We start from the raw sequence: 56,132 nt of genomic DNA on the forward strand, positions 1-56,132 counted from the left end.
CCGTGATGGGGCGGTCCGGATCGTCGAGGAGACGGGTAAACCGATCGCCCAGGTCGCGCGCGATCTGGGGGTCAACGAGGGCACCCTGGGCAACTGGGTCAACCGTGCGCGCGCCGAGCGCGGCGGCGAGGATGAGGCGAGCGGCGATAGTGCTGCCGAGCTCAAGCGGTTGCGTGCCGAGGTGGCCGAGTTGCGGATGGAGCGCGATGTTTTAAAACGATCGGTGGTCCTGTGGGTGAAGGAGGCGACGAAGTGATGCTGGCCCGCTTCATCGCAGAGCAGAGGACCACCTATCGAGTGCCACATACGGTCACGTGCGCGCTGCTTGGCGTGAGTATGGCGTGGTTCTACAAGTGGTTCAAGCGTTCTCAAAAGCCGGGTGCAGCAACAGGATTGCATACCGCGCGTGACTATCGGCGCGACACGGTAGACCGCGCAGTCAAGGTCAAGTTCATGACATTGCGGGGCTTGCATGGTTCCCCGCGGCTGCACGTGGACCTGCGTGAGGACGGGTGGACAGTGAGCGAGAAGACGGTCGCGGATTCGATGCGCCGGCAGGGTTTGGTGGCACGCCGGATCCGTCGCCGAAACGGGCTGACCCGGCAGGACAAGACGGCACCGAAGTTCCCGGATCTGGTGCGCCGGAACTTCACCGCGACGCGTCCGAACGAGAAGTGGGTCGGCGATATCACCGAGATCCCGACTGCGGCCGGGAAGTTGTATCTGGCGACCGTGATCGACCTCTACAGCCGCCGATTGCTGGGTGCGGCCACCAGCGTGCATCCAGACGCACCGCTCGCGTGTGCAGCAATCGAGATGGCGGTGGCCACCCGAGGCGGTAAGCAGGCCATAAGGCGTGACGAGGAGTCCGAACGGGTCATCTTCCACAGTGACCGCGGGTCGACGTACACCTCCAACAAGTTCACCAAGCTGTGCCGTCGGATGGGACTCCGTCAGTCGATGGGCCGCGTCGGGTCATGCTTCGACAATGCCGCTGCCGAAGCGTTCTTCTCTTCCCTGGAGTGGGAGGTACTGTCACGCAACGATTTCGAGACTCTTGCCGGAGCCAAGGCCGGTGTGCTTGACTGGTGTTACGGCTTCTACAACCACGTCCGCCGGCACTCCACGATTGGGATGGTCAGCCCCATCGACTACGAGAACGCTGCAGTCGCGGAGCCCGAAGCCGCATAGAGGAGTCCTCCACGATTTGGGGGGAACCACAGAGGATCTGGAATTGGGTGTCGTGTACGTGGAAGTTGTGTGGCCAGTTGTCGTCGTTGCGGATCGTCCAGACCTCGGTGGTGTCGACGGCTGAGGTGAAGTCGATACGATTCATGTCCATCCGCGCACCGTTGATCATGAACCATTGCAGGTCGAATCGGCGCTCTACGACAGCGGTGGACGGCTCCAGCCGGGCGATGGCGGCGAGCACCGTCGGTAACGCCCGAGATCTTGCGGGCTCCGGGACAGGTCGGAGCTCGAGTACGTCGAAGGAATCGGTCAGGCCGTATTCGGTTGCGGTGTCACGATCGATGTCTGGCTGATCGTCGAACGGATACGCGCGCAGCATAATCGGAGCACCGCTACCGGCCGCCACTACGATCTCGACCCGCTCTCCGGGACTGAGCGCGATCCGAGTCAACGGCACCGCCTCGGTGAGCAGCCCGCCGTCGCTGGCGATCATCGTGAAGTCGTGGTCGCCGGAGAACCCGAGGTTGTACATTCGCCCTCCGGAGCCGTTGAGGATTCGCAGGCGCACCAGTTCGGTGCTCACCTCGAGGTGTGCTCCGGCGACCCCGTTCGTGACGATGGTGTCGCCGAGCAGGCCGGCGTCGGTCGGGTCGGACTCGTCTAGCGCGCCGGCCGCATCAAATCGGCGGTCCTGGATGATCAACGGGATATCGTCGACGCCGTAGGTGCTCGGCAGGTTCAAGGAATCGGCATTGTCGTCGTCGACCAGGAACATCCCTGCCAGTCCACGGTATGCATGCTTTTCGGTGGCCCCATGTGGATGGGGGTGATACCACAGCGTCGCCGCGGGCTGATTCACCGTCCACGTCGGCTCCCACCGTCCCCCTGGCATGACCATCTGGTGTGGCCCCCCGTCGAATCGAGCCGGGATGTGCACACCGTGCCAGTGCACGGTGGTCTCCTCCGGTAACGCGTTGTCGAGGGTGAACTTCACCGTTTCGCCGCGCCGGGTACGGACAGTGGGCCCAAGCACCGAACCGTTGAAGCCCCAGGTCGCGGTCTTCACGCCCGACAGCATTTCGGTGTTTCCGGCTTGCGCCCTGAGCGCGAAGTGCCGGACGCCGGCGGCATCGACGGTCGACTCGGCCAGCGGCGGAATCGGTAGCGGCCGAAGGGAACCGTCCGAGGATGCGGCCGCGACTCCGGCAGGACCGGAGCTCAAATCGAACCGACCGGAGGAGCACCCCGCCGACAGCGCGATCGGGGCAGCAGCCAAGCCCATCAGGAAAGTTCGCCGGGTCAGCGCGTTCCGGACCGATGTGTTCACTGCACTCCTCAATTTCCGTGTGTCGACTACCTCACTGTGAGACCAATTCTTCGCGGTGCAGCCCGCGCGGGTATCCACCCAGAAGTCGCCGACCGGGCCGCAGAATTCCACCCGCCAGCCCTTGTGCCGCAACCGATCGTGTGATAGCCATCCAGTGATGTATGTGTCTGTCGGGTAGAGAGCCACACACCGGCGTCGTCGCTCGGATCCACCGAAATCCCGTTGGCGGACAACAGTCCGTTCTGGCACTGCACACGCGTCCGGCTGGCCGCGGCGATGGTTTCGATCAGGTACTCGGCTTCATTCCCTGCAGTCGAATACCTACTCGTGGTCGAGTATGTCTTCGAGAACTTGTCTGGTGGTGCGCAAATGAGTTGTCACTGCGCGGTTTATGTCCGCAGCGACACTGTTTGGTTGCGGCGTTTGCATGCAGGCTCAGCAGCACATGGGCCTCGGTGCTGGCTAGCGGTGGTGTGGCGATATCGGGCTACCCTCGCGTTCTATAGCAGAAGAAGCCGGTTTCCAGTATTTGGACGACCTCGATGGTGCACTGCTCGATGTTCACGATCTCCGCACGCCGGACGATCCGTTGGACCACAGAGGCTTTCGTCTGTTGCTTGAATGAACCGGACAGAAAACGAATGCAGCGTCCGCTACTGATCGAACGATACGGATGCGATGCCCGTTGGCAACGACGCATGCGGGGCATGACTGAGGCCACGGAAGGTGCTAGGACTCAGGCGGATAGCGACCTAGTTGAGCGAGCACTTCCAGGAGTAACCGAGCGCCCCTGACACCCATTGCGTAGTGGTCGACAGCGACGGTGGTCAGCGGGGGTAGACCAGGTCGTTGAAGCCGACGATTGCGGTGCAGTCGGCCGCTGAGGACTAGATCGTCCTACCTGCCGAGCTCTTGCGTTGGGCGGACCGGGCCAGGGTTTAGAACTTGACGGCAAGATCTTGCCGCGCGAGTCGGCGCACGCCCCAGAAATAGGTCACGAGCGGCATCGTGCACCAAAGGAGGTTTAGTAAGACGAACTTGATCCACATCTCGGCGGGGCTTGCAACGTTGGCCATATCGTTGGCTATCTCAACGCCGAAGTACACCGCGGGCAGGGTTACCTCGACGATCATCCCTCCCATGATGAGCGACAACTGGGTGCTGGTGAACCGCTTGCCGTTCCTGAAAAACCGTACAAGCGCATACAATTCGAATGCACCCACGAAAACCGCGACCCATTCCAGGGTGATGACGAGAGGGTCGCCATTGAGGTACCGCGCGTCGCCGCCGAGGAGGATGGGCGACCACATGTAGGTCCACAGAGACTCGTTGAGCACCCCTTCCTTGATCTGGTCGTAGAAGAACAGCCAGGGCAGTTCCCAGATGAAACGCGGGGTGAGCGCGATGAAGACCCAGACGATGATCATGGAACCCAGGCGCTCGGACCTGGTTCGGTCACGTTGACCTGGCAGGGGCATCCAAGGCAGCGCGAGCGCAGTTATGAACGCGCCGATGACGAGGATGACCAGAGTCGTGGATGTGATCGTCTGCGACACCCCGACGCGTGTCTCGAAAAACCAGAAGATCGGCTGGATGGCGAAGAAGAAGGCGACCACGCCGAACAGCGCCTTCTGCAGGGATGAAAATCCTGACTTCACCGGAGAATGGTCATCCCTGGTGGGGGTCGATCTGGTCATCGAACGCTCCATTGGTGTCGGCCCACAGGCCATAGTTAACTTCATTAATCATTTTGTGGCTTCACCATAACCGGCTCGGGAGTCGTCGGTCTACACTTTGCTCAGACCAATGACTAACGACGATGACGTAGATGCGCTCGAACACGCGGTCACGGCTGCGATGCTGCGTGTATTCGACAAAGTTCAGCGAACCCGCAAGCTGACAAGGGATTACGGCACGGGAGACCGTCTGACGATGGTCGAAGCCGAAGTGTGTCACCTCGTAGCGTCCGTTGAGGAGATCTCTCCCAGCGACCTCGCTGACCGGATCGGCGTCAGCCGGCCGGCAGTGTCGCAAGCCTTGAAGAGGATGCGCGCTCATGGCTTGGTTACCGTGGAACAACTACCCGACAACGCCAAAGCTCGCACCGTGCAGGTGACTGACACGGGTCAGATCGTTGCCAGCGGTGTAGGCGAAATGCACCGGCAGATGGCTGAGGCGGTCTATGCCGGCGCCGGGAACAACCTAGACGCCTTCCTCGCACTCTTCACCAGACTCGACACATTCTTCGCTCGCGTCATTGAGGACTCATCCCAAGACGAGATCGACTAGGTTCGTCTCTGGCGTCAGCCCCTCCGAAGCGGAATCGACCGTCGAACCTCGAGCAGCGCAAGAGCTGGTTAGCGCTTCGTTGCGTCACTGGTGACGAAAATGGTTGAAGCGCAACCTTTTATGCCGATAACTAGGTTTCGTCGGGTAGAGTCGGGCCGTGGGAAGGCTGCGCGGGAATTTAGGCTACTACGGCGGCCCAGGGGGTGATTAGAGCGACGTTCTGCTGGCGGACGGGTCGGCGAGTATCTGTTCGACCAGGATGTCGGCGTGGCCCGCGTGCCGTGCGAGCTCTTCGATCATGTGAAGACCTATCCAGCGGAAGGTCACTTCGCCGCGTCGGTAGTGAACGAATCGGTCGGTCGGGTCAGGCCCTTGCGCGATGCGTCGGGATCGTTCAGCCACAGCTGCGAACTCCGCGATCACGTCTGCGAGCGTCTGATCGGGATCCACCAGCCAGCTGCGGTCGTCGCCAGTTGCGTATCCGTCGCACTCGGCTTCGGCAAGGCCCGCGACGGTGCGTTGGAACCAGACCCGCTCGGCCGCGGCGCAGTGCTTGACAAGTGCAATCGGGGTGGTCAGCGAGGGTACCAAGCGGGATCGGCTCTGAGCATCCGTCAAGCGAGCCACGGAGTCGATCAGGGCCGTGCGGTTCGCATCGAGGACAGCGGCGAGCTCTTCGTCAATCATTGTCAGATTCTATGGCCATAGGTCGGCAAGCAACGAGCGCTGGAGCTTGCCTGGAGCTATATCCCTTGGACGTGTGCGACCCGAGATTCGAGTTACGTTCCGACACTGGTGGCGAAACAGGTTGCAGCACAATGGGTTACGCCGACAGTCGGTAATTATGTCGCTTCAACGCGTCTGGGGTGCTTGGGCATGCCAAGAAATACCGCTGGAACAACCTGTTACAACTATCTCTGTGTGACTGACAACTCTAGTTGCCTACGGCAAGGCGCTTGGGCCGTTTCAATTCGCACTCACCACGCAGACGTCGTTCAGGATCTGAGGTGGGCGAGCACGGCAAGGACCCGCCGATGGCCGGTGTCAGACGTGGCCAGTCCGAGCTTGGCGAAGATGTTGCCGATGTGCTTGCTCACGGCTGTGTCGCTGACCACCAGTTTGCGCGCGATGTCGGCGTTGCCGAGTCCTTCGGCCATCAGCCGAAGCACCTCCGATTCGCGAGGAGTCAACGACCGGATGGGGTCGTCGGCGCGGCGTCGGCTCATCAACTGCGACACCACTTCCGGGTCCATCACGGTGCCGCCGGCCACCACTCGTTCGAGTGCGTCGACGAACTCTTCGACCTTGCCCACCCTCTCCTTGAGGAGGTACCCGACACCGGCCGCACTGCCTGCCAGGAGTTCTCCGGCGTATCGGTCCTCCACATAGGCAGACAGGACCAGTACCGGGAAGTTCGGGATGCGCCGGCGCGCCTCGATGGCCGCTTTGAGTCCTTCGTTGGTGAAGGTCGGCGGCATGCGCACGTCGAGTACCGCACCGTCGGGCGGGTCGGCATCGAACGACGTCAGGAATTGCTCGGCGTCGGCGACCGCGCCAGTCACTTCGATGCCGACACTGCGCAGCAGCAGCGCCAGGCCCTCACGCAGCAGGGCGTCGTCCTCGGCGATCAGAATCCGCACGGTAGCTCCACTTCGAGTGTCGTCGGCCCGCCAAGTGGGCTGTCCAGGGTCATCGTTCCCTCGAATGCTGCCACCCGCCGGCGGATACCCCTCACACCGCTGCCCGCCGATTCGTCGGCTCCTCCGCGGCCATCGTCGACGACTTCGATGATCATCGTGCTGCCCGTCGGCCCGCTGCGCGTGCTGATGGTCAGGTGCACGGTGTCCGCACCACTGTGTTTGACCACATTCGTCAAGGCCTCGGCCACCACGAAATACGCGGCGGCCTCGACTGCGGCGGGCGCACGATGCAGGTTGCGCACGTCGAGGATGCAGGTCACGGTGGAGCGTCCGGCCAGGGCGGCGACCGCACCTTCGAGACCGAGTTCATCGAGGATCGGCGGATAGATGTCGTGCACCAGGGTGCGCAGCTCCGACAAGGCATCGGATGCGGCATCCTGGGCCCGAAGAAGCTGGGGCAGTGCCTGATCCGGATCCACGCGCAATGATCTCTCGGCCAGTCCCAACATCATCACCACGGCCACCAATCGGTTCTGGGCACCGTCATGCAGATCGCGCTCGATTCGCCGTAACTCCGCCGAGTGGGCATCGAGCGCGGCTGCCCGGCTCGCGGTCAGCGCCGAAACCCGCTGCGACAACTCCGTTTCGCGTGTCGGAGCCAACAAGGTGGTCGCCAGGGCCGCGATGGCGCGGGCCATCGCGGGGATCAACCACCACGCGATGCCCGCGTACGCCGCAGCGATCAGCGGCATCGTCGCGGCCAGCGGCCACGACGTGACGAGGTAGATGTTGCCGACCGGCTCGTCCTCTGGCATGGCCCACCAATATGCCGGGATCACCAACGAATTGACCGCAGCCAGCGGAAGGACCACTGCCACGAACCCCGCAACGAGGGCCGTGAAGCCGTGAACAGTTACCCAGGCGAAGTCGCGGCGGACAGACCGAGACGCGAGCAACGTCCGCACGTCGGCGAAACCCGGCTGGTCGGCCAACGGCGGATAGCGGTCAACGATCACCGCACCCGTATAGGTCCCGGTGCGTCGGCGTGCCTCGCCGGCCCAGAACCGCAGCATTCGCACATAGGGCGGGACCAGCAACCACCCGACGACCAGGATGAGCAGTGCAGCAATGAGCAGCCCGGCGACGACGAAAGCCAACGACACGACGGCGGCTGCACCTTCGACCATCAAGAAACGGCACGCCCGCCACCATGTCGCGACCCGCGCGCTGCGTTTCATCACACCAGGATGCCGCAACGTTGCCGCATTGACGGTATAGCTGGCTACACCTTTGGTCCGGTGGTCAGCGGGATGGTCCGTACGTCCGGCAGTTCATAGCGTTGCTGTCATGACTTCCTTCGCTCCAGTGCATCCTCCGCAAGCCCCGGTGTCGCAACCGGCGCTCCGTCTCGACAACGTCACGAAGTCCTATGGGGCGGGGAGTGCTCGGGTCACCGCGCTCGACGCCGTCAGTCTCGCCCTTCCGGCGCAGGGCTTCACCGCGATCATGGGTCCCTCCGGCTCAGGAAAAAGCACCTTCCTGCACTGTGCTGCCGGGCTCGACCAACCCACGAGCGGTGCGGTGTGGATGGGCGACACGGAGATCAGCGCACTCAAGCCGAAGGCGCGGACGATGTTTCGGCGCGACCACGTGGGGTTTGTCTTCCAGGCCTACAACCTGATGTCGTCACTGACGGTCGAACAGAACGTGACGCTGCCCCTGCTGCTGGCCGGGCGCACAGCCGATCGCGGTCACGTCGGGCAGATCCTCGAGTCGGTGGGCCTGTCACGCATGAACCGGCGCCGGCCCGCCGAACTCTCTGGCGGACAGCAACAACGCGTTGCCATCGCTCGGGCTCTGGTCACCCGCCCCGGGGTCATCTTCGCCGACGAACCGACCGGTGCGCTCGACAGCCGTACCGGCCAGCAGATCCTCCTTCTCCTGCGCGACGCCTCGAGGGAGCTCGGACAGACCGTGGTGATGGTGACGCACGATCCGATTGCTGCCGCCCGGGCCGACCGCGTTTTGTTCCTCGCCGGCGGACACTTTGCCGGTCATCTGGACGCTCCTACTGCCGGGGCCATCGAGAAGTCGCTGACCGACCTCGGGCAGTGGTGACCACAATGAAATCTGCAATGGGCGGCATCGCTGTCGCAAACCTCCGCAGCCATCGCAACGGCTTCACCGCAGTGTTCATCACCGTGTTCTCCGCCGCTCTGCTCGTCTGTGCGCTCGGAGTGCTCTTCGAATCAGGAATCCGCGGCGGTGCCACACCCCATCGCCTCGCCGGCGCCGACGTCGTGGTCGGTGGGCCGCAATCGCTCGCAGTACCCGAAGATCTGGACCAGCCGTACGGCGAACGAGTGCGTCTGCCCGCGTCCACGGTCGGCGAGTTGGCTGCACTCCCGGATGTGGAGTCGGCCGTCGGCGACATAAACGTCCCGCTCAGCGACGACAGCGGACGCGTGTTCGATGCTCACGGCTGGTCGTCGGCCTCACTTGCGCCCTACCGCATCATCGGGGGCAACGCACCCACACGGGGGGATGAGGTGGTGACGACCGACCCTCAGATGCTCGGTGAGCAGGTGATGCTTCGGCACGGAGGCGTGGGGAACTCGTACACCGTGGTCGGTCTGGCGTCCACCTCGACGGCAGAGCCCAGCGGGCGTCCCACCACCATCTTCACGACCGACGAACGCGCGCAGGAACTCTGGCCGCATTCGGACACCGTGGCAGCCATCGGCCTCATCGCCCGCGAGGGCGTGGACTCTGCGGCGCTGGCCTCGCAGGTCGGGACTCAGCTGCGCGGCCTCGACGTCGACACCTACACGGGCGCCGCTCGCGCCGACGCCGAGTACGTGGACATCGGAGCCGCACGCGGCGAACTGGCTGCGCTGTCTGCCGCGGTCGCAGGCGTCGCCCTGATGATCGCTGTATTCGTGGTGTCGAGCACGCTGTCGTCGTCCATTCAGCAGCGACGCCGCGATTTTGCGCTTCTGCGATCCATGGGCGCCACACCGAGGCAGGTTCATCGGCTGATCGGCGCCGAAGTGTGGGTGGTCTCGGGCGTGGCCGCTCTGCTGGGGGTCGCGCCCGGCTATGCCCTGGTGGCTGTCCTGCGCCACCAATTCGCCGAAGCCGGGATATTGCCGCCGGACTTCTCCCTCGCAGTGGGACCTGCTCCCGCCCTCGTCGCTGTCGTCGCGGCAGTCGTGACGGCCAGGATGGCCGCTGCCATATCCGCCCGCCGACCGGCGCGCCTCGATCCGGTCGACGCGTTGCGTGAAGCCGCAGTCGAGGCGGCGGCACTCGGCCGAACACGCATTGTGGTGGGTGTGCTCACCGGGGTCGGTGGGTTGATCGCCTCCCTGGTGCCGGCTTTCGTCCCCGGACCGGCCGCCATCGCGGGGGCAGGCAGTTCGGCCATCCTGTTGATCATCGCGGCAGCGCTTCTCGGACCCGTCCTGGTGTCCGGTGCGATGCGCGCGTTCTCCGGACGTATGGCCCGCAGTGGTTCCGCGAGTGCGGTGCTCGCGGCAGCCAACCTCAGCGCCCACCGACGCCGCCTGGCATCGGCGATCATGCCGTTGGCATTGGCGATCGCCTTCGGATCGGTGCAGTTGTTCAGTCAGAGCACCTTGCTCGCCGCGGCCGAAGAACAAACGGAGCGCGGAACTCTCGCCGATATCGTGGTGACCGGACCTGCCGGTGTCGACCCGCAACTGGCCGCAACCATCGCGGCGATGGATTCGGTGAGCGCAGCCAACCCGGTCAGCCGCAGCCAGGCCTTGTTCACCAAGGACATGGCTGACGCGCCCGTCACCGAGGTCTATTCGGTACAGGGCATCGACACCGGGGCAGCGGCATCCACCCTGGACCTCGATGTCCGCGAGGGCGATCTGGGCCAGCTCGCCGCGGGGACGGTGGCGCTGAGCCGCGATGCCGCGGCAGCGATGAGCGCCGACCTGGGCGACACCATCACCGTGCGGCTGGGCGACGGTGCCGTGGTGTCGGCGACCGTGATCGCCACCTACAACCGCGGATTCGGGTTCGGGGACATCACGCTGCCCGGCACCCAGGTACGCGAACACACCACCAGCGGACTCGTGGACCACATACTGGTGTCGGCGGCGCCGGGACGTATCGACGATGTCCGGCGCGCCATCGAAGCGACAGGTGGCGTAACAGCCCTGAGCAGCAACGAGTTTGCCTCTGCCATCGATCAAGAACAGCGAGAGCAGGATTCGGTCACCCTCGTCGTACTGGCGGTGTTACTCGGGTTCCTCGGTATCGCGGTGGTCAACACCATGGTGCTGATGACCACTGACCGTCGTCGCGAGTTCGCCTTGCTGCAGCTGGTCGGAGCGAGCACCCGCCAGGTGCGCGCGATGATGCGCAAAGAGTCGTTGGCAGCGGTGGCCTTGGCGGCGACGATCGGCACCCTGGTCGCCTATCCGCCCTTGGCCGGAATCGCGATCGCCGTGTCGGGTGCGCCTTTCCCGACCGTCTCGGTCTGGACGTACGCCGTGCTCGTCGGCGCCGCCACGCTGGTGGGATTCGTGGCGATCACCGGCACGGCGCGGCGGGTCGCCCACCGCGATCGCGATGCCCTCGGCATGGGTGCCTGACACACGGGAGACGAGTCAGCGCCTGACGCACAAACGAGGAGACCCCGACCCGGTTCCCCGGATCGGGGTCTCACTGCTTGTGTCTCAACCAACACAGTCGGGGTGGCGGGATTCGAACCCACGACCTCTTCGTCCCGAACGAAGCACGCTACCAAGCTGCGCCACACCCCGTGATCTATCAGCCTGGAGAAGCTTACCGCAGTCCGCGAAAGGGATTAAATCGCCTGGTCAGAGACCTCAACTGGCCTCGGCATTGACCGGTGGCAGCGAGTCTTCGTGGTCGTACTCGGCATCGCCGTTCTTCACCGGTGTCAAGGTCAGCAGAGTCGCTTCGGGCCGGCAGCAGAAGCGGGCAGGCGCGTACGGCGAGGTACCGAGTCCGGCGCTCACATGAAGCTTCATGGACGCACCCCATGCGGACGGCCCCTTGACCCGCGAGCGGTCGAGCTGGCAGTTCGTCACCAGGGCCCCGAAGAACGGCAGGCACAGCTGGCCCCCGTGGGTATGGCCGGCCATCACGAGGTCATATCCATCGTCGGCGAACTTGTCGAGAACACGGGGCTCAGGGGAGTGCGTCAGACCCAGGCGCAGATGCGCTAGCGGATTGGGGCGGCCCTCGATGGTCTCGTAGCGGTCCCTGCCGATGTGCGGATCGTCGACGCCGGCAGCGGCCACCCGGACCCCGGCGACCTCGAGCTCACGCACCGAATGCGTCGCGTCGAGCCAGCCGCGTTCGGTGAAAGCGGCCCGCAGGTCCTGCCAGGGAAGTGGCTCGCCGTGGGTGCGCTGGTGATTCTTCTTGAAGTACTTGAACGGGTTCTTCGGTTTCGGTCCGAAGTAGTCGTTGGAGCCGAACACGAACAATCCGGGCACGGCCAACAGACCGCCGAGCGCCTGGACCACCGCGGGTACGGCCTGCGGATGAGCGAGGTTGTCACCGGTGTTGATCACCAGGTCGGGTTGCAGGCCGGCCAGCTCCTGCACCCAGGCCTGCTTGAGTCGCTGGCCGGGCATCATGTGCAGGTCGCTGATGTGCAGGACGCGTAGCGGGGTGGCGCCGGGTTCGAGAATCGACAGTGTCTGATGCCGCAGCGCAAAGGCGTTGCGTTCCACCAGCGTTGCGTACGCGATGCCGGCCACACCAGCTGCCGCGACACCGGCGATTGCCTGCGTTGGGGTCGGCGCCGCGATCTGCGTCGCGGCCCGAGGAGCGCTTTTCCGTGCCTGAGCCATTGCAACAGAATACGCTCGCGGCAAATAAACCGGTGCGGAGTAGGCGGCGCACCGGCGTAACTTGAGCTATATGCCAACTATCAAGGAGCAGATCCGCGCCGATCTGACGACGTCCATGAAAGCCCGGGACACCGCCGTCACCGGGACCCTGCGGATGATCCTGGCCGCCATCCAGGCCGAAGAGGTCTCCGGCAAGGAAGCGAAAGAGCTGACCGACGACGACGTGCTGAAAGTACTTGCCCGCGAGAGCAAGAAACGCGCGGAGGCGGCAACGGTCTTCGCCGAGAACGATCGCGAGGAGCTGGCGGTCAAAGAGCGCGCCGAAGGCGAGATCATCGCGCGTTATCTGCCCAGCCAGCTGAGCGATGACGAGCTCGATGCGCTCGTCGACAAGGCCTACAAGGCGGTCGCGGAGCACAACGGCGAGGCGCCGACCATGAAACAGATGGGCCAGATCATGAATCAGGCCACTGCGCTGGCAGCCGGCGGTGCCGACGGCAAGCGACTCTCGTCAGCAGTCCGCGCCAAGCTCCAGGCGTAGCCCGGTATTGGTGGGTTGTGGCGAACCCCACCTGGGGAAATGCTCGCCAGAACCCACCAACATCGGGTCAGGGGACGGGGATGACGATCGGCCCGACCCCGGGCACGGTGATCGTCGTCGGGGGTGACGGCGCTCTGGTGCGGGTCGGCAGCTGGGTCTGACCGGTACTGACGTAGATGGTGACCGTGCTGCCGGGTATCGCGGTGTCCTCGGGCGCGGTGAAGACCACCGTTCCCGCGGACTGGCCACTGTCGGTGTCGAGCCTGCTGACCTTGAATCCTTCGCCTTCGAGCCGCTTCGTCGCCTCGTCGGCACTCATTCCTGCGACGCTCGGAACGGCCTTGCCACCGACGCCGCTGACGTAGGTCGGATCATTCGGTGGGAGTGCTGTCGGCCCGAAGTTGTTGGCGATGGGCAGGATTGCGTTGAACCACGTCCGCGCCGGTTCGTTACCGCCGTAGAGGTTTCCGTAGCCGCACTGGGTCAGCGGGCTCGAGCAGAGCTCCGACGGTGTCGGGGAGTCGTTGTAGACGTAGGTCGACGCGGCGAGGTTGTTCGTGAAGCCGAGGAAGGCCGATGAACGGTGCGCCTCGGTGGTGCCCGTCTTGCTCGCGAGCGGCAGGCTCCATCCGGACGAACTCGCGGCATTGGCAGCGGTGCCCGATCCGCGATCGTCCTGGCTCAGGGCGTTTGCGAGCGTGTCGGCGAGCCCTGGCTCCACGGCCTTCTCGCACTGGGGCCGCTCGAAGGCGACTTCCTGCACGGCGGGCTTGCCGTCCGGCGCGAGCACCTGGTTGCCGTAGCTGTCGCGCTTGGGCTGGGTGATCGACGCGATCGGGTTGGGCGGGCACCACACACCGTGCGAGGCGAGAGTGGCCGAGACGTTGGAGAGCTCGAGCGCGTTGACCGCGGTGGGTCCGAGCGTGAACGACCCCAGATTGTTCTGCTTGAAGTAGTCCGCCAGGCTCAGATCGCCCTCACCCGAGGTGCCGGGGTTGGTGTACGAGCGCAGCCCGAGACGGACCGCGATGTCCACGGCAGCCGAGACGCCCACGTCCTGCAGCAACTTCACGAACGCGGTGTTGGGGGACTGCGCCAATGCTGCGGTGACCGACATCTGCGCCGGGTACTTACCGTCGTTCTTCACGCAGTAGGTGTTGGCGGGGCATCCGTTGGCGCCACCGCTGCTACCCATGCCCTGTGCCTGGAAGGTCGCCGGGACCTGCAGCGACGATCCGGCACCCAGGCCCTTCTCCATGGCCGCGGCCACGGTGAAGATCTTGAAGATCGACCCCGCGCCGTCACCGACCATCGAGAACGGTTGGGGCTGAACGGTCTGATTCGCGTTCTGATCGAGCCCGTAGACGCGGCTGGACGCCATCGACAGGATGTCGTGTGATTCAGTGCCCGGTTTGATGACGCTCATCACCGTCGAGACACCCTCGAGATTGGGATCGGTGATGTTCTGGACGCCGGTGAGCGTCGAGCGCTGCACGGCGGGGTCGAGGGTGGTGCGGATGGTGTAGCCGCCGCGGGCGATGGTGTCGCGGCTCAGCCCGTTCTCGGCCAGGAACTGCAGCGCGTAGTCGCAGAAGAACCCGGCGTCATTGGCGGAGATGCAGCCGTTGGACAGCGATCCCGGAGATGGCAGCACGCCGAGCGGGGTGTCCACCGCGGCCCGATACTCTGCGGCGCGGTTGGGGAAGTTCGCGATCATGGTCTCGAGCACCAGGTTGCGGCGCTCGGTCACACCTTCGGGATTGGTGTACGGGTCGAGTGCAGAACTCGACTGCACCATGCCGGCGAGCATCGCCGATTCCGGGATGGTCAGCTCTTTGGCTGACTTGTTGAAGTAGGTCCGCGCCGCCGCCTCGATGCCGTACGCGCCGTTTCCGAACGGCACCACGTTGAGGTAGCGGGTGACGATCTCCTTCTTCGCTTCCTGCTTGGCCTGTTCGTCGGTGAGGTTCTTCTCTCGCTTGGCCTGTTCGGTCAGGGTCTCTTCGAGCGTGAGCGCCATCCGGACTTCTTTGAGCTTGCGCGCGGGAGTGGTCTCGGTGGCGGCGCGACGATCGGCGTCGGTGCGGGCCAGGACGAGCAGTTGGTAGTTCTTCACATACTGCTGGTCGATGGTCGAGGCGCCCTGCTGGACTTCACCGGACGACGAGTTCTTCAGGAAGGCACGAATCGTGCCCTTCCAGTCGACGCCGTCGTGGTCGAGGAACCGTTTGTCCTCGATCGAGATGATCGCCCGGATCATCTCAGGGGAGATGTCGTTGTAGCCGACCTGCGTGCGCCGCTGGTCGTAGAGGAACGCGATGGGCTTCCCGTTGACGTCCGTCATGGTCGTCACCTCGGGAACGGTGCCCTCGAGCAGCTCAGAGGAGACGTTCTGCACGGTGTCGGCGGCGCGGTTGGAGACCAGCCCCAATCCACCGGCGACGGGGAACAGCAATCCTGCGACCAGCACACCGGCGAGAATGCAGCAGCCGGCGAGCATGGACAGCGATTTCGACTTTGGCACGCCCGCAAGGATACGTGCATGACGCAACTCCGCTGCGTATCGAGTTGCTCGCGTGATCAGTTTGATGTGGGGGTTTGCACGTAAGTGCCACTTTTTTTGTTTCAGGTCTTGACGATGGCTAACCGGGGTCCATAGATTGGGTTCTACTCGAATGTGACTCACGTAACATTCGGCCTCAAATGTGGCGGCAGACGTCAGTATTGTGCTTCAGACAGGGGATCGTAATGGCAAAAGCGGCAGCTGCGACCGTAGAAAACGAAGCAAGACTGGCATGGGTGGCCAGGGCCCGATGCCGGGAGGTAGATCCGGACCAGCTGTTCGTGCGGGGTGCAGCGCAGCGCAAGGCGGCGACAATCTGCCGCCATTGCCCTGTTCAGCTCGAATGCGGAGCGGATGCCCTCGACAATCGTGTCGAGTTCGGAGTCTGGGGAGGGATGACCGAACGTCAGCGCCGGGCGCTGCTGCGCCAGCACCCGGAGGTCACCTCGTGGAGTGACTTCTTCGAGACGCAGCGTCGTCGGCAGACCATCAGCGTCGGCTGAGACAGCAGACAAAGAACCGCCCCCCGATTTCTCGGGGGGCGGTTCTCTGCGTTCTGGGTGTGGGGTCTCAGCCCTTGCTGGTGATCTGCTCGGCCACGGCGCGCAGGGCCGTCATGTCGGCCACCTCGAACGGTAGGGACGGGACCCCGACCATCGGGACCGTCGGATGCGACGAGGTGAAGCTCTGCAGCAGGTGCAGCTCACGCTTGCCGGTGGTTGCGCGCTCGGAATGGATCGTGAGCACCGCCTTCGTCAGCGGATCGTCGACCGCATTGGCGGCGGCCTCGGCGGCACTCCCGCTGATGGACGTCAGATTCGGATGCGTGCGGTTCAGGATCAGCCCCGCGAGCGGCATCTTCTCCTCAGAGAGCCGGTCGACGAAAAACGCCGCCTCACGCAGCGCGTCAGGTTCGGCTGCCGATACGACGGCGAACTGGGTGCCCGGCTGCTTCAGCAGCAGATAGGTCTTGTTCGCTCGTTCGCGGAAGCTGCCGAACATCGAATCCAGGGACTGCACGAAGACGGACACGTCGCGCAGCGTCTCGCCGCCGATGATCGTCGAGATGCCCTTCATGGCCAGCCCGACGACGCCCGTGACGACCCGGCCCACGCCGCGGCCACCGCCGACGAGCATCTTCATGAGCCGGCCCTCGAGGAACGACCCGAGTCGCTGTGGTGCATCGAGGAAATCCAGCGCATTGCGCGACGGTGGGGTGTCCACCACCACGAGATCCCAATCGTCTTGCGCCAGAAGCTGTCCCAGCTTCTCCATCGCCATGTACTCCTGCGTCCCGGAGAACGAGCTGGCGACCGTCTGATAGAAGGAGTTGTTCATGATGGCCTCGGCCCGATCAGGCGGAGAGTACTGCGTGACCATCTCGTCGAAGGTGCGTCGCATGTCGAGCATCATGGCGTCGAGGGTGCCGTCGCCGTCGATCTTCACCGGCTGCGGACTGTTCGTCAGTTCGCTCATCCCCAGTGACTGTGCGAGCCGTTTGGCCGGGTCGATGGTCAGCACCACCACTTTGCGGCCCCGCTCCGCTGCATAGACGGCCATCGCGGCAGCCGTGGTGGTCTTACCGACCCCGCCTGCGCCGCAACAGATCACAACTTTGGTGCCCTTGTCGGCAAGGATCTTGCCCATTTTCAGATCGATGGGCATCAGGCACCTGCCTTCTGGAGGGTCTCCGAGAGTTCGTAGAGGCCGCCGAGGTCCACGCCGTCGTCGAAGTTCGGCAACACCAGCTTGTCCTTGTGCATCGAGTCCAGGTCGGCTCCCGCCTCGACCTGCGCTTGCACCCGGCTCGCGTGCTCGATGGTCTCGGTGAGCAATCCCTCGAAATCGGCCTCGGTGATGGTCAGTCCTGAGGTGTCGAGGTGGCGTCGAAGCTCTGCGGCGTCGATGACCCCGTCGGCGATGTCGGCGATCGAATCGGCAGGCAGGTGCTGCGGCGAGACGCGGTTGATGATGAGCGAACCGATGGTCAGGTCCTTGCTCTCCAACTCCGTCACCGCCTCGATGGTCTCCTGGATCGGCATCGCCTCGAGCAGGGTGACCAGATGGACGACGGTGTCGGGCGAGTGCAGCAGCTTGACGACGCCATCACTCTGATTGCGCAGCGGACCGGTCTTGGTCAGATCCGCCATGGCCTTGGTGACATCGAGGAAGTTGCCGATCCTCCCGGTCGGTGGTGCGTCGACGACGACCGCGTCGTAGACACGCTTGCCCTTCTTGTCGACGCGGACCACGGTCTCCTTGATCTTTCCCGTCACCAGAACATCGCGAAGCCCCGGCGCGACGGTCGTGACGAAGTCGATCGCACCGATCCGGCGCATGGCCCGGCCGGCGAATCCCAGGTTGTAGAACATGTCGAGGTACTCCAGCAGGGCATGCTCGATGTCGATGGCTAGCGCCGACACCTGCCCGCCACCCTCGGCCGTGGCCACCTTGGTTTCTGTCGGGGCCAGCGGGGGGACGTCGAAGATCTGGGCGATGCCCTGGCGACCCTCGCACTCGATGAGGAGGACTTTCTTCCCGTCGGCCGCGAGCGCAAGCGCCAGCGCGGCAGCGACCGTGGTTTTCCCGGTCCCACCCTTGCCGGACACGAAATGCAAACGTGCTTTTTTGGCCGCGTCGGGCCAGGTATAGCCCGGAGGCTCGTCTTGGGTCACACCGCTCACCATATCCACCGGATTCGACCTGTAGACCTCAGACGGCATTGTTGCTTCGGTCACCTCTGGCGTGCGGATACGTAGCGGTTAGGCTACTGACATGAGTGAGACAACCGCTTGGGAGTACGTCACCGTTCCGCTGCTTACGCACGCCACCAAACAGATCCTCGATCAGTGGGGTGCCGACGGCTGGGAGCTGGTGAGCGTGCTGCCGGGCCCCACCGGCGAACAGCATGTCGCCTACCTCAAACGCGCAAAGGGCTGATCGAACCATGACGTGGTCGGAGCGACTGACCGAACTGAACATCGTGCTCCCCAAGGTGGTGGCACCGCTGGCGTCGTATGTGCCTGCTGTGCAGACCGGCAATCTGGTCTACACCTCGGGACAGCTGCCGATCCTCGGTGGCGAGCTGACCGTGCACGGCAAGGTGTCCGAGGGCGCCGAAGGTGTGGTGCGTCCTGACGAGGCCACCGAGGCGGCCCGGATCGCCGCGCTCAACGCGCTGGCCGCGATCGACGGACTGGTCGGGATCGACTCGGTCAAGCGCATCGTCAAGGTCGTCGGCTACGTGGCGTCGGCTCCGGGTTTCACCGGCCAGCCGCAGGTCATCAACGGAGCGTCGAACCTGCTGGGTGAGATCTTCGGCGAAGCAGGTAACCATGCCCGAGCTGCCGTCGGCGTCGCCGAACTGCCGCTGGGTGCGCCGGTCGAGGTCGAACTGATCGTCGAGGTCTAGAGCCGGTCTCAGCGGGTGAGGAGCCCGCTGAGCCAGCGGTACCACTGGTCGAGTCCCTCACCGGTCTTGGCGCTGACCGGGATCACCCGCGCCGCCGGGTTGGTCTGGGCGATGTTGTCGAGGAAATCCTGCATCTCGACGTCCAGGTGGGGGAGCAGGTCGATCTTGTTGAGCAGCACCACATGTACCCGGCCGAACATCAGCGGGTACTTCAGCGGTTTGTCCTCGCCCTCGGTCACCGAGTAGACCATCACCCGGGCGTGCTCTCCCACATCGAACTCCGCGGGGCACACCAGGTTTCCGACGTTCTCGATGATCACCAGGTCGAGCTCGGCCAGCTCGAGATCCTGCAGGGCCCGGTTCACCATCGGCGCATCGAGGTGGCACTCGCCGCCGAAACCCTGATCGGTGTTGATCAGTGAGACCTGAGCGCCCTTGTCGGCCAACCGAACCGCATCGAGATCGGTGGCGATGTCGCCTTCGATGACCCCGACGCGCACCGAATCCCGCAAAGCGTCGAGGGTCTTCGAGAGGATTGCGGTCTTCCCGGATCCGGGCGAACTCATTAGATTCACCGCCTGCACCCCGGCACCCGCGAATGCGGTGCGGTTGAGGTCGGCGCGGACATCGTTCTCGGTGAAGATGGCTTCGAGTACATCGACCCGCTCGGCGCCGGTGTCGTAGCCACTGTGGTCCCCGTGATCGTGGGTGTGACCATGTGTCGACCCATCGGCGTGGGTGTGCGGCTCGTCGTGACGGTGGAATCGGCCCATACCGAATGGTAGTTCGCGCCCGTTGCCCGAGCGTCCCGATCGAGTCAAGCCCTGGGTGGAGGTTCCGGTAGATCCATCGCCGCGAGGCGGGTCGGATCGAGCAAGGCGACGACGTCGGCCAGCCGGCCATCGACAACGTTGCACGCCATGACGCTGACGGGTTTGCCCTTCGGTCCCCACACCAGGATCCCGGGCTCTCCGTTGACCAGGACGCGTTGTGCGACCACATCTGCACGGAGCCCATCCGAGATCGCGCCGATGACTGCGGCGGCCCCTTGCTTGGTGACCACACCACGCGGCGTACGGGTACGCCAGGTGACGTCGGGATCGAGGAGCTTCACGAGCGCATCGAAGTCCCCGCCCCTCGCGGCCACCAGGAACGCATCGACCACCTCGCGCTGTTGACGCCTTCTGCCAGTCGGATGATCGGCGCCCTTCACCTTTTGGCGCGCGCGACTGGCGAGCATCTTGGTGGCGTTCGTCGACCGTCCGATGATCTCGCCGATCTCCGCGAACGGCACCGCGAACATGTCGTGCAACACAAACGCCAAGCGCTCCTCGGGCTTCAGGGATCCCAGTACCACCAGCAGGGCCAAGCCGACCGATTCCGCCAGCATCGCGTTGTCCTCAGGCGCGTCGTCGTCGGTCACCAGGGCGTCGAGAAGGTAGTCGTCGTAAAGGGGTGAGGGCCTGCTCTGACGCGATCGCAGCATGTCGATGCACACGCGGCCCACCACTGTGGTCAGCCAACCCGGGACGTTCGTCAGCGACTCGTGGTCCTGCCGAGCCAATCGGAACCACGTCTCTTGCACCGCGTCCTCGGCGTCAGCGCGTGACCCGAGTATCCGCTGCGCGACCGTCGTCAGGCGCCCGCGCTCGTCCTCGAATGCGCCGGCCAGGTTCATGTCAGGAGTCATGTTGGTTACCTTCTGTCGCCGTGATCCGTCACTGATACGACGAGCCCGACACCGAAGAGGTAACACGATGAAGGAGCATTTGTGAACGCGACACTGTGGGTCATGGCGATTGTGCTGTCGCTGGCGTTTCTGGTCGGCGGGGCAAGCCAGCTGGTGATGAGCAAGGAAAAGTATCGATCGCTCGGCGAGAGCCAGCACTGGGTGGACGATTTCGGTGCCGGTCACATCAAGGTCATCGGCGTCATCAAGGTGATCGGCGCGCTGGGACTGGTGCTGCCGGCCGCTGTCGGTCTTGCGCCCTGGGTGGTCCCCTTGGCCGCATCGGGCCTGATGCTGGTGATGGCCGGGGCCGCGACCACCCGATTTCGTCGCGACGAGTGGCAGCTGATGGTCGGAGACGTGATCTTCCTGTCCCTGTTCGCCTTCCTGGCGTGGGGTCGCTTCGGCCTTGAACCCCTCACGTGAACGTGATGGAGAGCCGCATGTGAATAGGGTGGGACGTACCGACGTGCAACTCGATCCGGGACCCGACGTCGACTGTGGTGAGGAGGAGCCGTGTGTCGATCGGCCCTGCGGGCGGAGCGATGACTGAGTCGGCGAAGCGATGGGCGGAGAGCGGATTGGCCCACCTGACGGGGGAACCCGACGGCCCACCCGACTTCTCGCGTTCGCGGATCCTGGAGCATGCCGACCAGGCTGCAGCGCCGTTCGGGGTCGACGCGGCACTGCTCCTCGCAGGTCGAGCGGGATTGACCGGCACCTCGCGCGGGGGCCGGACATCGGTCGGCGGCAGCACCCGGTTGATCCGCTGCCGCGACAACTGGTGCGTGTTCACGCTCGCGCGGCCGAGCGATCTCGACGTCATCGGTGCGTTGCTCGAGACGGGTGAACCGATCGACGACCCGTGGCGGATGCTCGCCGACGCGGCCGCGGAGCACGAAGCCGCCGAACTCGTCGAACGCGGACGCCTGCTGGGGATGCCGTGCGCGGTCCTGGACTCGCATGCCGGAAAACCTATTGTCGCGCAGCGGCTCTGGTCCACCCGTGCGGCCCGTCCGATTGATTCCGGGCTCCTGGTGGTCGACCTGTCCGCGATGTGGGCGGGACCGCTGTGCGGGCAGTTGCTGCGCGGGCTCGGTGCCACCGTCATCAAGGTGGAGAGCCCCGACCGCCCTGACGGCGCTCGCTACGGGAACGCAGACTTCTTCGAATGGATGAACGGCGGCAAGCTGCAGTTCTCGGCGCCGGTGTCGAGCGAGTCCCCGGTGCTCGCGGCGTTGCTCGACGTCGCGGATGTGGTGATCGAGGCATCGCGACCCCGCGCGCTCGAGCAGGCGGGTCTGGCCGCTGTCACCCGCGCGCCACGGTCCGGGCGGGTCTGGGTGCGGATCACGGGCTACGGCGCCGGGCACAACGTGCGCGACCGCGTCGCTTTCGGTGACGACGCCGCAGTGGCGGGTGGTTTGGTGGGGGCCGGTACGCATGGCCCGATCTTCTGCGGCGACGCCGTCGCCGATCCGTTGACCGGACTCGAGGCAGCGCACGCCGTCCTCGAGTCGCTGGGTCGAGGCGGCGGTGAGGTCCTCGACGTCGCGATGGCAGGCGTGGCCGCGCGCTACGCAGCGATCCCACTCGCAACGGCGGGGTCGGACACCGCGGTCAGTGCGCCACCGGTTCCGGCAATTGTTCGGCATCCGGTGGAAAAGGTTGATGCGCACCGGGTTCGGCAGCTGATCGATGAGCGGACCGGCTTGTGCTGATCAGCAACGCGAGAGCGATCACCGGCGAGACCGTCTCGATTCGTACCGAGCGTGATGCAATCCGGGAGGTCGGCGCCTGTCTGGAAGCGCAGAGCGGAGAAGATGTCGTCGACCTTGCGGGCGGCACCGTGATCCCCGGATTACATGATCACCATGTGCACCTGCGGGCAGTGGCTGCTGCGGCCGACTCGGTGTCGGTCGGGCCGCCCGCCGTCGCCGATGCGGATGCGTTGCGGCGCGTGCTGCGTGCCGCCCAGCCCCGGCAGGACGGCTGGATCAGGGCGGTCGGCTACCACGACAGTGTTGCCGGTGACCTCGACCGGCATTACCTGGATGACGTGATTGCGACTGTGCCGCTGCGTGTTCAGCACCGCAGTGGGGCGATGTGGATAGTGAACTCGGCCGGACTCGTCGAGCTCGGCCGACCGGACCATCCGACCGGGCGACTCTTCCGCGAAGATGCGGAGATTGCTGCTTCGACGGTGCCCGAACCGGTCGATTTCGCGTCCGTCAGTGCCCGTCTGAGTGCTTACGGGGTGGTCGGGGTGACCGAAGCAACGCCTGATCTCACTGCAACCGAGCTTGATTCGTTCGAGGTGGCGGTGCGCAGCGGCCGGTTACGACAACGGGTGCTGGTGCTGTCGCAGGACGCGGGTCACGGGGCTTTGGAGTTCGGCCCCATCAAACGCATTCTGGACGACGACACCCTCGACCTCGACGCCATCACCGCATGGATCAGACGCTGCCACGGCAGCGGGGTCGCGGTGGCGATGCACTGCGTGACGGTGGTTCAACTGGTGGTGGCGGTGGCAGCCCTGCGCACTGCGGGATCGGCCGTGGGGGACCGGATCGAGCCCTTTGCCATGGTTCCCGAGGAGATGATCGACGATCTGGTTGACCTCGGGGTCACGGTGGTCACCCAACCCAACTTCGTCGCCGAGCGCGGCGAGCAGTACCTGCAGGACATTCCGGCCGCCGACCTTCCGCAACTGTGGCGGCTGGCCAGTCTTCAGCGTGCCGGGGTCGCGGTGGCCGGAGGCACCGACGCCCCCTTCGGCGACCTCGACCCCTGGGCCTGCATGCGGGCGGCCCGCGACCGTCTCTGCACCTCCGGGGCCGGATTGTCGCTGCCGGAACGAGTCTCGGCTCGCGCTGCGCTCGGCCTGTTCCTCGGTGAACCCCTCACGCCCGCCCGCCCCGGGTACTTGCGCCCGGTGCGCGTGCCGACCTCACCCTGCTGTCCGAGCCGCCGGCCGTCGTTCTCGGTGAACTGTCCGCAGAAGCGGTTGCCGGCACCGTGATCGGCGGCGTGCCGCACCTGAACGACTGATCGCCGGGACGCCACTCAGTCCTCGATCGAATCGATCAGACCCCAGTCGAGCGCAGTGTTCGCGTCGACCCGTCGGCCGCTCAGCACCAGGAAAGCTGTGCGCCATCGCCCGATTCGGCGAGGGATGCTGACGGTGCCGCCTGCGCCGGGGAGCAAACCCAACCGGAGTTCGGGTAGTCCGAAGATGGTGTCGGGATGCGCGCTCACGCGAGGGCAGAAGGACGCCATCTCCAGCCCGCTCCCGAGCACTGCTCCGTGCACTCGGGCCCGGAAGTTCGGTCCGAGTCGCTCTGCCACGGCGTCGAGGAGCAACCCCGGACTGTGCCGGGTCCGTGCGATATGCGAGTTCGCGGGATCGGTGAACGTGCCGAACTCCGTGAGATCCCCACCGCTGCAGAACGATTTACCCTGCCCGCTGAGCGTCACCGTGTCGAGGGTGGGGTCGGCGAGAGCCACGGTCAGCGCGTCGATCAACCCTGCGCGCAACGCATTGCTGAACGCGTTGTGCCTCGCAGGCCGGTTGAAGCTGATCGCGAGCGACGATCCGCCTCGATCGAGCAGTACCGGATCATCTTGGATGTGCATTTCACGGGGGCCCTGGCCGGCGAGCCATTCTATGAACTCCGGTCCGGCCTGCAGGGTCGAATAAGCCAGCGATTCGGTGATCAGGCCGCTCAGGGTCCCGGCCCGGGCGGAGTCGGCACGCAACACGTCATCGCAGACCGCCGCTGCCAGAGGGCGGCTGGCCACGTTCTCGGTGATGGCGGCGACGGCCGAATCGATCGAATCGACCTGGACCACCCGCCGGTCCGCGGTGGGCTCTTCAGTCAGCGTGAAGGTCGCGTGGTCGAGCCACGGCGCCGCCGATTCCGGCGGTGCGCCGGGACAGAGAGCGACGACCACCCCGGGGAGCACATCCTGGGAAGGCGCTTCGAGCGCGGGGTCTGTGAGATCGACGAACATCGGTGTCGCCGGGGAGCCTGACATGCTGCTCACGCTAGCCTGAGGGGCATGAATGCACCGCAGCATCCTGCCCATGGCGTGGTTCGACCTGTCACCGATTTTGCATCTGTGTTGCTGTGTCACAACCCGGGGATGATGACGCTCGACGGCACCAACACCTGGATTCTGCGGGCTCCGGGACAGGACGATTGCGTCGTCGTCGACCCCGGGCCCAAAGGTAAGAAGAAGCACGTCAAAGCGGTTGCAGCGCAAGGAAACGTGGTCCTCGGACTGATCACCCACCGCCATTACGACCACACGGGTGCGATCAAGTACTTCCGAGAGCAGACCGGAGCCCCGATCCGGGCGCGGGCCGAGAAGTACACCAAAGGTGCCGCGACGCTGAAAGACCGCGAGGTCATCGAAGCAGCCGGACTGCGGATCACCGTGCTCCACACTCCCGGCCACACGGGCGATTCGGTGAGCTTTCTCGTCGAACACGAGGGCCGGAAGGTGATGCTGACGGGGGATACGATCCTCGGCGGCGGGACCACAGTGCTCGACCCGAAGGACGGCACACTCCGTGACTACATGAACTCGTTGAACCGCCTCATCGTCGAAGGCGAAGGTGCCGCGCTGCTACCGGGACACGGCCCTGACCATCCCGACCTGGTCCCGGTCGCCCGGTTCTACAAGAAGCACCGCGAAGATCGCATCGACCAGGTGCGCGCGGCACTCGAGGAACTCGGGGCGTCACCGGAGACGGTCAAACCGCGAAGAGTGGTCAAGAAGGTCTACGCAGACGTCGACAAGAAGCTGTGGCCCGCGGCCAAGATGTCGGTGAAGACCCAGTTGGCCTACCTGTCGGACGAATAGCCGCAAACACAAAACCACCCGTTCCGGTCAAACCCAGGGGTTCGCACCTGGAGGGTTTGACCGGAACGGGTGGTTTTGTGAAAAACCTAGCGAGCTCGGCGTGCCAGACGCTCGGAGTCCGCGATCAGCACGCTCTTGCCTTCGAGCCGCAACCAGCCACGCTGGGCGAAATCTGCCAGGGCTTTGTTGACGGTTTCACGTGAAGCACCGACGAGCTGGGCGATCTCTTCCTGCGTGAGGTCGTGGGTGACGCGGAGCGCGCCGGCCTCCTGCGTTCCGAATCGCTGTGCCAGCTGCAGGAGCTGCTTGGCCACACGTCCGGGAACATCGGTGAAGATCAGGTCGGCGAGGTTGTTGTTGGTGCGACGCAGGCGACGGGCCAGCACGCGCAGCAGCTGCTCGGCGATCTCGGGGCGGTCGGCGATCCAGGACCGGAGAGCTTCACGATCCATCGATACCGCGCGAACTTCGGTGACCGTTGTCGCCGACGAGGTGCGGGGACCGGGATCGAAGATGGACAGCTCACCGAACATGTCGGACGGGCCCATGATGGTCAGCAGATTCTCACGACCGTCAACCGACTTGCGGCCGACTTTCACCTTGCCCGACAGAATGATGTAGAGCCGATCTCCGGGCTCGCCCTCGTTGAAGATGACGTGTCCGCGTGGAAAATCAACCGGCTGAAGCTGATTGGTCAGTGCCGCGACGGCGGTGGGCTCAACTCCCTGAAATATGCCCGCCCGCGCCAGTACTTCTTCCACTTACGCCCCTTTCTAAGGGTCCAGCCAGACCGCGTTCACTCGCGGGTGTACGAACGATCAAAGTGTTGTGTTTGTCACCCGCAGTCGAGTCTACGGGTACTCATTCCGAAAGATTGTGTTTACCCCCATCGGCGCGGGAGACGTAGCGGAGCGGAGCTCGACCGGGGTGGGGGGAGACGTAGCGGAGCGGAGCTCGACCAGGGCGGCGGTGCGGGGCGCGGGCCTAGCTTGCGCGGATGGATTCGCCGGGTTCGATGTTCGTGGGCATCCGGCGGTCGCGGAACTCGTCGAGCGCGGCGGGGAAGCCCTGCCTGGCCAGAGTGTCCATCTGCTCCGGCTCGGCGGACTCGAGGAACTCTTCGACGTGGTCGACCCGCACGTTGAGGCGTTCGAGCTGGTTCTCCACACGCTCCATCGCCAGAGCGAAGAGCATGAGAACCGCGGGGAACAGAAGTACGGCGAGTCCGTGCATGGGGAGTAGTAAACACAACCCAGGTCTCAGAAGAGACACGATCGTCTGGCCGACTGCGTCACGCCCTGCCGATATCGAGGCGGCTGCTCGCCGATATTGCTGTGGATGACAGCCGATACGTCTGTCGGTAGCAGCTCGCCGTACTCTGAATTGGTGAGTTCGAAGGCAGGTGCCAAGCGCGCCAGGACTGCGGCGCAGCGCGGTGTCGAGACCCGCACCGGCCTTGTCCGCCGGGCGCGGCGGATGGACCGCACATTGCAGACGGCATTTCCGCACGTCTACTGCGAACTCGACTTCACCAATCCGCTGGAGTTGTCGGTGGCCACGATCCTGTCGGCCCAGTGCACAGACGTTCGCGTGAACCTGACGACCCCGGCCCTGTTCCGGCGCTATCGCAGCGCCGAGGACTACGCGGGCGCTGATCGCACCGAGCTCGAGGAGATGATCCGGTCGACCGGCTTCTACCGGAACAAGGCCAATTCGATCATGGGCTTGGGGCAGGCGTTGGTCGAGCGATTCGACGGCGAGGTGCCGAACAACCTGCGCGACCTCGTCTCGCTTCCGGGCTTCGGGCGGAAGACCGCCAACGTCGTACTCGGTAACGCATTCGGTGTGCCCGGAATCACTGTTGACACCCATTTCGGTCGGCTGGTGCAGCGATGGAAGTGGACGGATGAAACCGATCCGGTGAAGATCGAGCACGCCGTCGGCGAATTGATCGAACGCAAGAATTGGACGGATCTCTCGCACCGCGTGATCTTCCACGGTCGTCGGGTGTGTCATTCGCGGAAGCCGGCCTGCGGCGTCTGCGTGCTGGCGGCCGACTGCCCGTCGTACGGGTTGGGGCCGGTTGAGAAATCGGAGGCCGCGAAGCTGGTGAAGGGTCCCGAGACCGACCATCTGCTGGCATTGGCGGGTATGTAGGCCGTGCCCGAGCTGGAAGAGATGAACAGACCCCGGACGAACCCTCCCGGACGCTCACGGTTTCACCTGTCGGTGTCTGCGCGGTGGACCATCGCTGTGCTCGTCGTCTTGATCGCTCTGATCGTCGCCATCTGGCCGCGGCAGGCGGACACCCCGGCTCCGGCGCCGAACGGCATCTCGCAGAGCGGCAGCACTGCTGTGCCGGGCCTGCAGGCCAACGTCTCGGACGAGGACATGGCCAATGCCCGACTGCAGGCAGCCCTGGAACCGTGTCCGGTGCCGGTCGGGCCGGCGCCCGCAGGGTCGAAACTGGCAGGGGTGACCGTGCCCTGTCTGGCCGACGGATCGCCCGTGGATCTCGGAGCGGCGACCGCAGGGACGCCGATGCTGGTGAACATCTGGGCGCATTGGTGTGGGCCGTGCCGTGCGGAACTGCCGGTGATCGACGAGTACGCCAAGCAGGTCGGCGATCGGGTACGGGTGCTGACGGTGCAGGGCAAGGAGGGGTCGGAGAATCCGTTCCTGTCGCTGAACCTACTCTCCGAGATCGGGGTCCGGTTGCCCACCGTCGTCGATACCGACTCGAAGATCGCGGCCGCGCTGGGCGTGCCGCGCGTCTACCCGGCCACGGTGCTGGTTCGCGCCGACGGCACGGTCGCGGCCGTGCTGCCCACCGTGTTCGACTCCACCGACGAGGTGGCCGAGGTTGTGGACAAGTACCTGGGCGTCGCCGCATGACCCAGGTCCTGGTGCCGACCACGTCGGTGCCGCCATGGATGCGAGGGCTGATCGCCAATCTGGACGGGGTGACCCGCTCGGTCGAAGACCGCGGAGGCGTGACCGAGCGACTGATGCGGGCGATGATGCGCAGTCCCCGGCCCGCCGCGGTGCTCGTGCTGTTCAGCGGCGACTGGAACGGGGACGCCACCCACCACGGCGGGATCCCGGCGGATGCCGAGGTGTTGCTGACCCAGCGTGCCGCGACCCTGCGCAACCACAGCGGACAGGTCGCGTTCCCCGGAGGTGCCCGGGACCCGGAAGACGACTTTCCGGTGGGCACCGCGATACGGGAGGCGGTCGAGGAGACCGGACTCGATCCGGCAGGCGTCAGCGAACTGGCCGTTCTCGACATGTTTCCCGTCCCGCCGTCAGGCTTCGAGGTGTCGCCCGTGCTCGCGTACTGGCCGCAGCCGTCCGAGGTCGGCGTCGTCGATGTCGGGGAGACCGCGCGGGTGACGCGCGTGTCGGTGCGGGATCTGGTGAACCCCCACAACAGGTTTCAGGTCCAACGCACCATCGGCGGCGGCCGGGTCTATCAGGGGCCCGCGTTCGCGGTGGAGAACATGCTGGTCTGGGGTTTCACGGGGGGGATGCTCGCGGCGATCATCGAGGCCGCCGGCTGGGAGATCCCCTGGGACAAGTCCGACGGCCGCGACCTCGCCGGTGAACTCGAGAAGGTGGGCCAGGAGTGAGCGGAGCCGCCTGGGTCGACATCCTGGTGATCGGGATCGCGCTGCTCGCGGCCGCGTCCGGATATCGGCAGGGCGCGGTCTCGTCCGCGATGGCCTTCATCGGGGTCCTGCTCGGCGCCGCTGCCGGAGTGTTGCTGGCACCGCACCTGATCCGCAACATCGAGGACCAGCGCTGGCGTCTGGTCGCCGGGGTGTTGCTGCTGGTCGCGCTCGTGATCGTCGGTGAGATCTCCGGCATGGTCCTCGGCCGGGCAGCTCGCAGCGGTATCCGGACGTTGTCGGTGCGCCGCGCCGACTCGGTGGTCGGTTCGCTGCTGCAGGCTGTGGCGGTGCTGCTCGCGGCCTGGGTGCTCGCCACCCCGATCAGTACGTCGGCGCAGCCCGAGATCGCCAGCGCAGTCCGGGAGTCGCGGGTCATCGAGGAGATCAACTCGATTGCCCCGCAGTGGATGCAGAGGCTTCCGCGCGAGTTCTGGGACATGTTCGACAGCTCCGGGCTCAAAGAGGCCATCGGACCGTTCGGGCGAACGCCGATCACCAGCGTCGAGCCTCCCAATCAGGAACTGCTCGACCAGCCGATCGTCGACCAGGTGCGCCCCAGCGTCGTCAAGATCGAGGGCATCGCGCCCAGTTGCAACCAGGCCCTCGAAGGCAGCGGTTTCGTCGTCTCGCCCGAACGGGTCATGACGAACGCCCACGTGGTGGCCGGGACGACCACCCTGCACGTCGTCGCCTCCGACGACCAACGGGACGCCACCGTGGTCTATTTCGACCCGGCGACCGACATCGCCGTGCTCGACGTCCCCGGGTTGCAGGCACCCGCGATGCGGTTCGCCGGCAAGTTGGCCAAGACCGGCGAGGACGCGATCGCTCTCGGCTACCCCGAGGCGGGACCGTTCAACGCCAGCGCCGAGCGGATTCGTGAGGTGATTCAGCTCAGGGGTCCGGGCATCTATCCCAACACGTCCGTCACCCGCGAGGTCTACACCGTGCGCGGATCGATCCGGCAGGGCAACTCGGGCGGACCACTGATCAATTCACGTGGCGAAGTGCTCGGTGTCGTGTTCGGCGCTGCGGAGGACCCGGCCAGTGAGACCGGGTTCGTACTGACCGCGGATCAGGTCAAGCCTGGGTTGGCAGAGTCCGAACGGCTCAGCACCGCCGTCGACACGCAGTCCTGCGTCCACTCCTGACCGGTCAGCGGCCTGCGAACTCGATCAATTGGCGGTTGACCTCATCAGGTGACTCCTGATGGGCGTAGTGGCCACTCTCTGCGATCTCGGTGAGGTCGAGGTGGGCTGCCCATTTCGCGCTGGCCGCGAGGGTCGGGCGCCGGATGTAGGTGTCGAGTTCGCCCCGGACCGCCAGCACCGGGATCTGCAGGCGCTTGTCCATCAGTTCCAGGAAGCGGCTGCCGTCCGGACGGAACTGCGATCGGAAGGCCCAGCGCCGGTACTCCAGGCTGCTGTGCGCGACGCCGGCGATCTGAATCGCCGACCGGTTACGGGCCGCCGTGTCGGCGAAGTCATCGGTCATCGGCCAGCGCAGTCCGGAATTGTTGCGCATCATCTCTTCGATCATGGCGCCGTCATCGCGGATCAGGTCGCGTTCGGCCGACCGCGGGATCTGGGCCCGTAGAAATCCGGCCAGGAACGCCTTGCGCTGACCGGGATCGCGCAGGCTGGCGTCCTTGAGTGCCTGCGGATGGGGCGAGGCGATGACGACCATGGAGCGCACCGAATGCGGATGCAGGGTCGCAGTCGCCCAGCAGACGAGCCCACCGTCGGCGTGACCGACGATCGTGGCGTCCGCGTGGCCCAGCGCGCGGATCAGCCCGTCGGTGTCACCGGCCAGGGTCCAGCCGTCATAGCCGCGCGGCGGTTTGTCACTGTCGCCGTAGCCCCGCAGATCCACCGCGACCGCCCGGTAACCGGCCGCGGTCAGGGCCGGGAGCTGATGACGCCAACTCCACCAGAACTCCCCGAAACCATGCATGAGCAGGACCAGGGGACGATCGGTGTAGGGCTGATCGGCCCATTCGACCGCGTGCAGCCGCACCCCGTTCGCCCGCACGTCATGGTGCCGCCACGGGCCCGCGAAACGAACGGTCGACGGGTCCGGGGATACCAATCCCTCAGCCCTTGAACGCCTTGGCGGCGCTCGACTTGCTCAGGTCGGCCGCAGGACGAACGGAATCGTGGTGTCCGGCCGGCAGTACGTCGGAGAGGTGTTGCACGGACGCGATGGTCTTCTTCGGTCCGGTCATCTTCTTGAAGACTATGTACCCGACGAGACCGGTGATGATGGCCGCGACGAGAAGTATCAGGAAGACGATGCCGAAGGCGGCCCAGCGAGGCAGCCACTCGGACAGCAACTCGCCCAGGAACCAGAAGAAGAACAGGCTGGCATAGAGCGCCACCGTGAGCGCGACGATGATCAGCCCGGAGCCGATCGCAGCCTTCTTCGCCTCGCCTGTCAGCTCCGCCTTGGCAAGCGCCAACTCGGCACGGAACAGGGTCGAAAGATGCGTGGTTGCTTCTTTGACCAGGGCTCCGACACTCGGATCGCCGCCGGGGCGCACGTTCGGGTCGGACAACGGGATCGACGAGACGGTCGGCGGAACATCTCCCGATGGGCGGTCGTCCAGCGTCACTACTACTCCTCCATCCTCGGATACGACATCCGAGACCACCCGGACGTTCGTCTTTCGCAGCGCCGGGGTTTGTAGGCCTTATGTTGCCATGCCAGGATTGATTGCAGGCTCATCGGACCTTTTACGCGGGTAGGCGGCCTTTCAGACCAGGCGGCTGCCGGCGTGAGAGCACATGTCACACGAAAGGCGACAATGCCCACGTATCCACTCGAACCCTTCGATCTGGACTTTTTCGACACGGCGCCCATCACCCACAAGTTCTCTGTGAACCTTCCCGTGTCACCCGAGCGTGCTTGGGGCGAACTGACCAGGCAGAACACGTTGGACTGGTGTCGACTCATCAAGGCGATCACCTTCACCTCGCCTGCGCCTTACGGGGTCGGGACCACGCGCTCGGCCGAACTGGCGCCCGGATATGCGCGGCTGTCGGAGCGGTTCTTCGTGTGGGACGAAGAACCTGACACCGGGCGTTACCGCCACGCTTTCTACGTCGAACAGGCGAACGTTCCGAGCCTGCGTAAGTTCGGTGAACTCAGTAAGATCGAGCCGTCGGGTGGCGGGTGCAGGTTCACTTGGTCATTCGCCATCGAACTCGCCGGTCCCATGGGGAAGGCCTCCAAGTTTGCACTTCCTGTGATCAAGAAGGCATTTTCGACCTTGGAAACCGACACGGTCAAGTATTTCGCGACCCTGCGCTGACATCCAACTGTGTGATTCCTCATTAACTTTCTGACCCGAATCTGTGCAAACCATTGAGAAGTAGCAGTTGTCAGATGTTAGTCAGGTCACACTTTGGTTGTGGGGCGCAGTGCGCCGGCCTGATCTCGTACGACAATGCTCGCGGACCAGACCTTTCGCCCTGAGGTCGTCCCCATACGCGGTGTCCGAGGCAATAATGCCATCGGACACCGCGTATGGGGACGATTTCAGGGCGTTCCGCGGCCCCGACGTGGTTCACCGCATTCGGGGGCTGACCACACCGTGGTCGAAGGCATAGACAACCGCAGCGGCACGGTCGCGAACACCGAGCTTGTGGAAGATGTTGCCGATATGGCTCTTGACCGTCACCACCGAGATCACCAGTTCCACTGCGATCTCGTCGTTGGACAGACCGCGGCCGACCAGCCCAAGCACGGCCCGCTCGCGCGAGGTCAGTCGATCGAGTGAGGTGCCGTCCTTCGTCGGCCCCGGAGCCGTCCGATAGGTGTCCAGCACGCGCGCAGTGATCGCCGGGTCGAGTACCGCCTCACCCGCGGCGACGATGCGGACCGCGCGAATTAGTTCTTCGGCGGGCGAATCTTTCAGGACGAATCCGGCGGCCCCGGCGCGCAGCGCCTCCGACAGCAGCTGCTCGTCCCGGAAAGTGGTCAGCACCAATACTGGTGGGGGATCGTTGGTTGCCGCGAGATGCCGGGTGGCGGCCATGCCGCTGACCCGTTTCATACGCAGGTCCATCACCACCACGTCAGGCCTGGCCGCAGCCACGGCCCCGACGACCTCGTCGCCGTCGGAGCACTCGGCGATGACCTCGAAACCGTCTTTGCGCCGCAGGATCCGGCGCAATCCTGACCGGACCAGCTCTTGGTCGTCGACCAGCAACACGCGGGTCTTCGGTTCGTCATCCGACATCGGGCACCACCGTCGTCGTCAACTCCGCGGGTAACCGGTTCTCGCGGGAGGCAGGCAAGACCGCGGTGACCTCCCATGCGTTCGCCACCGGCTCGGACCGGAAGGTGCCACCGAGTAGTTCCGCCCGAGAACGCATTCCGTCGATGCCGGATCCACCAGGCCATCGGTGGGCCTCGGGATCGATCTCGTTGCGGACGTGGATGTTCAGCGTCCCGTCGGCATCGGCCTGAACAGTCAGGTCGACCGGCGCACCCGGTGCATGTTTGGATGCGTTGGTCAGTGACTCCTGGACGATGCGGAACGCCGCGAGATCAGTTGCGCTCGTTCGGGTCACACCGGCGGTGGTGTTGCGGTGGTGGATGATCTGTCCGGCCCGCCGAATGACGAGACCAGCTCGTCGAGATCGTCCAGACCCGGCGGTGGCCCGGTCGGTTCGGCGTCGGTGCGTAGTAGTTCGATGGTCTGCCGGATGTCCGCCATGGCCGCACGACCCTGCGTTTCCGCGTCGCGGAGGGCCTCGACGGCGTCATCGATGTCGCCGTCCTCTTCGAGCGCCCGGCGCGCTCCGGTGACGTTGAGCAGCACGATACTCAACGAGTGGGCAACCACATCGTGGACTTCACTCGCGATCGCGGCGCGATCCAGACGTAACCGGGCAGCGCGCGCCTGCCGCTCCCGGAGCAGCAACGCCAATTGTGCCTGTAGCAAATGTCCCAGTGCCGCACCGAAACACAGCATCGCGGCGATCATCCAACCCTGCTGGACAACTCCGGTTGCGCCACCGACGATCAGGATGCCGTAACTCAGTGTCAAGTTGAAGACGGTCTGCTTCCAGGTACTGATCGCGGCTCCGGTGGTGACGGCCAGGACGAGTAGCAACGTGGCGGAGTCTGTGTCTGTGGGTATGAGCCAGAACAGCGCCACCGAGATGACAGTCGCCACCACGAGCAGCGGGGTCAGCACGATGCGCTTCTTCAGAAACAGGCACGCCGGATGGGGCGCGATCGCGAAGACGACCGCGAGCGTCAGGTACAGCCACTGCACTCCGTGCAAATCGCCGAAGATCCGCTGCATGGTCGCGACCAGCACGGTGGCGAGAATCACCGCGTCGGCGATTGCCATGTAGTACCACGGGTACTGGTACCCCAACAGTGCAAAGGCGCGCGCGTAGCGAGCAGTCAACCACCGCATTGGTCGATCGTATCGGTAGGCGGCCGGAAAAACCTCCGCCCTGGGGAGGAACCTCAGCCCGCCTCAGGTAGGGCAACAAGACCGTCCCCGGGGTGGCTGACCAGCGTTTTCATTGGCAATAGCGTTGTTCTTACCCGATCGGCGCCCCAGACGGAGCTGCCGGAGAGCAAGGAGAGCGGCGATGTTCTGGATGCTGATAGGTGCGAGTGCGGTGGTGGCGACGGTGTGGTTGTCGAGCGGCGGGAACGGACTCGATTACCGGGCGCGCGAGATCAGGGCGTCGATGGCGCGGCGGGACGCTCAGGACAATGCCCAGCTGCGCCGAATCCGTTGGGCCCGTAGGCGGCAGAACTTGCTCCACCTACAGTGATCCGCTCCGCTTCCAGAGTGCTGGAAGCGGAGCGGATTCACGGAACCGAAGCAGATCCGATGGTGGTGGGTCGTCAGCCCTTGCGCTGCTGGCGGATCGCGTCGAAGACCGAGGGGTCGACCAGGGTCGAGGTGTCACCGAGTTCGCGTCCTTCGGCGACGTCCTTGAGGAGTCGACGCATGATCTTGCCGGACCGCGTCTTCGGCAGCTCTGGGACGATGTAGATCTCCCGCGGCTTCGCGATCGGGGAGATGTCTTTCGACACATGATCTTTCAGCTCCTTGATGAGCTGATCGCCGGTGTCCTCGCGGCCCTGGCGCAGGATCACGAAGGCCACGATGCCCTGGCCCGTGGTGGCGTCGGCAGCGCCGATCACCGCGGACTCGGCAACGCTGGGGTGTCCGACGAGCGCGGACTCGACCTCGGACGTGGAGATCCGGTGGCCCGAGACGTTCATGACGTCGTCGATGCGGCCGAGGACCCACAGTGCGTGGTCGTCGTCGTAGCGGGCGCCGTCACCTGCGAAGTACCAGCCCTGCTCGGCGAACCGCGACCAATACGTGTCCTTGAACCGCTCCTCGTCGCCCCAGATCCCGCGCAGCATCGACGGCCACGGCTTGTCCAGCACGAGGAACCCTTGCTCGCCGGCGCCGACGGACTCGCCCTTCTCGTTGACGATGTTGGCGCTGATGCCGGGCAGGGGCGCCATCGCGGAACCGGGCTTGGTGGCGGTGATGCCGGGCAGCGGCGAGATCATGATCGCGCCGGTCTCAGTCTGCCACCAGGTGTCGACGATCGGGCAGTTCTCACCGCCGATGACCTCGTGGTACCAACGCCAGGCTTCGGGGTTGATCGGCTCGCCGACGCTGCCGAGCAGCCGCAGCGAGCTCAGGTCATGGGCGTCCGGGATCTCGCGGCCCCACTTCATGAAGGTCCGGATCAGGGTCGGCGCGATGTAGTAGATGCTGACCTTGTACTTCTCGATGACCTCGAAGTGGCGATGTTCGTTGGGGGAGTTGGGCGTTCCCTCATAGACCACCTCGGTCGCGCCGTTCGACAGCGGTCCGTACACGAGGTAGCTGTGCCCGGTGACCCAGCCGATGTCGGCGCCGCACCAGAAGACGTCCTTGCCCGGCTTGTGGTCGAAGACGTTGTGGAAGGTGTAACTGACCTGGGTCAGGTAGCCGCCGGAGCTGTGGACGATGCCCTTGGGCTTGCCCGTGGTCCCCGAGGTGTAGAGCAGGAACAGCGGGTGCTCGGCGTCGAAGGGCTCCGGCTCGTGCTTGGTGTCGGCCTTGGCGACGGTCTCGTGCCACCAGAGGTCACGACCTTCGACCCAGTCGATGTCGGAGTCGGTGCGGTTGACGACCAGGACGTGTTCGATCGATTTGGCGGCGTCGTCGCCGGTGCCCAGGGCCTCGTCGACACCCGCCTTGAGTGGGGCGGGCTTGCCGCGCCGGTACTGGCCGTCGGTGGTGACCACGAGTTTCGCTTCGGCGTCGTCGACCCGCGACCGCAGCGCGGCGGCCGAGAAGCCGGCGAACACCACCGAGTGGGTCAGACCCAGACGCGCGCAGGCGAGCATCGTGACGATGGCCTCGGGGACCATCGGCATATAAATGGCGACGCGATCACCGGAGACCAGGCCGATCTCGGTGAAGTAGTTCGCCGCCTGCGAGACCTCGGCGAGCAGGTCGCTGTAGGTGACGTCGCGGCTGTCCCCGGGTTCACCGACCCAGTGGATCGCGACACGGTCGCCGTTGCCCTCCTCGACGTGCCGGTCGACGCAGTTATAGGCCACGTTGAGCTTGCCGCCCACGAACCACTTCGCGAACGGGGCGTTCGACCAGTCGAGGACGTCGCCGAAGTCGGTGTCCCAGTGCAAACGGCGAGCCTGCTCGGCCCAGAACGCCAACCGATCCGCCTCGGCGGCCTGTTCGAGTTCGGGTCCTGCGTTCGCCTGCTCCGCGAATGCGGTCGGCGGGGCGTACGTCACGGGTGCGGTGCCATCACTCATCGGTTCCCTTTCAGCTTCTCGGCCGCCCGGAATCTGTGTCGATCGGCCGGCCTGTGGCCCATGTCAGGGGTCACTGTGTTGTGCACCACATGATGTCTGCGGCATCATCTACTGCAATAGCCCCGAAAGTGGATAGTGCTGATGAGTGTCGACAACATCGTGCTCCGCCCCAGCGATCGCGAACTGGTGCGGGCCACGAGTGCGCGCCTGAGAAGGGTCACGGGCATCCCCGTCGTCTTCGGAGGCCTGCGCGACCAGGGCGCCATCGCGGTGACCGAATCGGTGGGGCACCAGACCGCGGCACTGCGCACGATCACGGTGACCCCGCAGCGCGGCCTCGGTGGCCTGATCTGGCTGAACAAGCGCACCACGCTCATCCGCGATTACGGTTCGGCCAGCGAGATCACCCACGACTTCGACGACCAGATCCTAGGAGAAGGGATCACAGACCTCGCGGCGGCCCCGATCGTCGTCGACGGCTCGGTGCGAGGCCTGATCTATGCGGGTTGGCGCGGTGGCGGTCACCTCGGGGACGACGCTGTCGCCGCGCTGTCCGTGGAAGCCGGCCGGGTCGCCGCCGAACTGCGCACCCGAGATGAAGTCGATCGGCGTCTCGGAGCGATGGCTGCAGTGCAGCAATCGCAGGTCCAGGCCGCTGAGTGGCTGGACGAGATTCGCGACATCGCGGCGGTCTCCGGAGACGACGAGACCCGGCGCCGGTTGCTCGACCTCGTCGATCAGATCGGTGGCGCGCGGCCGTCCGGTGAACCCTCGGTGCCCCTGACACCCCGGCAGCTCGAAGTGTTGTCGCTGGTGGCGATGGGTTTCGGTAATCGGGTGGTGGCGGATCGGCTCGGTTTGACCGTCGACACCGTGAAGACCTATCTCCGTGCCGCAATGGTCCGGCTCGGAGCGCACAACCGGCATGAGGCCGTGGTCAAGGCCCGTGCCGCGGGGCACGTTCTCGATCTGCTCTGACTACGGAGGCTCGACGTGTGCGAAGTAGTCTGACTTCTCGTGACTGATCCTTTGGCTCCGCTGCTCGAGATGCCCGGCGTGCTCGAGGCGGCGGACCGGGCGCGCGACGCACTCGCGGCCGCCCACCGGCACCCCGCGAATCTCCGGGGCTGGGACAAGACGGCGACAGAGGCATCATGGCGAGCGGGTCGGTCGTCGGCGGCCATCGACGGTGGCAGCATCGAGCTCGTTCGGGACGGCGACTTCGACGAGCCCGTCTTGTCCGGTGCGATGCGGGTGGCACAGGCGCTCGACGGCGAATCGTTGCCGCAGATGCTGGCCGTGTGGACCAGGGCGCCGCTGCAGGCGCTGGCCAGGTTGCATGTGCTCGCCGCCAATGAACTGACAGACGATCCCGAGTTGCTGGGACGACCCCGCGCCGATCGTGAGCTCGACCAGCGGCTGGCTTTGCTCGCGCAGCTGGTCACCGGTGCGACCAAGGCACCGGCGCCGGTGCTCGCCGCGGTGGTTCATGCGGAACTGCTCGCGCTCGAACCCTTCGTCTACGCGAACGGGGTGGTGGCCCGGGCCGCCTCGCGGCTGGTGTGTGCGAGTACCGGACTCGATCCGCACAACCTCGGGGTGCCGGAAGTGACCTGGTTCAAACGCGTGCAGGAGTACCGCACACTGTCGGCGGCTTTCGGAGCGGGCGATCCAGAAGGTATCCGCGGTTGGCTGGTGCTGAGCGGTGAGGCCTTGGAGGCCGGAGCAGCCGAGGCGAGATCCATCGCCGATGCAGCGCGCGCTCAGTAGCAGCGTTTGGTCGATATTCGTTGTGACAGAGAAGAAATAAAGGGCGGACAACGCACTGCGGGCGGCCTACGGGTCGCTCATGCGATTCCCGTCGGCCGCCCGCTAGCACGGATCCGAGTTACCAAGCGTGCTGTGGTGGTTGTGTGGGGTGACCTAGGCAGAGTTGTCCGTCGCCGCCTCAAAAGCGTTGCCACCCAAAGGAACTCATCTGAATACGACGTCGAATCTCGCAGGCCCACAACCTGGTGCCTCCCGCGGCGTGCTGCGCGTGGGTGCTCGATATCCGTGCTGGGAGTGCGTGGTCAGGAGTCCGTACCTTCTCCTCCGGTCCGAACTTGGCTTCCCGCGCTTTCCGTAACTACTTTCTACACCGTGACCACGGTCACATCAAGGGGTGAGCCGTCTCAAATTTGCATCACACCTTTTCCCTTGGGCTAAAACGCTTTTCACTCCCGACGCCCGCGCGGAGAACCTCAGGTGGTCAGCGCCGCCGGCGGTGCAGCGCAGTGTAGGTGAGGGCGCCCGCGATCATTGCGCCCAAACCCACTGCGGCCGAGGCTGTCACGGTGACCGGGGTGGCCGCGGGCAGCCGGCTGCGCAGTGATATCGGTTTTGTGAACGAGAGCATCGGCCACCCCTGTGTGGAGGCCTCCTTGCGCAGGGCGCGATCAGGGTTGATGACGGTCGGATGGCCGACAGCGCGCAGCATGGGCAGGTCGGTGATCGAGTCGGAGTAGGCAAAGCACTTCGTGAGGTCGTAACCGACCGACGTCGCGATCTCGTTCATCGCGACGACCTTCTCGTCGCCGTAGCAGTAGAACTCCACCTCGCCCGCGTATTTGCCGTCGACGACCTTCATCCGGCTGGCCATCGAGTAGTCGGCACCGAGCATCTCGCCGATCGGTTCGACGATTTCCGTGCCCGACGCCGAGACGATGACCACGTCGTGCCCGCGCGCCTTGTGGCCGGCGATCAGGTCTGCCGCTTCCGCGAAGACCAGGGGATCGACGATGTCGTGGAGGGTCTCGTGGACGATCGACGACACCTGCTCGACGTCCCAGCCCGTGCACATCGCGGTCACGTGCTTGCGCATGCGCTCGACTTGGTCGTGGTCGGCCGCCGACAGCAGGAACATGAACTGCGCGTAGGACGATTTGAGGACTGATCGGCGATTGATCAGCCCCTGATCGAAGAACGGGCGGGAGAAGGCGAGGGAGCTCGATTTGGCGATGATCGTCTTGTCGAGATCGAAGAACGCGGCGATCCGCGTCGTACCGGGGGACCTCGGTCCACCGTCTGCCGGCTTGAAAGCGGTCACCTGTCGAGGGTACTTCGGGCTACCGTATGAGGCACTGCTTCGGACCGCTGTGAACCCGATAACTTCACTTACGATCACTTCGTTTGCATGAAGAGAATCAAATGGTTGAAGTTGCAATCAATCCCAGAAACTTGTGTATAGTCATAGTTACCCGGACTTGATCCGGGGCTTTCAGCCCGACCCCCCGGGGCTGAACGCGACGACCCTGGCCTCCTCCCCCCCTGGCCAGGGTCGTCCCCATTTCCGGACCTTTTCGGTCATCTGACCCACACGGTCACTGCTGGCTCCACCGGCCCGCTCACCTGCATGTTTTCCAAAACTTCGGGCGCGCGGCGCGCTGTGTTCACAGGCAACTCTCCACAGATCGGCAGACACTCCACAGGTTCGCGTCCGATGGGCTGTCAGCCGCCGTCAAGGACGAGACGACCCGCCACGATGGCTGTCATGACCGATTCCTCGACTGTGCTCGTGATGGTGTCCCCGGACCTCGCGGACGACGTCGCGCGTGTCGCCGCTGCCGCCGGATATCAAATCGTTCGTGCGCTTCCCGAACGATGTCGCAGGGAGTGGGCGGAGTGCACCGCGGTGCTCGTCGATGCCAGCACCGTCGAGGCAACACTGGCCTGCGGATTGCCCCGACGGGGCGGGCTGCTCGTCGTCGGACTCGCGGGCGACGGACCGCAGATGTGGCGCACCGCGCTCACCCTCGGAGCCGGCGACGGCTTCGTGCTCCCTGACGACGAGCATGCGGTGGTACAGGCGCTCTCCCGGATCGCGAAACCGATCGGGCCCTCCGGTGTTGCCATCGCCCTGATACCGGGTCACGGAGGCGCCGGGGCCTCGACGCTGGCCGCCGGAGTGGGGTTGGTGGCCTGCGAGAGGGGTCTGAGCGGAATCATCGTCGACCTCGACGACCTCGGTGGTGGGCAGGATCTCCTACTCGGGGTCGAGGACCAGCCCGGGCTGCGCTGGCAAGAACTCACGCTCGAGAGCGGCCAGGTCGTGGCCGCCTCCCTGCACACCGCTCTCCCGCATTCCCGGGGAGGGTTGGCGATCCTCACCGGGCGGCGCGGCAGCGGCACACCCGTCCGCCCAGAGGCCGCGCTCGCCGCGATCGACGCCGCACGGGGCAGCGGCGACGTCGTGGTGGCCGACCTGCCCCGGCGCGAGGGTGAGCTGGTGGACGCCGTGGTGGAAGCCGCAGACCTGGTGGTGCTCGTGACCGCCGCGACGATCCGGGCCTGCGCCGCCGGACGCGAGATGGCTGCGCGTGTGCGGGCTCGCACCGGGCGGGTCGAGGTCGTCGTCCGCGGCCCGGCTCCAGGTGGGCTGCGGCCGGTCGAGGTGGCCGACGTCATCGGTGTGCCCCTGCTGACCGCGACGCGGCCCGATGTGCGGCTCGAGCGCCAACTCGAATCCGGTGGGCTCGCTCTCGCCCGACGTTCGCCGTTGCGCCGGTCCGCGACCACGGTGCTCGACCGCGCGGTCGAGCTGCGTCGGGTGCTGCGGTGAGCACCGGTGGTGATGCAGTGCATCCCGGGCGTGCGCAACTGCTGACCCGGGTCCGCGAGAAGCTCGCGGCCACCGCGCAGGATCCCACCCCCGAAGTGATGGCAGCCGTCGTCCGCGCGGAGGCAGGTGGCGTGCTGGGCGACACCGATCTGCTTGATGCCCTTCGTTTTCTGCAGACCGAACTGGTCGGTGCCGGACGGCTGGAGGTCTTGCTGGCCGGCCCGGCGGTCAACGACATCCTGGTGGTGGGACCGAAACAGGTCTGGACCGATCAGGGGCGCGGCCTCGAGCGGTCGGACGTCGAGTTCGAGGACGACGAGGCGGTGCGACGGCTGGCGATGCGGTTGGCCCTGGCCGCAGGCAAACGGCTCGACGATGCGCAACCCTGGGTCGACGGCCAGCTGGCCGGGCTTGGTCGACGCGGCTACAGCGTGCGGTTGCACGCCGTCATCCCGCCGATCGCGGTCGACGGGACATGCCTGTCGCTGCGGGTACTGCGACCAGCTACGCAGAACCTCGACGCCCTCGCGCGGTCAGGGGCGATCGATCCGGAGGCCCTCGCGCTACTGGAGGCCATCGTCGACGCTCGCCTGGCCTTCCTGGTGGTGGGCGGCACAGGAGCCGGTAAGACGACCTTGTTGTCGGCGCTTCTCGGGCGAGTGGATCCGGCGGAGAGAATCGTGTGCGTCGAGGACGCTGTGGAGTTGGCGCCGCAGCACCCCCACGTGGTGCGGTTGGTCGCCAGGACGCCGAATGTCGAAGGCGCGGGGGAGGTCCCGGTGCGGGCCCTGGTTCGGCAAGCGCTTCGGATGCGACCGGACCGGATCGTCGTCGGGGAGGTGCGGGGCGCCGAGGTCGTCGACCTGCTGACCGCAATGAACACCGGGCACGACGGCGGCGCAGGCACCCTGCACGCGAACTCGACGGCGGAGGTGCCCGCGCGGATGGAGGCACTCGCCGCCCTCGGCGGCATGGACCGGCCTGCGCTGCACAGCCAACTCGCAGCGGCTATTTCGGTGGTGATCGGGGTGTTCCGGGATTCCTCGGGCAGCAGGGGTGTCTCGGAGATCGGGATGCTCCGCCGCGGCAACGACGGGCTGGTTTGCATAGAGGCCGTCTGGACTCGAGCGGGCGGTTTCACCACCGCCGCAGCAGCTCTGGCCGCGGTACTGGACGCGAGGCTGGGGCGATGACCGCAGTGCTGGTCGCCGTCGGCCTGTCCATTCTGTTGTGGGCCCGACCACGAGCACAGACTCGCGCACATGCGCTGATCCCTGCGGAACCTCTGCGACGCACACTGTTTGCCGAACCACTCGGTCTGGGTCTGATGCTCGGTCCGGTGCTCACGCTTGTTCTCGTCGGTGCCGGTGCGGCGCTGGCTGCGGCCATGGCCGCAGCGATGACGCAGGTTCTGCTGGTTTCGCGGCGACGCGAGCGGGCAGGGGCCGCAGAGATGGCGCGGCTACTCGCAGCGCTGGAGGTCATGGTCTCTGAGTTGAGGGTGGGGGCGCACCCCGCACACGCGTGTAGGCAGGCGGCGCAGGACTGCGGCGGTCCTGCAGACGCGGGGACGGCTGAGATGCTGCAGATGATGGCGGGTCGTGCCGCGCTCGGTGGTGATGTCGCCGCAGGAATCGAGCAGGCGGAGGGGCACTACAGCGAGTCTTCGTCGGGGTCGGGGGCCACCGGCTTCCACGCGTGGCAGCGGATTGCCGTCGCCTGGCGGACTGCTGAACAATACGGCCTCCCGATGGCTGAGCTGCTGACCTCGGTGCGTGCAGATCTGCTGGCTCGTCATCGCTTCAAAACACGAACGGCAGCTGCACTCGCCGGCGCGAAGGCCACTGCACTGGTTCTCGCGCTTCTGCCGATACTCGGGATCCTGCTCGGGCAGGCGATGGGCGCGGCACCGGTGGCGGTGTTGCTCGGTGGTGGGATCGGCGGAGTGCTGCTCGTGGTCGGGGTCGGCCTGGTCTGCGCCGGTCTGCTGTGGTCGCGGCGCATCGTCGGCAAGGTGACCGACCGGTGACCGGGGTCGTATTCGCAGCTCTGGCCGGGGCTGCTGGTCTGCTGCTCGTCCCGGGCCCGGTGTGGTCGACATACCGGATCGTCGCTCCGCCGGTGTCCCACGGCCGCAGTCGGGAACCGCGGTGGCTGGGAAAGAAGAAGGCGGTCGACGACCCCTTCGCCGCGGCAGCGAGCTACGACCTGTTCGCGGTGTGCCTGCGTTCCGGGTTGCCGGTCGCTGCCGCCGCGAAGGTGGTGTCGCAGTCGGCTCCGCCGGCGCTCGCGGGGATCCTCGCCCGCGCCTCCGATCTGTTGTCCCTGGGCGCAGACCCGTTGCAGGCGTGGGCCGTATCCGGCGAGGCGGATCAGTCCGCCGCGATGTTGGCAGCGGTGACGCGTCGATCGGCGCGAGCGGGGTCCTCGCCGGTGCGCGGGTTGGAGGAGTTGGCCGACAACCAGCGCAGCGAGGCCCAGGACCGGGCGGCGGCCGCCGCCGAACGAGCAGGGGTTGCGATCAGCGGACCACTCGGACTGTGTTTCTTGCCGGCCTTCGTCTGCCTGGGCATCGTGCCCGTGGTGATGGGCCTGGCGGGAAAAGTGTTCGGTGGCGGTCTGCTCTGAGATCTGCCGTGGACTGGCCACGGTGTGTATAGGGGGAAATCGATGATAGGCAACATGATTCGGAATGTGCAGGCACGAGCTGCAGTGTTCATGATGGACGAGGACGGCATGTCGACCGCGGAGTATGCGATCGGCACGATCGCTGCAGCGGCGTTCGGTGCCATTCTCTACACCGTCGTGACCGGTGATTCGATCGTCTCGGCGTTGACGGGGATCATCGACAAGGCGTTGCAGACCACGGTCGGATGATGATGCGGCGCGTTCGTCGCCGTCTGCTGGCCGATGATCGGGGCATGGTGACGGTGGAGGCGGCGATCGCGCTCGCCTCGATTGTCGCGATGGTGGTGATCGGGGTGGTGGCGGTGGCCGCGGTAGCTGCTCACGTCCGCTGTATCGACGCAGCGCGGGAGGCGGCGAGGATTGCGGCGCTGGGTGATTCGGTTCGCGCCGAGCAGGTGGCGCGTCAGGTCGGTCCTGATGGGGCGTCGGTGCGGATCCGTACCGAGGGGGAGTTGATCGTCGCGCAGGTGCGGGTCGATGTGCCGTTGCTGCCGGGGGTGGAGGTGGGTGCGCGGGCGGTGGCGGCGGTCGAACCGGGCGGCGACGAGTGAGGATTGCGGGCGATGAGCGTGGCTCGGCGACGGTTGCCGGGGCGTGCGCGATCGCGGCGTTGGCGGGGTTGGTGGTGCTGGTTCTGTATGTGGGTGCTGCGGTGTCGGCGCGCCATCAGGCTCAGTCGGCCGCCGATCTCGCCGCACTCGCGGCTGCGTCGGCTCTGGTGCTCGGTGAGGCCGATCCGTGTGCGCAGGCAGGGCTGATCGCGGGGCGGATGGGAGTGCTCCTCGCGTCCTGCAATCCGGAGGGTGTGGATGTGGTGGTGTCGGTGAGAATGGCTGTTGACCTCGGGTTATTCGGTCGCCGTGACGCCTTGGCGACGGCGCGGGCCGGGCCAGTGGAGTGACGGGCAGGAGTTGTCCGAGTAGGCAGACGGGGGTCTGTGAGGTAGACAGGACAGGGCCGGTGTATTGGGCGGAGGTGTCGACGTTCACACTGGTGCGCGATCACGTGACTGCGCGACGCGAAGATATGCTTCGCGGAACAGAATTTACCGAAGTGAATGGTGGGGGATTTCTTGAAGAAGCGTTTGTTGGCAGTCGTGTCCGGACTCATCGCAGTGATCTGCATGTCAGGACTGGCGGCCGGCTCAGCCAGCGCTGCTCCTCGCGTCGCACTCGGTGGCGGCGCGGGCATCATCATCAACAACAGTTCGGTGTGCACGCTGACCGCGATCGGCCACGACTCCGCAGGCCGCCTTGTCGGGCTGACCGCGGCCCACTGCGCCGAGACCGGCGATGCCGTCCGCGCCGAGAAGGCCGCCGGGTCCGGCGTGATCGGCCAGGTCACTTCGTCCAACAAGTACTGGGACTACGCGGTGATCCGCTTCGACCCGGCCAAGGTCGAAGCGCAGCGCAACTACCGGGGGTTGACCCTCGGCGGTTTCGGTCCGCAGCCGGCCTTTGGCCAGAACGCCTGCAAGGCGGGCCGCACCACCGGCACCAACTGCGGCGTCGTATGGGGCACCGACCCCGAGAGCCCGACCTTCACCCTCAACCAGAGCTGCTCCAACCACGGTGACTCCGGCGCGCCTGTCGTCGTCGACAACAAGCTCGTCGGTCTGCTCAACGGGGGCCGCATCTTCAAGAACATCGGCGGCACCGGACTGAACTTCGACATCGAGTGCAACGACCCGGGCAACCCGGTTCACGTGCCGACGCTCAGTACCGGTATCGGCTACATCCTCAAAGACCTGAACGGGCTCAACATCGTCGGCAGCGGCTTCCGCCTGATCTGATCGGTTCGGCTGCGCCCGGTCGGGTGTGCTACTTGCGCTTGATGATTCCGGCTATTCCGGCGATCACCAGGCCGATACCGCCGACGAGGGTCAGCCACAGGCCGATGCCGACGTCGATGGTGATATCGAAGACCTCGGCGGTCTCCTTGGCGTCCAGGATGTCGGTGATGTCGACGATCGCGATGAGTGCCACCAGGATTCCCGTCACCACCGCGACGATGCCGGCCGTCAGGTGCAGGCCGGAACGCTTGGCGATGAGAACGCTGATCACGCCGAAAATTCCGGCGACGACGGCGAGAACCAAGGTCAGGACGCCATCATTGGCATCAGTGTCGGAATCACCGCCGCCGAGCCCGCTCTCGCTGATCGTCCCCGAGACCCACGGCAGGAACGCCGAGATCGCGATCACCACCGCGATGACCGCGATGACCAGTCCGATGACCTTGACTGCCTGCGAGACCGGCGCGGCCGTCGGCGCTGAGCCGTACGCGCTGCCGTAGGGCTGCTGACCCTGATCGTGTTGCGGCGCAGCGTACGGATTCTGACCGGCCTGGTATGGCTGCTGTCCGCCCTGCTGATACGGCGCCTGCTGGCCGTACTGCGGCTGGCCCTGCGGCGCACCGTACTGCGGCTGGCCCCGGGGCGCGCCGTATTGCGGCTGACTTTGAGGCGCACCGTACTGCGGCTGATCAGAGGGTGATCCGTATTGCTGAGGCGGCTGCTGACCGCCGTATTGACCCGGCTGTCCTGCTCCGTGCTGACCCTGCCCGTACTGGCCTTGGCCGTACTGACCTTGCCCGTACTGACCCGACTCGTACTGTCCCGGTGGTGGCCCGCCGTGCTCCGGTGGACGCGGCGGCTCCGCGCCTGCGGTCGAATGGTCTGTTCCCGCAGGCTTGGAAACGTCCGGCCGTGGGCCGCCAGGTTGGGGATTCACCGGTGGTGGGTTGGTGGACGTCATGCGGGTCTGGTCATACGGGTCGGATTGCCCGGGGGTCTGCGTCATGGTTCATGCCTCTTCGCTGATCGGATTTCTCACGTTAAACCCGATGAGCGCTGAGAAATCCATTTCCGCGCACGGCAGAGGGAAACTGAGCTCGGATTTCATGCACGTGATCGACAGTGCCTAATTGTTCGCTTCGTCGTGGGCCCTGTTGCGCGTTCTTCGTTCGTCACGTGGCCGCTTCGCGTCCGCGTTCCTCTCTGCATCACGCGCGGCCCACCCCTGCGCTCACTGTGTTTGATTGTTCGCTCCGTCGTGGGCCTTGTTGCGCGTTCTTCGCTCGTCACGTGAGCGCTGCGCGCTCGCGTTCCTCACTGCATCACGCGCGGCCCACCCCTGCGCTCACGGGCCCACCCCTGCGCTCACGGGCTCACGGGGTCGCGGGCAGCTCACGCAAGATCAAATTCAGGACTCGGATGGCCCCGTCTTTGTCTAGCGGTTCGTTGCCGTTGCCACATTTCGGGGACTGCACACACGACGGGCACCCGGTTTCACACCCGCACCCGGACACCGCATCTCGGGTGGCGCGGATCCAGATCTCGAAGGCCTCGTGTCCGCGGTCGGCGAAACCGGCACCGCCGGGATAACCGTCGTAGACGAACACGGTGGGCAGGCCGGTGTCGGGATGCAGATTGGTCGACAGGCCGCCGATGTCCCAGCGATCGCAGGTCGCCACCAGCGGCAACAACCCGATCGCGGCGTGTTCGGCAGCATGCAACGCTCCCGGGAAGCGGATCGGGTCGACCCCCACGGCCTCGAGGGCTTCGGGGGCGATCGTGTACATCACGGCCCGCGTCGAGAGCGTTTGCGGCGGCATGTCCAGCTCCACCGAATCCAGGACCTCGCCGGAGATCAGTTTCCGCAGGTACCCGACCACCTGATGTGTGACGTCCACCCGCACCAACGCGATGGTCAGCGGCCCATGGGTTTCCGTCTCGATCACGTCGGTGATGTCGACGATGGTGGTCTCTCGGGCGCTGGTGGTCCAGTCGGGTTCCTCTGGATGTACCAGTGCCAGACCATCGTCGAGGTCGAGTTCGTCGACGACGTAGCTCTCGCCGCGATGGATGTGGACAGCGCCCTGGTGCACGGTGGACATCGCCCGGCCGGTGTCGACCGTGCCGAGCAACTGCGCGGTGGTCTCGTCGACGATCATCACCTGTCCGCCGATGCCGCCGCGAATGTCCACCGCGCCGTGGGGGTCCACCCCGGCCGCGACGTACCACCCCGCCTTGCGGTGTCGGATGAGTCCCTGACGGGCCAGATCTTCGAGTAGTTCCCGTGCCCCGAAGGCATCGACCTCGGCGTCTTTGAGCGGCAGTTCGGCAGCCGCACAGAGTAATTGCGGACCGAGCACGTACGGATTCGTGGGGTCGGTGACGGTGGCCTCGACCGGTTTGTTCAGCAGTGCCTCGGGATGGTTCACCAGGTAGGTGTCGAGGGGGTCGTCGCGGGCGATCAACACCACCAGCGACCCCTCGCCGCGCCGGCCCGCGCGCCCGGCCTGTTGCCAGAACGACGCGACGGTCCCCGGAAACCCGGCCACCACAATGGCATCGAGACCGCTGATGTCGACGCCGAGTTCCAGTGCATTGGTGGTGGCGACCCCCAGCAACTTTCCGTCGGCGATGTCCCGTTCGAGGGTCCGGCGGTCGTCCGCGAGATAACCCGCGCGGTAAGCGGCCACCCGGGGCGCCAATGCCGGGTCGACCTCCTCGAGTATTCGTTTGGCCGACAGTGCCGTCAGTTCGACACCGCGGCGACTACGGACGAAGCACAGCGTCCGCGCGCCCTCGAGCACGAGATCGGCAAGGACGCGCGCGGCCTCGGCCCCGGCCTGCCTGCGCACGGGAGCGCCGTGCTCGCCGGTGATCTCGGGGACGAAACCCGGCTCCCACAATGCGACCGTGCGCGCGCCGTGGGGTGATCCGTCTTCGGTGATCTCCACGCAGTCGGCGCCGATCATCCGGCTCATGGCCGCGCCGGGACTCCCGGCGGTGGCGCTGGCGCCGATCACGACCGGATTCGCGCCCGCCGCTCGCGCGATGCGGAGCAGACGGCGCAGTACCAGCGCGGTGTGCGACCCGAATACGCCTCGATAGTGGTGGCATTCGTCCACGACGATGAATTGCAGTCCGCGCATGAACTGTCGCCAACGGCCATGGGACCCGAGAATGCCTATGTGCAACATGTCCGGATTGGTGAAGATCCACCGGGAGTGTTCGCGAGCCCACTGACGCACGGCGGGTTCGGTGTCGCCGTCGTATGCGCAGGGCTGTAGATGCATGAACTCCTTGCGCCCGGCCAGCAATGAGGACACCGACCGCAGCTGATCGGAACCGAGCGCCTTGGTGGGTGCGAGATACAACGCGGTTGCCCGCGGATCGTCGAGAAGCCTGGACAGGATGGGCACCTGGTAGGCAAGCGATTTTCCGGACGCCGTGCCCGTCGAGAGCACCACATGTTCTCCGGCCCAGGCGTGTTCGGCCGCAATGACCTGGTGGGTCCACGGCACCTTCACGCCGGATTCCACCAGGGCGTCGCGAACCGGACCGGCGACCCAGTTTGGCCAATTGGCGAAAGAAGCTGTCCTGGAGGGAATTACTGACTTGTGTGTCAGGGGTGAGTCATCAGGATCGATACCCGCAAGCGTCCGGGCGAGCAGTTCGGTACCGAAGTCTGCGTTACTCATCGTTCCAGTTCATCACCTCGTAATACTAAGCCCGCCGAATGCAACAAAGGAGAGTTCGTCCGGCATTCACGACCCACAATGCGCTTCTGGCGACGTTTGAAATCAAGTTGAACTCTCCACTGTTGTCCACGCCGAGAACATGATTGACTCATTGTGGTCGTAGCTCTCGGGGGGCGGGTTAAAACATTCACCTTCTCACTCGCAGATCGTGTTGCGGGCGTGGTACTGAAGGTCAGTGTGCGGGCGTGCTCGCAAGCGGCGCCAGTAGGTATGGCGGTCGGAACCGGCCCGGCGTGGGTAACTCTCCGCCGCTACCGGTGATAGAAAAGGAATACGGCATGGCTCAGGGGACTGTGAAGTGGTTCAACGCGGAAAAGGGGTTCGGTTTCATCGCGCCCGATGACGGCCCGGACGACGTGTTTGTCCACTACTCCGAGATTCAGGGAAACGGCTTCCGGACCCTCGAGGAGAACCAGCGGGTTGAGTTCGAGGTCGGTCAGGGCACGAAAGGCCCGCAGGCCACTGGTGTTCGCGGTCTATAGGACTTGTCACTCGAACCACACGAAAATCTGGATTCACCCCCGACGCCGAAACCCACGGCGCCGGGGGTGAGTCTCTTTTGGCCCCGCATACCGTACGGTTTCAACGTGGGTCAGCTGTCCATGTTCTCCGCGGAGACCGACGAGCCGTCCTTGGACGATCTCGCCGGGATCTTGGCGTCCGCCGGGCAGGTGGCCATCGGACCGCGGGGTGCGCGGCTGTCGGTCGTGGTGGCCGAGGACTGGCGTGCCCGGGCACTCGCCGACGAGATCGAGCGATCCGGGGTGGCCGCCGAGATATCCCTGTCGTCGGAGGGCTCGCCTCTGGTCGGGACCGCGTCGACTCCGGTCCTCGAAGGCCTGTACCGCCAGTGGACCAAAGGTGCGGTGAAGACGATGCCCGCCACCTGGGTGCCGAGTCCGCGGGCGCTGCGACTGTGGGTCATCGCAGCCGGCGAGCGCGATGCCGACCGCTACCTTCTGGGTCTCGACTCCCATGCCCCGGACTCGCACGGTTCGCTGGCGACCGCGGTCATGCGCGCGGGCATCGCACCCACCCTGGTGGGCACCAGGAGCTCCAACCCGGCCCTGCGAATCGCGGGCAAGCGGCGCCTGACGCGACTGATCGAATCGGTCGGAGACGCCCCAGACATACCCGGGGCGGCCGTGCAATGGCCATTTATTTGACAGCGTGATCGATAACGTGTCTGAACTGTACTGACAACCTGTCCAAACCACCGGTTCGCACCCTGGTTCGACGGTGTTCACGGGTGGCAGGTCAGGTGCAGGGATGTCATTAGCGCTATACATAAGGTACAAACGGGCCAGAAGAACCATGGAAAGGTGCAGGCAAAGACGGTGGCGGATTCAGGTACTACAGCCGGCAAGACAGGTGGTGTCGTGCGCCGGCTCGTGATCGTCGAGTCCCCGACCAAGGCCCGCAAGATCTCGACATATCTCGGTCCCAACTACGTGGTGGAGTCGTCGCGCGGTCATATTCGTGACCTGCCGCGTGGTGCCGCCGACGTGCCTGCCAAATACAAGGGTCAGGCGTGGGCGAGACTCGGCGTCAACGTCGACGAGAACTTCGAACCGCTGTATGTGGTGTCGCCGGACAAGAAGTCCACGGTGACCGAACTCAAGGCGCTGCTCAAGGACGTCGACGAGCTCTACCTCGCGACAGACGGTGACCGCGAGGGTGAAGCCATCGCGTGGCACCTGCTCGACACCCTCAAACCGAAGATCCCGGTCAAGCGGATGGTCTTCCACGAGATCACCGAATCGGCCATCCGCGCGGCCGCCGAAGATCCCCGAGACCTCGACGAAGACCTCGTCGACGCCCAGGAGACCCGTCGCATCCTCGACCGTCTCTACGGCTACGAGGTGTCGCCGGTCCTGTGGAAGAAGGTCATGCCGAAGTTGTCGGCGGGCCGCGTGCAGTCGGTGGCCACCCGCATCATCGTCGAGCGTGAACGCGAGCGGATGGCGTTCCGGTCGGCCAGTTACTGGGACATCGCCGCGACGCTCGACGCCGGCGCAGAGGCGACGCCGCGTAGTTTCGGTGCCCGCCTGGTCAGCGTCGACGGCGATCGTGTCGCCAGTGGACGCGACTTCGACTCGGTCGGCGGCCTGAAGAAGGCCGACGGCGTCGTGATCCTCGACGAGAACCGCGCGGTCGCTCTGGCCGGAGCCCTGCAGGGCGCCTCCATGTCGGTGTCCTCGGTCGAGGAAAAGCCGTACACCCGCAAGCCGTACGCGCCGTTCATGACGTCGACGCTGCAGCAGGAAGCGGGCCGCAAGCTGCGGTTCACCTCTGATCGCACGATGCGGGTCGCGCAGCGGCTGTACGAAAACGGCTACATCACCTACATGCGTACCGACTCGACCACGCTGTCCGAGTCGGCGATCACGGCGGCCCGTAACCAGGCCCGTGCCCTCTATGGGGCGAACTTCGTCCACCCGACGCCGCGGCAGTACACCCGCAAGGTGAAGAACGCTCAGGAGGCCCATGAGGCCATCCGGCCGGCCGGTGAGTCCTTCCGGACCCCCGGTGAGGTCGCTTCCGCGCTGCAGACCGACGAGTTCCGGCTCTATGAACTCATCTGGCAGCGCACCGTCGCCTCGCAGATGGCCGATGCCCGCGGCACCACGATGAGTCTGCGGATCTCCGGCGCCGCGCGAACCGGGGAGACCTGCACGTTCGCCGCCTCGGGCCGCACCATCACGTTCCCGGGCTTCCTGTCCGCCTACGTCGAGACCGTCGACGAGCAGGCCGGCGGCACCGCCGACGACGCCGAGAGTCGCCTCCCGAACCTCGTTCAGGGACAAGCGCTCACGGCCACCGAACTGCGGCCGGACGGGCACACCACCAATCCGCCTGCGCGCTACACCGAGGCGTCGCTGGTGAAGACGTTGGAGGAGTTGGGGATCGGCCGCCCGTCGACGTATGCGTCGATCATCGGCACCATCCAGGATCGCGGCTACGTGCACAAGAAGGGCTCGGCGCTCGTCCCGTCCTGGATCGCGTTCGCCGTCGTCGGGCTGCTCGAGGCCTACTTCAAACGGCTTGTCGACTACGACTTCACCGCCTCGCTGGAAGACGATCTCGACCAGATCGCCAGCGGCCGAGAGAACCGCACCAACTGGCTGACGCAGTTCTACTTCGGGCAAGAAGGTGCCGAAGGTCAGGCCGCCACCGGTCTGAAGAAACTGGTCGGCATCAACCTCGAAGAGATCGACGCCCGGACCGTCAACTCGATCCGCCTGTTCGACGACGACCAGGGCAGGCCCGTGTACGTGCGCGTCGGCCGGTTCGGTCCGTACCTCGAGCGCACCGTCACGCCTGAGGGCGGCGGCGAGCCGGAGTCGCAACGCGCCAACCTGCCCGACGACATCACCCCGGACGAGCTGACCCTCGAACTCGCGGAGAAGCTCTTCAGCACCCCGCAGGAGGGTCGAACGCTGGGTGTCGACCCGCTCTCGGGTAACGAGATCGTGGCCAAGGAAGGGCGTTTCGGTCCGTACGTGACCGAGATTCTCCCCGACCCCGAGGATGATGGAGACGACGACGCGTCGTCGCCTGCCCTCGCCCCGCCGCCCGCGCCGACCCCGCTCGACGACGGCGCGACTCCTCTGGACGCTCCGACGGGTGGAGGCGGCACCGCGACCGCGACCAAGAAGGCAACGGCCAAGAAGACCGCGAAGAAGGCTGCCAAGAAGGCCGGCCCGAAGCCGCGCACCGGGTCGCTGTTCAAGTCGATGGAGATCGCTTCGGTCACGCTCGACGATGCCTTGAAGCTGCTCTCGCTGCCCCGGATCGTCGGGCAGGACGCAGAGGGTCAGGAGATCACCGCCCAGAACGGTCGGTACGGCCCGTACCTCAAGCGCGGCACCGACTCCCGGTCGCTGACGAGTGAGGATCAGATCTTCGACATCACCCTCGAAGAGGCGCTGAAGATCTACTCGGAGCCCAAGCGCCGCGGTCGTGCGGCCGCCGCGCCGCCGCTGCGGGAACTGGGTAAGGATCCGGTGTCGGAGGCCCCGATGGTGATCAAGGACGGCCGCTTCGGTCCGTACGTCACCGATGGTGAGACCAACGCCAGCCTGCGCAAGGACGACGACGTGGCATCGATCACCGACGAGCGGGCGTCGGAACTGCTGGCGGACAGGCGCGCTCGTGGCCCCGCCAAGAAGTCGGCGAAGAAGGCGGCCAAGAAGGCTCCGGCAAAGAAGGCCGCTGCCAAGAAGACCGCCGCCAAGAAGGCTCCGGCAAAGAAGGCCGCTGCCAAGAAGACGACCGCCAAGAAGGCCGCTGCAAAGAAGACCCCGCCGAAGAAGTCGACGGACTAGGTTCTCAGACCTCGACCTCGTATTTGGGCCTGGCCAAGCGGGTTTCGATGCCGCGTCCGCGTAGCTCGATGCCCTCGCCGATATCCCAGTGGGACGCTTCCTCGGACGACGCCAGGTACACGGCGCGGGCCGAACCGAGCACGCGGCTCGGCTCGAACTTGGCCAGGTCGGTCAGCCGGGCCGCCTCGTTGACCGGGTCGCCGATGACGGTGTACTCGAGGCGCTGTTGCGAACCGATGTGTCCGGCAATGGCCTTGCCCGCCGACACCCCGATGCCGACGTCGGTGTCGCCGAGCGCGGCATCGAGTTCCTGACGCAACGTGCGCGCCGCGGCGAGGGCCTGGCCCGCGAAGTCCTCCTGGTCCAGCGGGGCCCCGAAGATGGCGAGCGCCGCGTCACCCTGGAACTTGTTGACGAATCCACCGTGCCTGCCGACCACGTCGACGATCACCCGGAAGAACTCGTTGAGCAGGTTGACGACGTCGCGCGGAGGCCGGTTGACGGCGAGGCGGGTCGAGCCGACGATGTCGACGAACAGCACCCCGACGTAGCGTTCCTCGCCGCCGAGTTCGGTGCCGATTTCGATGGCGCGGCGGGCCACGTCCTCACCCACGTAGCGGCCGAACAGGTTGCGAAGCTGTTGACGCTCGCGCACGTCGGCGACCATCTCGTTGAAGCCGGCCTGCAGCAGACCCAGGTCGCTGCCGTCGTAGATGCGGACGGAGGTGTCCAGGTTGCCCTCGCGCACCTCGTGCTGCGCCAGCCGGAGTTGTTTGATGGGGTCGGCGATGGCCGAGACCAGCCGCACCAGGCCGATCGATCCGAAGGCCAGAGCCGCACCCGCCATCCACAGGATGGGGCGCTGTAGTCCGGCGGCGTCGGTGTCGATGACGCCGATCTGCTGTCCGACGACCAGGGCGATGATGACGGCCAGCGGCGCGGCCACGCTGATCACCCAGAAGAGGATGATGCGCTGGGTGACGCTCGGGGCGGTGGCGTCCTCGGGGTTGTTGGCCATGGCCGCCACGGTGATGGGGCGCAGCACCTTCTCGGACTGCATGTACCCCAGGACGCAGGTGACCAGCGCGCCGACGAACGACCCCAACGCCACCACCAGCGCGGTGCGGCCGGACTGGGACAGGCTCAGCAGTGAGAAGACCGCTCCGCCGACCAGCCAGAGGGCGCCGTGGACGATCATCAGGAGCAGCGGCAGGCGCAGCGCCCGGCGTCGTGCGCTCTCGTTGTCCAGGCGCGATCGTCGCCGATGCCAGACCAGAACAGGTAACGAGAGCCTGATGGTGGCGTAGCCACTGACGATGCCCGCGATGACCAGGTAGAGCACGAAGATGAGCTGACCGACCCCGCTGATCTCCGACAGGCTGACGGAGGTCTGAGCCGGCAGGCCGAAACGGAGGAAAGCGAAGGTGAACAGGGCGCCGGCGACGTTGGCGCGGAGCATGTCGAGAGCCAGTACGGGCCACGGAGTGCGCACGAGCCAGCGCAACAAGTGCCAGGTGCGCTGTAGCTGCGACTGTCTCTCGACCACGTGAACACGGTAGCTGCCTGCTTGCAAGAGTTAAACACGGCTGTCCGAGCATGCAGATAGGCTTGACCTGTGACAACAGTGTTCGATCGACTGGTCGGCCAGCCGGATGTGGTGGGAGAACTCACAGTCGCGTCCGTCGCCGCAGCTCATTTGGCCGCTTCTCGTGATCTGGAAGCTCACGGCGGGGCGCCCGACGACGGCCCGAGACATGGCTCCTCGGCGATGACGCACGCCTGGCTGTTCACCGGTCCTCCGGGTTCAGGGCGCTCGGTGGCGGCTCAGTGCTTCGCTGCGGCCCTGCAGTGCGAGGTGGCGGATGCCCCCGGATGTGGCCGTTGCCACGCCTGCACCACGGTGATGGCGGGAACTCACGCCGACGTGCGTCGAATCGTGCCGCAGGGGCTGTCGATTCCGGTCAAGGAGATGCGAGCGATCGTGCAGACGGCCGCGCGCAGGCCCAGCGTCGGCCGTTGGCAGGTCGTGGTCGTCGAAGATGCCGACCGACTCACCGA

The 56,132-nt window shown here is 65.6% G+C and carries 57 protein-coding genes and 1 tRNA gene (1 of these 58 running past the window's edge); 33 read left to right on the top strand and 25 right to left on the bottom strand.

The features are described 5' to 3' along the window. Positions 1-256 (top strand): transposase (locus BFL43_RS22245; protein ID WP_084889703.1); only part of this gene is annotated, 256 nt, incomplete at its 5' end. Further along, on the top strand, positions 253-1,191 hold the full coding sequence (locus BFL43_RS22250) for an IS3 family transposase (protein WP_084889697.1): 939 nt from the start codon (positions 253-255) through the stop codon (positions 1,189-1,191). The genes BFL43_RS22245 and BFL43_RS22250, both read left to right, overlap by 4 nt. Here BFL43_RS22250 and BFL43_RS22255 read toward each other — a convergent pair. Next, positions 1,139-2,473 (bottom strand): multicopper oxidase domain-containing protein, encoded by a 1,335-nt coding sequence (locus BFL43_RS22255; RefSeq protein WP_084895211.1) that lies wholly within the window; start codon positions 2,471-2,473, stop codon positions 1,139-1,141. The genes BFL43_RS22250 and BFL43_RS22255 overlap by 53 nt on opposite strands. A gap of 983 nt (positions 2,474-3,456) precedes the next feature. After that, positions 3,457-4,227: a hypothetical protein gene (locus tag BFL43_RS22260; protein ID WP_240498422.1), complete on the bottom strand. Its 771-nt coding sequence runs from the start codon at positions 4,225-4,227 to the stop codon at positions 3,457-3,459. A gap of 97 nt (positions 4,228-4,324) precedes the next feature. Between BFL43_RS22260 and BFL43_RS22265 the strand changes: the two genes are divergently transcribed. Beyond that, on the top strand, positions 4,325-4,807 hold the full coding sequence (locus BFL43_RS22265; protein ID WP_084894898.1) for a MarR family winged helix-turn-helix transcriptional regulator: 483 nt from the start codon (positions 4,325-4,327) through the stop codon (positions 4,805-4,807). 207 nt (positions 4,808-5,014) lie between these two features. Here the strand turns inward: BFL43_RS22265 and BFL43_RS22270 are convergent, their stop codons facing one another. From BFL43_RS22270 to BFL43_RS22280, 3 genes are all read right to left on the bottom strand, one after another. Continuing rightward, a complete protein-coding gene (locus BFL43_RS22270; RefSeq protein ID WP_084894899.1) occupies positions 5,015-5,494 on the bottom strand; it encodes a DinB family protein in 480 nt (159 codons plus the stop codon). 308 nt (positions 5,495-5,802) lie between these two features. Further along, the gene (locus BFL43_RS22275; protein WP_084839109.1) at positions 5,803-6,447 is read right to left on the bottom strand and encodes a response regulator transcription factor; all 645 of its coding nucleotides are present in this window, start codon (positions 6,445-6,447) and stop codon (positions 5,803-5,805) included. Beyond that, complete coding sequence (locus BFL43_RS22280; RefSeq protein ID WP_084894901.1) at positions 6,435-7,685, bottom strand: sensor histidine kinase; 1,251 nt, start codon at positions 7,683-7,685, stop codon at positions 6,435-6,437. The genes BFL43_RS22275 and BFL43_RS22280 overlap by 13 nt, the downstream gene beginning before the upstream one ends. A 109-nt stretch (positions 7,686-7,794) precedes the next feature. On the opposite strand from BFL43_RS22280, the gene BFL43_RS22285 reads away from it, so the two are divergent. Continuing rightward, a complete protein-coding gene (locus BFL43_RS22285) occupies positions 7,795-8,565 on the top strand; it encodes an ABC transporter ATP-binding protein (RefSeq protein WP_084894903.1) in 771 nt (256 codons plus the stop codon). Positions 8,566-8,570: 5 nt separating this feature from the next. Further along, positions 8,571-11,075 carry an ABC transporter permease gene (locus tag BFL43_RS22290; protein WP_084895215.1) on the top strand — a complete coding sequence of 835 codons (2,505 nt, stop codon included), beginning with the start codon at positions 8,571-8,573 and terminating at the stop codon, positions 11,073-11,075. A 97-nt stretch (positions 11,076-11,172) separates the two neighbouring features. Here BFL43_RS22290 and BFL43_RS22295 read toward each other — a convergent pair. Together BFL43_RS22295 and BFL43_RS22300 are read right to left on the bottom strand one after the other, a co-directional pair. Continuing rightward, positions 11,173-11,246: transfer RNA gene (locus BFL43_RS22295), tRNA-Pro, on the bottom strand. Positions 11,247-11,312: 66 nt separating this feature from the next. Continuing rightward, on the bottom strand, positions 11,313-12,308 hold the full coding sequence (locus tag BFL43_RS22300; protein ID WP_084894905.1) for a metallophosphoesterase: 996 nt from the start codon (positions 12,306-12,308) through the stop codon (positions 11,313-11,315). Between the two features lie 70 nt (positions 12,309-12,378). Here BFL43_RS22300 and BFL43_RS22305 point away from each other — a divergent pair, with 70 nt between their 5' ends. Beyond that, the gene (locus BFL43_RS22305; protein ID WP_084894907.1) at positions 12,379-12,849 is read left to right on the top strand and encodes a GatB/YqeY domain-containing protein; all 471 of its coding nucleotides are present in this window, start codon (positions 12,379-12,381) and stop codon (positions 12,847-12,849) included. A 67-nt stretch (positions 12,850-12,916) separates the two neighbouring features. On the opposite strand, the gene BFL43_RS22310 is transcribed toward BFL43_RS22305, so the two are convergent. Beyond that, on the bottom strand, positions 12,917-15,349 hold the full coding sequence (locus BFL43_RS22310; protein ID WP_084894909.1) for a transglycosylase domain-containing protein: 2,433 nt from the start codon (positions 15,347-15,349) through the stop codon (positions 12,917-12,919). Positions 15,350-15,597: 248 nt separating this feature from the next. Between BFL43_RS22310 and BFL43_RS22315 the strand changes: the two genes are divergently transcribed. Beyond that, positions 15,598-15,915, top strand: a complete 318-nt coding sequence (locus BFL43_RS22315; protein ID WP_084839115.1) for a WhiB family transcriptional regulator — start codon at positions 15,598-15,600, stop codon at positions 15,913-15,915. 67 nt (positions 15,916-15,982) lie between these two features. Here BFL43_RS22315 and BFL43_RS22320 read toward each other — a convergent pair whose 3' ends face one another. Both BFL43_RS22320 and BFL43_RS22325 read right to left on the bottom strand, forming a co-directional pair. Next, positions 15,983-17,077 (bottom strand): ArsA family ATPase, encoded by a 1,095-nt coding sequence (locus tag BFL43_RS22320; RefSeq protein WP_084894911.1) that lies wholly within the window; start codon positions 17,075-17,077, stop codon positions 15,983-15,985. Further along, positions 17,077-18,099 (bottom strand): ArsA-related P-loop ATPase, encoded by a 1,023-nt coding sequence (locus tag BFL43_RS22325; protein WP_346425991.1) that lies wholly within the window; start codon positions 18,097-18,099, stop codon positions 17,077-17,079. Before BFL43_RS22325 ends, BFL43_RS22320 begins: the two co-directional genes overlap by 1 nt. An 88-nt stretch (positions 18,100-18,187) precedes the next feature. On the opposite strand from BFL43_RS22325, the gene BFL43_RS28695 reads away from it, so the two are divergent. Next, positions 18,188-18,352, top strand: coding sequence for a DUF4177 domain-containing protein (locus BFL43_RS28695; protein ID WP_094647762.1), 165 nt, complete (start codon positions 18,188-18,190; stop codon positions 18,350-18,352). A 7-nt stretch (positions 18,353-18,359) separates the two neighbouring features. Next, positions 18,360-18,824 carry a RidA family protein gene (locus tag BFL43_RS22330; protein WP_084839118.1) on the top strand — a complete coding sequence of 155 codons (465 nt, stop codon included), beginning with the start codon at positions 18,360-18,362 and terminating at the stop codon, positions 18,822-18,824. 8 nt (positions 18,825-18,832) lie between these two features. On the opposite strand, the gene hypB is transcribed toward BFL43_RS22330, so the two are convergent. After that, complete coding sequence (hypB, locus tag BFL43_RS22335) at positions 18,833-19,597, bottom strand: hydrogenase nickel incorporation protein HypB (protein WP_084894915.1); 765 nt, start codon at positions 19,595-19,597, stop codon at positions 18,833-18,835. 44 nt (positions 19,598-19,641) lie between these two features. Beyond that, positions 19,642-20,514: a sigma-70 family RNA polymerase sigma factor gene (locus BFL43_RS22340; protein ID WP_084894917.1), complete on the bottom strand. Its 873-nt coding sequence runs from the start codon at positions 20,512-20,514 to the stop codon at positions 19,642-19,644. 81 nt (positions 20,515-20,595) lie between these two features. Here BFL43_RS22340 and BFL43_RS22345 point away from each other — a divergent pair, with 81 nt between their 5' ends. The 3 genes from BFL43_RS22345 (at position 20,596) to BFL43_RS22355 (ending at position 23,575) form a co-directional block, all read left to right on the top strand. After that, on the top strand, positions 20,596-20,979 hold the full coding sequence (locus tag BFL43_RS22345; protein ID WP_084894919.1) for a DoxX family protein: 384 nt from the start codon (positions 20,596-20,598) through the stop codon (positions 20,977-20,979). Positions 20,980-21,098: 119 nt separating this feature from the next. Continuing rightward, positions 21,099-22,274 carry a CoA transferase gene (locus tag BFL43_RS22350; protein ID WP_084895219.1) on the top strand — a complete coding sequence of 392 codons (1,176 nt, stop codon included), beginning with the start codon at positions 21,099-21,101 and terminating at the stop codon, positions 22,272-22,274. Continuing rightward, positions 22,268-23,575, top strand: a complete 1,308-nt coding sequence (locus BFL43_RS22355) for an amidohydrolase family protein (protein ID WP_346425990.1) — start codon at positions 22,268-22,270, stop codon at positions 23,573-23,575. The genes BFL43_RS22350 and BFL43_RS22355 overlap by 7 nt, the downstream gene beginning before the upstream one ends. 44 nt (positions 23,576-23,619) lie before the next feature. On the opposite strand, the gene BFL43_RS22360 is transcribed toward BFL43_RS22355, so the two are convergent. Continuing rightward, the gene (locus BFL43_RS22360) at positions 23,620-24,591 is read right to left on the bottom strand and encodes an enoyl-CoA hydratase/isomerase family protein (RefSeq protein ID WP_240498424.1); all 972 of its coding nucleotides are present in this window, start codon (positions 24,589-24,591) and stop codon (positions 23,620-23,622) included. 24 nt (positions 24,592-24,615) lie between these two features. Here BFL43_RS22360 and BFL43_RS22365 point away from each other — a divergent pair, with 24 nt between their 5' ends. Continuing rightward, entirely contained in the window at positions 24,616-25,422 is an 807-nt protein-coding gene (locus BFL43_RS22365) for an MBL fold metallo-hydrolase (RefSeq protein WP_084894921.1), read from the top strand. Between the two features lie 86 nt (positions 25,423-25,508). Here BFL43_RS22365 and BFL43_RS22370 read toward each other — a convergent pair whose 3' ends face one another. Together BFL43_RS22370 and BFL43_RS22375 are read right to left on the bottom strand one after the other, a co-directional pair. Further along, positions 25,509-26,183 carry a Crp/Fnr family transcriptional regulator gene (locus BFL43_RS22370; RefSeq protein ID WP_084839124.1) on the bottom strand — a complete coding sequence of 225 codons (675 nt, stop codon included), beginning with the start codon at positions 26,181-26,183 and terminating at the stop codon, positions 25,509-25,511. Positions 26,184-26,406: 223 nt separating this feature from the next. Further along, the gene (locus BFL43_RS22375) at positions 26,407-26,655 is read right to left on the bottom strand and encodes a hypothetical protein (protein ID WP_084839125.1); all 249 of its coding nucleotides are present in this window, start codon (positions 26,653-26,655) and stop codon (positions 26,407-26,409) included. A 243-nt stretch (positions 26,656-26,898) separates the two neighbouring features. Between BFL43_RS22375 and nth the strand changes: the two genes are divergently transcribed. From nth to BFL43_RS22395, 4 genes are read left to right on the top strand one after another with little or no spacing between them, the layout of a single operon-like run. Further along, positions 26,899-27,579 (top strand): endonuclease III, encoded by a 681-nt coding sequence (gene nth, locus BFL43_RS22380; protein WP_240498436.1) that lies wholly within the window; start codon positions 26,899-26,901, stop codon positions 27,577-27,579. A 21-nt stretch (positions 27,580-27,600) separates the two neighbouring features. Further along, on the top strand, positions 27,601-28,317 hold the full coding sequence (locus BFL43_RS22385) for a TlpA disulfide reductase family protein (protein ID WP_084895224.1): 717 nt from the start codon (positions 27,601-27,603) through the stop codon (positions 28,315-28,317). Next, entirely contained in the window at positions 28,314-29,051 is a 738-nt protein-coding gene (locus BFL43_RS22390; protein WP_084894923.1) for a CoA pyrophosphatase, read from the top strand. The genes BFL43_RS22385 and BFL43_RS22390 overlap by 4 nt, the downstream gene beginning before the upstream one ends. Next, positions 29,048-30,244 carry a MarP family serine protease gene (locus BFL43_RS22395; protein ID WP_084894925.1) on the top strand — a complete coding sequence of 399 codons (1,197 nt, stop codon included), beginning with the start codon at positions 29,048-29,050 and terminating at the stop codon, positions 30,242-30,244. The genes BFL43_RS22390 and BFL43_RS22395 overlap by 4 nt, the downstream gene beginning before the upstream one ends. 4 nt (positions 30,245-30,248) lie before the next feature. Here the strand turns inward: BFL43_RS22395 and BFL43_RS22400 are convergent, their stop codons facing one another. Beyond that, positions 30,249-31,181 (bottom strand): alpha/beta hydrolase, encoded by a 933-nt coding sequence (locus tag BFL43_RS22400; protein WP_084894927.1) that lies wholly within the window; start codon positions 31,179-31,181, stop codon positions 30,249-30,251. Positions 31,182-31,185: 4 nt separating this feature from the next. Beyond that, positions 31,186-31,704: a phage holin family protein gene (locus BFL43_RS22405; RefSeq protein ID WP_240498425.1), complete on the bottom strand. Its 519-nt coding sequence runs from the start codon at positions 31,702-31,704 to the stop codon at positions 31,186-31,188. 192 nt (positions 31,705-31,896) lie between these two features. Here BFL43_RS22405 and BFL43_RS22410 point away from each other — a divergent pair, with 192 nt between their 5' ends. Further along, a complete protein-coding gene (locus BFL43_RS22410) occupies positions 31,897-32,403 on the top strand; it encodes an SRPBCC family protein (RefSeq protein ID WP_084894929.1) in 507 nt (168 codons plus the stop codon). A gap of 255 nt (positions 32,404-32,658) precedes the next feature. On the opposite strand, the gene BFL43_RS22415 is transcribed toward BFL43_RS22410, so the two are convergent. Genes BFL43_RS22415 through BFL43_RS22425 form a run of 3 tightly spaced genes read right to left on the bottom strand, consistent with a single transcriptional unit; the run spans position 32,659 to position 34,524 of the window. Further along, positions 32,659-33,333 (bottom strand): response regulator transcription factor, encoded by a 675-nt coding sequence (locus BFL43_RS22415; protein WP_084894931.1) that lies wholly within the window; start codon positions 33,331-33,333, stop codon positions 32,659-32,661. Continuing rightward, positions 33,323-33,667, bottom strand: coding sequence for a hypothetical protein (locus BFL43_RS22420; RefSeq protein WP_084894933.1), 345 nt, complete (start codon positions 33,665-33,667; stop codon positions 33,323-33,325). Before BFL43_RS22420 ends, BFL43_RS22415 begins: the two co-directional genes overlap by 11 nt. After that, on the bottom strand, positions 33,664-34,524 hold the full coding sequence (locus tag BFL43_RS22425; RefSeq protein ID WP_084894935.1) for a histidine kinase: 861 nt from the start codon (positions 34,522-34,524) through the stop codon (positions 33,664-33,666). Before BFL43_RS22425 ends, BFL43_RS22420 begins: the two co-directional genes overlap by 4 nt. 181 nt (positions 34,525-34,705) lie before the next feature. Between BFL43_RS22425 and BFL43_RS22430 the strand changes: the two genes are divergently transcribed. Beyond that, complete coding sequence (locus tag BFL43_RS22430; protein WP_084894937.1) at positions 34,706-34,894, top strand: hypothetical protein; 189 nt, start codon at positions 34,706-34,708, stop codon at positions 34,892-34,894. Between the two features lie 73 nt (positions 34,895-34,967). On the opposite strand, the gene acs is transcribed toward BFL43_RS22430, so the two are convergent. Continuing rightward, positions 34,968-36,911, bottom strand: coding sequence for an acetate--CoA ligase (gene acs / locus BFL43_RS22435; RefSeq protein WP_084894939.1), 1,944 nt, complete (start codon positions 36,909-36,911; stop codon positions 34,968-34,970). A 141-nt stretch (positions 36,912-37,052) separates the two neighbouring features. Between acs and BFL43_RS22440 the strand changes: the two genes are divergently transcribed. Then, on the top strand, positions 37,053-37,889 hold the full coding sequence (locus BFL43_RS22440; RefSeq protein WP_084894941.1) for a LuxR C-terminal-related transcriptional regulator: 837 nt from the start codon (positions 37,053-37,055) through the stop codon (positions 37,887-37,889). A gap of 69 nt (positions 37,890-37,958) precedes the next feature. Next, positions 37,959-38,681, top strand: a complete 723-nt coding sequence (locus tag BFL43_RS22445) for an oxidoreductase (RefSeq protein ID WP_084895228.1) — start codon at positions 37,959-37,961, stop codon at positions 38,679-38,681. Between the two features lie 481 nt (positions 38,682-39,162). On the opposite strand, the gene BFL43_RS22450 is transcribed toward BFL43_RS22445, so the two are convergent. Beyond that, the gene (locus BFL43_RS22450; protein WP_084894943.1) at positions 39,163-39,999 is read right to left on the bottom strand and encodes an HAD-IB family hydrolase; all 837 of its coding nucleotides are present in this window, start codon (positions 39,997-39,999) and stop codon (positions 39,163-39,165) included. A gap of 444 nt (positions 40,000-40,443) precedes the next feature. Between BFL43_RS22450 and ssd the strand changes: the two genes are divergently transcribed. From ssd to BFL43_RS22490, 8 genes are all read left to right on the top strand, one after another. Continuing rightward, positions 40,444-41,511 carry a septum site-determining protein Ssd gene (gene ssd, locus BFL43_RS22455; protein ID WP_168176702.1) on the top strand — a complete coding sequence of 356 codons (1,068 nt, stop codon included), beginning with the start codon at positions 40,444-40,446 and terminating at the stop codon, positions 41,509-41,511. Then, entirely contained in the window at positions 41,508-42,704 is a 1,197-nt protein-coding gene (locus tag BFL43_RS22460) for a TadA family conjugal transfer-associated ATPase (RefSeq protein WP_240498426.1), read from the top strand. Before ssd ends, BFL43_RS22460 begins: the two co-directional genes overlap by 4 nt. Beyond that, positions 42,701-43,540 carry a hypothetical protein gene (locus BFL43_RS22465; protein ID WP_084894947.1) on the top strand — a complete coding sequence of 280 codons (840 nt, stop codon included), beginning with the start codon at positions 42,701-42,703 and terminating at the stop codon, positions 43,538-43,540. The genes BFL43_RS22460 and BFL43_RS22465 overlap by 4 nt, the downstream gene beginning before the upstream one ends. After that, positions 43,537-44,139, top strand: a complete 603-nt coding sequence (locus BFL43_RS22470; protein WP_084894950.1) for a type II secretion system F family protein — start codon at positions 43,537-43,539, stop codon at positions 44,137-44,139. The genes BFL43_RS22465 and BFL43_RS22470 overlap by 4 nt, the downstream gene beginning before the upstream one ends. Before the next feature lie 42 nt (positions 44,140-44,181). Continuing rightward, entirely contained in the window at positions 44,182-44,388 is a 207-nt protein-coding gene (locus tag BFL43_RS22475; RefSeq protein ID WP_084894952.1) for a DUF4244 domain-containing protein, read from the top strand. Then, positions 44,388-44,750, top strand: a complete 363-nt coding sequence (locus BFL43_RS22480; protein ID WP_143695475.1) for a TadE family type IV pilus minor pilin — start codon at positions 44,388-44,390, stop codon at positions 44,748-44,750. The genes BFL43_RS22475 and BFL43_RS22480 overlap by 1 nt, the downstream gene beginning before the upstream one ends. Beyond that, positions 44,747-45,100, top strand: coding sequence for an Rv3654c family TadE-like protein (locus BFL43_RS22485; RefSeq protein ID WP_084894954.1), 354 nt, complete (start codon positions 44,747-44,749; stop codon positions 45,098-45,100). Before BFL43_RS22480 ends, BFL43_RS22485 begins: the two co-directional genes overlap by 4 nt. Before the next feature lie 171 nt (positions 45,101-45,271). After that, complete coding sequence (locus BFL43_RS22490; RefSeq protein ID WP_240498427.1) at positions 45,272-45,991, top strand: S1 family peptidase; 720 nt, start codon at positions 45,272-45,274, stop codon at positions 45,989-45,991. A gap of 28 nt (positions 45,992-46,019) precedes the next feature. Here BFL43_RS22490 and BFL43_RS22495 read toward each other — a convergent pair whose 3' ends face one another. Together BFL43_RS22495 and BFL43_RS22500 are read right to left on the bottom strand one after the other, a co-directional pair. Continuing rightward, positions 46,020-46,997, bottom strand: a complete 978-nt coding sequence (locus tag BFL43_RS22495; protein ID WP_084894958.1) for a DUF4064 domain-containing protein — start codon at positions 46,995-46,997, stop codon at positions 46,020-46,022. A 367-nt stretch (positions 46,998-47,364) separates the two neighbouring features. After that, a complete protein-coding gene (locus tag BFL43_RS22500; protein WP_084894960.1) occupies positions 47,365-49,686 on the bottom strand; it encodes a DEAD/DEAH box helicase in 2,322 nt (773 codons plus the stop codon). Between the two features lie 338 nt (positions 49,687-50,024). Between BFL43_RS22500 and BFL43_RS22505 the strand changes: the two genes are divergently transcribed. The 3 genes from BFL43_RS22505 to topA all read left to right on the top strand — a co-directional run bounded on the left by BFL43_RS22505 (position 50,025) and on the right by topA (position 54,074). Then, positions 50,025-50,228, top strand: a complete 204-nt coding sequence (locus BFL43_RS22505; protein ID WP_084839153.1) for a cold-shock protein — start codon at positions 50,025-50,027, stop codon at positions 50,226-50,228. A gap of 105 nt (positions 50,229-50,333) precedes the next feature. After that, positions 50,334-50,912, top strand: a complete 579-nt coding sequence (locus BFL43_RS22510; protein WP_084894962.1) for a hypothetical protein — start codon at positions 50,334-50,336, stop codon at positions 50,910-50,912. A gap of 171 nt (positions 50,913-51,083) precedes the next feature. Next, positions 51,084-54,074, top strand: coding sequence for a type I DNA topoisomerase (topA, locus tag BFL43_RS22515; RefSeq protein ID WP_084895234.1), 2,991 nt, complete (start codon positions 51,084-51,086; stop codon positions 54,072-54,074). Between the two features lie 4 nt (positions 54,075-54,078). Here topA and BFL43_RS22520 read toward each other — a convergent pair whose 3' ends face one another. Next, positions 54,079-55,533: an adenylate/guanylate cyclase domain-containing protein gene (locus tag BFL43_RS22520; RefSeq protein ID WP_240498437.1), complete on the bottom strand. Its 1,455-nt coding sequence runs from the start codon at positions 55,531-55,533 to the stop codon at positions 54,079-54,081. A 156-nt stretch (positions 55,534-55,689) separates the two neighbouring features. Between BFL43_RS22520 and BFL43_RS22525 the strand changes: the two genes are divergently transcribed. Continuing rightward, positions 55,690-56,132: the beginning of a DNA polymerase III subunit delta' gene (locus BFL43_RS22525; protein WP_084894966.1), read on the top strand. 802 nt of this gene lie beyond the right edge of the window; 443 of the gene's 1,245 nt are visible here — the first part of the coding sequence; its start codon is at positions 55,690-55,692; its stop codon lies off the right edge, out of view.

The organism is Williamsia sp. 1135 (assembly GCF_002095395.1).
GTDB lineage: Bacteria > Actinomycetota > Actinomycetes > Mycobacteriales > Mycobacteriaceae > Williamsia.

Coding starts and splice junctions, on each gene's coding strand:
- BFL43_RS22475 (WP_084894952.1), top strand. CDS start 44,182: ATGATAGGCAACATGATTCGGAATGTGCAGGCACGAGCTGCAGTGTTC.
- BFL43_RS22360 (WP_240498424.1), bottom strand. CDS start 24,591: ATGTCAGGCTCCCCGGCGACACCGATGTTCGTCGATCTCACAGACCCC.
- BFL43_RS22445 (WP_084895228.1), top strand. CDS start 37,959: ATGCCCGGCGTGCTCGAGGCGGCGGACCGGGCGCGCGACGCACTCGCG.
- BFL43_RS22500 (WP_084894960.1), bottom strand. CDS start 49,686: ATGAGTAACGCAGACTTCGGTACCGAACTGCTCGCCCGGACGCTTGCG.
- BFL43_RS22385 (WP_084895224.1), top strand. CDS start 27,601: ATGAACAGACCCCGGACGAACCCTCCCGGACGCTCACGGTTTCACCTG.
- BFL43_RS22365 (WP_084894921.1), top strand. CDS start 24,616: ATGAATGCACCGCAGCATCCTGCCCATGGCGTGGTTCGACCTGTCACC.
- BFL43_RS22465 (WP_084894947.1), top strand. CDS start 42,701: ATGACCGCAGTGCTGGTCGCCGTCGGCCTGTCCATTCTGTTGTGGGCC.
- BFL43_RS22260 (WP_240498422.1), bottom strand. CDS start 4,227: ATGGAGCGTTCGATGACCAGATCGACCCCCACCAGGGATGACCATTCT.
- hypB (WP_084894915.1), bottom strand. CDS start 19,597: ATGGGCCGATTCCACCGTCACGACGAGCCGCACACCCACGCCGATGGG.
- BFL43_RS22520 (WP_240498437.1), bottom strand. CDS start 55,533: ATGCTCCGCGCCAACGTCGCCGGCGCCCTGTTCACCTTCGCTTTCCTC.
- BFL43_RS22300 (WP_084894905.1), bottom strand. CDS start 12,308: ATGGCTCAGGCACGGAAAAGCGCTCCTCGGGCCGCGACGCAGATCGCG.
- BFL43_RS22285 (WP_084894903.1), top strand. CDS start 7,795: ATGACTTCCTTCGCTCCAGTGCATCCTCCGCAAGCCCCGGTGTCGCAA.
- BFL43_RS22270 (WP_084894899.1), bottom strand. CDS start 5,494: ATGATTGACGAAGAGCTCGCCGCTGTCCTCGATGCGAACCGCACGGCC.
- BFL43_RS22265 (WP_084894898.1), top strand. CDS start 4,325: ATGACTAACGACGATGACGTAGATGCGCTCGAACACGCGGTCACGGCT.
- BFL43_RS22505 (WP_084839153.1), top strand. CDS start 50,025: ATGGCTCAGGGGACTGTGAAGTGGTTCAACGCGGAAAAGGGGTTCGGT.
- BFL43_RS22375 (WP_084839125.1), bottom strand. CDS start 26,655: ATGCACGGACTCGCCGTACTTCTGTTCCCCGCGGTTCTCATGCTCTTC.
- BFL43_RS22320 (WP_084894911.1), bottom strand. CDS start 17,077: ATGCCCATCGATCTGAAAATGGGCAAGATCCTTGCCGACAAGGGCACC.
- BFL43_RS22340 (WP_084894917.1), bottom strand. CDS start 20,514: ATGACTCCTGACATGAACCTGGCCGGCGCATTCGAGGACGAGCGCGGG.
- nth (WP_240498436.1), top strand. CDS start 26,899: ATGGACCGCACATTGCAGACGGCATTTCCGCACGTCTACTGCGAACTC.
- BFL43_RS22425 (WP_084894935.1), bottom strand. CDS start 34,524: ATGCGGTGGTTGACTGCTCGCTACGCGCGCGCCTTTGCACTGTTGGGG.
- BFL43_RS22310 (WP_084894909.1), bottom strand. CDS start 15,349: ATGCTCGCCGGCTGCTGCATTCTCGCCGGTGTGCTGGTCGCAGGATTG.
- ssd (WP_168176702.1), top strand. CDS start 40,444: ATGACCGATTCCTCGACTGTGCTCGTGATGGTGTCCCCGGACCTCGCG.
- BFL43_RS22430 (WP_084894937.1), top strand. CDS start 34,706: ATGTTCTGGATGCTGATAGGTGCGAGTGCGGTGGTGGCGACGGTGTGG.
- BFL43_RS22495 (WP_084894958.1), bottom strand. CDS start 46,997: ATGACGCAGACCCCCGGGCAATCCGACCCGTATGACCAGACCCGCATG.
- BFL43_RS22440 (WP_084894941.1), top strand. CDS start 37,053: ATGAGTGTCGACAACATCGTGCTCCGCCCCAGCGATCGCGAACTGGTG.
- BFL43_RS22390 (WP_084894923.1), top strand. CDS start 28,314: ATGACCCAGGTCCTGGTGCCGACCACGTCGGTGCCGCCATGGATGCGA.
- BFL43_RS28695 (WP_094647762.1), top strand. CDS start 18,188: ATGAGTGAGACAACCGCTTGGGAGTACGTCACCGTTCCGCTGCTTACG.
- BFL43_RS22480 (WP_143695475.1), top strand. CDS start 44,388: ATGATGCGGCGCGTTCGTCGCCGTCTGCTGGCCGATGATCGGGGCATG.
- BFL43_RS22315 (WP_084839115.1), top strand. CDS start 15,598: ATGGCAAAAGCGGCAGCTGCGACCGTAGAAAACGAAGCAAGACTGGCA.
- BFL43_RS22415 (WP_084894931.1), bottom strand. CDS start 33,333: ATGTCGGATGACGAACCGAAGACCCGCGTGTTGCTGGTCGACGACCAA.
- BFL43_RS22410 (WP_084894929.1), top strand. CDS start 31,897: ATGCCCACGTATCCACTCGAACCCTTCGATCTGGACTTTTTCGACACG.
- BFL43_RS22350 (WP_084895219.1), top strand. CDS start 21,099: ATGACTGAGTCGGCGAAGCGATGGGCGGAGAGCGGATTGGCCCACCTG.
- BFL43_RS22330 (WP_084839118.1), top strand. CDS start 18,360: ATGACGTGGTCGGAGCGACTGACCGAACTGAACATCGTGCTCCCCAAG.
- acs (WP_084894939.1), bottom strand. CDS start 36,911: ATGAGTGATGGCACCGCACCCGTGACGTACGCCCCGCCGACCGCATTC.
- BFL43_RS22280 (WP_084894901.1), bottom strand. CDS start 7,685: ATGAAACGCAGCGCGCGGGTCGCGACATGGTGGCGGGCGTGCCGTTTC.
- BFL43_RS22290 (WP_084895215.1), top strand. CDS start 8,571: ATGAAATCTGCAATGGGCGGCATCGCTGTCGCAAACCTCCGCAGCCAT.
- BFL43_RS22305 (WP_084894907.1), top strand. CDS start 12,379: ATGCCAACTATCAAGGAGCAGATCCGCGCCGATCTGACGACGTCCATG.
- BFL43_RS22325 (WP_346425991.1), bottom strand. CDS start 18,099: ATGGTGAGCGGTGTGACCCAAGACGAGCCTCCGGGCTATACCTGGCCC.
- BFL43_RS22255 (WP_084895211.1), bottom strand. CDS start 2,473: ATGGGCTTGGCTGCTGCCCCGATCGCGCTGTCGGCGGGGTGCTCCTCC.